We start from the raw sequence: 54,535 nt of genomic DNA, 5'->3' as shown, positions 1-54,535 counted from the left end.
CTCTCCGCCTGGGCGCCGCCAAGCTGCCGATCCGCACCCGTGTTGTCACCCGCCTCGACGCGGGCGTGGCTCAGGAAGCATGATCATGAAAATCGCTGACATCCGGGGTCTGACCCCCGACCAGCTGGCCGACACCCTGATCAGCCTGAAGAAAGAGCAGTTCAACCTGCGCTTCCAGGCCGCGACGGGCCAGGTCGAGAAGACCCACCGCGTCAACGAGATCCGCAAGGATATCGCGCGGATCAAGACCGTGCTGCGCGCCAAGGCCGCGGCTTAAGGAGAACGATATGCCCAAGCGTATCCTCGAAGGGGTGGTCGTCTCCGATAAGGGCGACAAGACCGTGGTGGTGAAGGTCGAACGGACCATCGTTCACCCGGTTCTTAAGAAGATCGTGCGTCAGTCCAAAAAGTACCACGCGCACGACGAATCCAACGCGTACAAGGCCGGCGAAGCAATTCGCATCGTCGAGTGCGCTCCGAAGTCCAAGCTGAAGACCTGGGAAGTGCTTCCCAAGGCTTCGGCTTAATCTGGAAGGTTTAGACCATGATCCAGATGCAAACTAACCTGGAAGTTGCCGATAACTCTGGCGCTCGCCGGGTCATGTGCATCAAGGTGTTGGGCGGCGCAGGCCGTCGCTACGCCAGCGTTGGCGACGTCATCGTCGTCTCCGTCAAGGAAGCCATCCCGCGTGGCCGTGTGAAGAAGGGTGACGTGCTTCGCGCCGTCGTCGTTCGCGTTAATCAAAATCTGAAGCGCAAGGATGGCTCGGTCATCCGCTTCGATAAGAACGCCGCGGTCATCGTGAACAAGGCGAGCGAGCCGGTCGGCACGCGGATCTTCGGCCCGGTTCCCCGTGAACTGCGCGCCAAGAACCACATGAAGATCATCTCCCTCGCTCCGGAGGTGCTGTAATGGCTGCTAAGATCAAGAAGGGCGACCGCGTCGTCGTTCTGGCCGGCAAGGACAAGGGCAAGCAAGGCGCTGTGACCCAGGTTCTGCCGAAAGAGAACCGCGTTGTCGTGGAAGGCGTGAACATGGTTTCGCGTCACACCAAGGCGACCCAAGCCGACCCGCAAGGCGGCATCAAGCACAAGGAAGCCGCGCTGCACGTCTCGAACGTCGCCGTCGTGGACTCCAACGGCAAGCCCACCCGCGTCGGCTTCAAGATCGAAGGCGACAAGAAGGTGCGCGTCGCCAAGACGACCGGCGAGGTGATCAATGGCTGATCAAGCTTACGAGCCCCGGCTGAAGACCGAATATCGCGCGCGCATCCGCGCCGCGATGAAGGAACAGTTCGGCTACACCAACGAGATGCAGATCCCCAAGCTGGACAAGATCGTCCTGAACATGGGTATCGGCGAGGCCGTGGCCGACTCGAAGAAGGCCCAAGTGGCCCTGAAGGACCTGCAAGCGATCGCCGGCCAAAAGCCCGTCGCGACCAAGGCCCGCAAGTCGATCGCCGGCTTCAAGCTGCGCGAAGGCATGGTGGTCGGTGGCAAGGTCACCCTCCGCAAGGACCGGATGTACGAGTTCCTGGACCGCCTGGTCACGATCGCGCTGCCGCGCGTGAAGGACTTCCGTGGTCTGAACGGCAAGAGCTTCGACGGCCGTGGCAACTACGCCATGGGCCTGAAGGAGCACCTGGTGTTCCCGGAAATCAACTATGACCAGATCGAGCAGATCTGGGGCATGGACATCATCGTCTGCACCACTGCGAATACCGATCAGGAAGCCAAGGCTCTCCTGAAGGAATTCCAGTTCCCGTTCACGAATTAAGAGCGGGCAGGGAAAAGCACCATGGCAAAGAAAAGCGCCGTCAACCGCAATGAAGCGGTCAAGGCCCTCGTCAAGAAGTTCGCCGAAAAGCGCGCCGCCCTGAAGGCGACCGCCAACGACGAAAGCCTGCCGCTCGAGGAACGCTTCGAGGCTCGCCTCAAGCTCGCCAAGCTGCCCCGCAGCAGCTCGGCGATCCGCATCCGCAACCGCTGCGAAGTCACGGGCCGTCCGCGCGCCTACTACCGCAAGCTGAAGATGAGCCGTATCGCGCTCCGCGAACTGGGTTCGCAGGGTCAGATCCCCGGCCTCGTCAAGTCGAGCTGGTAAGGACGATCAGATGTCGATGAACGATCCCCTGAGCGACCTGATCGCTCGCATCAAGAACGCCGCCACGCGCAAGCGCAACAAGGTCTCGACGCCGGCTTCCAAGCTGCGCGCCCGCGTCCTCGACGTGCTCGCCGATGAAGGCTACATCCGCGGCTACTCGCTGATCGAGAAGCCCGGTGCGTTTCCCGAATTCGAGATCGAGCTCAAGTACTTTGACGGTGAGCCCGTGATCGCCGAAATCAGCCGCGTGTCCAAGCCTGGCCGTCGCGTCTATTCGTCGATCAAGGACCTGAAGCCGATCAAGAACGGCCTGGGCATCTCGATCCTTTCGACGCCGAAGGGCGTCATGTCGGACACCGCTGCACGCGACGCTAACGTCGGCGGCGAAGTCCTCTGCCGCGTCTACTAGGCGCGGGAGGGAAAGAGCATGTCACGTATCGGTAAGAAAGCCGTCGCAATCCCCTCGAACGTCACCCTGACGCTCGATGGTCAGACGGTCACGGTGAAGGGCCCCAAGGGTCAGTTGTCGTGGACGATCGCCGACGAAGTCGAAGTCAAGCAAGAGGGCGCTGAGCTCCTTCTGACTCCGCGCGTCGACACCAAGCGCGCCAAGGGCATGTGGGGTCTCTCCCGCACGCTGGTCGCCAACATGGTGCACGGTGTCACCGCCGGGTTCGAGGAAAGCCTCGAACTGGTCGGCGTTGGTTACCGCGCGGCCCTGAAGGGGACCGCCCTGAGCCTCCAGCTCGGTTTCAGCCACGACGTGGACGTTGAGGCTCCGGCCGGCGTCACCTTCGCTGTGCCGAAGCAGACCGAAATCAAGATCGCCGGCATCGATAAGCAGGTGGTCGGCGAGATTGCCGCGAAGATCCGCCGCATTCGTCCGCCCGAGCCGTACAAAGGCAAGGGTGTGCGTTATGCTGGCGAGAAGGTTCGCCGCAAGGAAGGCAAGAAGAAGTAAGCCATGGCGCTCTCTCCTCGTGAATCGGCGGCCAAGCGTGCGCAACGCACCCGCACCCGCCTCAAGAGCCTCGCCAACGGTCGTCCGCGTCTGTCGGTCTTCCGTTCGTCGAAGAACATCTACGCCCAGATCATCGATGATGAACGCGGCGTGACCCTGGCGTCGGCTTCCACCCTGGAAGCCGAAGGCAAGGGCGCGGACAAGGATGCCGCCGCCGCCGTGGGCAAGCTCGTCGCCGAGCGCGCCATCGAAAAGGGCGTCAAGGACGTCGTCTTCGATCGTGGTGGTTACATCTTCCACGGCCGGGTGAAAGCCCTGGCCGACGCCGCGCGCGAAGCCGGCCTGAACTTCTAAGGGAAACAGAATGGCTCGTGGTGAACAACAGCGCGGTGAAGGCGGTCAACGCCGTGACCGTCGCGACCGCAACGCCCCCGAAGAGCGGGTCGACAGCGACATCGTCGAAAAGCTCGTCCACATCAACCGCGTCGCCGCCACCGTGAAGGGTGGCCGTCGCTTCAGCTTCGCTGCTCTGATGGTCGTTGGCGACCAAAAGGGCCGCGTCGGCTTCGGTCATGGCAAGGCGCGTGAAGTGCCGGAAGCCATCCGCAAGGCGACCGAAGAAGCCAAGAAGACGATGATCCGCGTCCCGCTGCGCGAATCCCGCACCCTGCACCACGACGGCGCTGGCCGTTGGGGCGCCGGCAAGGTGATGATGCGCTCGGCGCCTCCCGGCACCGGCGTCATCGCCGGCGGTCCGATGCGCGCGGTTCTCGAAACCCTGGGCGTCCAGGACGTCGTGGCCAAGTCGACGGGTTCCTCGAACCCGTACAACATGGTTCGCGCCACGTTCGAGGCCCTGAAGGTCCAGTCGTCGCCCCGCCAGATCGCCGCCAAGCGCGGCAAGAAGGTTGGCGACATCCTCGGCCGTCGCGCCGACGGCGCTTCGTCGCCGGAAGCCATCGAGGGCTAAGTCATGGCTGAAGCTAAGCAAGTCACGGTCCGCCAAACGGGCAGCCCGATCCGTCGTGAAAAGGACCAGCGCGCCACGCTCGCCGGTCTGGGTCTCAACAAGCTGGGCCGTACGTCCACGCTGGAAGACACCCCGTCGGTCCGCGGCATGATCCGCAAGGTCGCGCACCTGCTGGAAATCGTCGAGTAGTCCTCTACGCGACGACGGAATACGCCACCCCGGTGAAAGCCGGGGTGGTTTTCGTTTGAAATGCCATTTCGCCCCAAATCTCAATTCACCATTGAGTTTCTTGGCGATTTAGGGTTTTAAGCGCGCTCTGATTTTTTCAAGCCGAGTCCGACCGTTGGTCGGGCGCAGATCTCCAAGGAGAGGCACATATGACCAAGCTGAACGAACTGGCTCCCCGCGAAGGCTCGACCAAGGGCCGCATGCGCGTTGGCCGTGGCCCGGGTTCGGGCAAGGGCAAGACCGCCGGTCGCGGTGTGAAGGGTCAGAAGGCGCGCTCGGGCGTCGCCATCGCCGGCTTCGAAGGCGGCCAGATGCCGCTGCACATGCGCATGCCGAAGCGCGGCTTCAACAACCCCTTCCGCCTGGACTTCGCTGAAGTGAACCTGTGGCGCCTGGAGCAGGCCGTCGCCGCTGGCAAGTTCAAGGCCGGCGCCGAGCTGGGCGCTGCTGAACTGGTCGCCGCCGGCGTCATCCGTCGTGAACTCGACGGCGTGAAGCTGCTGGGCAAGGGCGAGATCAAGACCGCCCTGAAGCTGACCGTCTACTCGGCCACGGAAGCCGCCATCAAGGCCGTCGAGGCCGCTGGTGGTTCGGTCACCGTGACCAAGAAGGCCAAGGCTGAAGCCGAAGCCTAAGACCATATGTCATCCCGGTGAGCGCCTGGCGCTCCCGGGACTTCGTTTCCGATCGGGATGACAGAATTAGGGGGCTCGCCGTGACATCACGGCGGGCCTCACCTATTTGTGGCTCAGGTCGGACCTGCAGTAGCAGGCTCGATATTTAAAGTGAGCGCGCGATAGCCGCCGAAACCGGCTACCACCTTCGCTATCGCGCTTTTGAGTCGTGGGGATCTGAATGGCCTCGGCCGCCGAACAACTCGCAGCCAATATGAATTTCGCGTCGTTCCAAAAGGCGACCGAACTTCACAAGCGCATCTGGTTCACGATCATCGCTCTGGTCGTCTACCGCCTGGGCACCTACGTGCCGATCCCCGGCATTGATCCGGCCGCGTTCTCGCGCCTGTTCAGCGGCAACGCCGAGGGCATCCTCGGCATGTTCAACACGTTCTCGGGCGGCGCCGTGCAGCGCATGGCCATCTTCTCGCTGAACGTGATGCCCTACATCAGCGCCTCGATCATCGTGCAGCTGATGGGCTCGGTGTATCCGCCGTGGGAGAAGCTGAAGAAGGAAGGCGGGGAGGCGGGGCGCAAGACCCTCAACCAGTACACCCGCTATCTGGCCGTGGTTCTAGCCGTCGTGCAGTCGGCCTCGATCGCTATCGGCCTGTCGGCCCAGCCCGGCCTGGTGGCCGGCGGCGTCGGCCCGGCGTTCTTCATCGTCTCGACCGTGGTGGCCCTGACGGGCGGCACCCTGTTCCTGATGTGGCTGGGTGAGCAGATCACCAGCCGCGGCGTCGGCAACGGCGTCAGCTTGATCATCTTCGCCGGCATCGTGGCCCACCTTCCGATGAGCCTGGGCCAGCTGCTGGTCCAGTCGCAGACCTCGGGCAACTACACGCCGCTGTTCCTGATCCTGGTCGGCGCCGTGGCCGCCATCCTGGCCATCGTGTTCATGGAGCGCTCGCAGCGCCGGCTGCTGGTCCACTATCCCAAGCGCCAGCAGGGCAACCGCATGGTCGGTGGCGAAAGCTCGTTCATGCCGCTGAAGATCAACACCGCGGGCGTCATCCCGCCGATCTTCGCCTCGTCCCTGCTGCTGCTGCCGACGACGGCCCTGCAGTTCATCAACGCGGCCAACCTGCCGTCCTGGGCCCAGTGGCTCCCGGGCGTGGTCGGCGCGCTGCAGCACGGCCACCCGGCGTTCCTGATCTTCTACACCCTGCTGATCATCTTCTTCTCGTTCTTCTACACCTCGGTGGTGTTCAACCCCGAGGAGACGGCCGAGAACCTGCGCAAGTACGGCGGCTTCCTGCCGGGCATCCGTCCGGGCAAGCGCACCGCCGAGTACCTGGACTACGTGCTGACCCGCCTGACGGTCATTGGCGCGGCCTATATCGCGGCCGTCTGCGTGGCCCCGGAGCTGGTGATGATGGCGGTGAAGTCGAACCAGTTCGCGCTGGGCGGCACCTCGATCCTGATCGTCGTGACGGTGACCATGGACACCGTGGCGCAGATCCAGTCCCACCTGCTGGCTCACCAGTACGAAGGCCTGATCAAGAAGTCGAAGCTGCGCGGCGGTCGCAACCGCTAAGCCCGGCTTCAATTTTTATAGACACGTCGGAAGCCGGTTTGTCACAAAACCGGCTTCCGTTTTATTCCGGCGCAATCTAGGTCTTCCTAGGGAGATCAGCGGGCTTAAGACCCGTGAACGCGCGAAGGGGCTTAAATGAACTTGATCCTGTTCGGTCCGCCAGCGGCGGGGAAGGGCACTCAGGCCAAGCGCCTGGTCACTGAGCGTGGCATGGTCCAACTCTCGACCGGCGACATGCTGCGCGCGGCCATCGCCTCGGGCTCGGAGCTTGGCCAGAAGGTCAAGGGCGTGCTGGACCGTGGCGAGCTGGTCACCGACGAGATCGTCATCGCCCTGATCGAGGATCGCCTGCCCGAGGCCGAGGCGGCCGGTGGCGCCATCTTCGACGGTTTCCCGCGCACGGTCGCGCAAGCCGAAGCTCTGGATAAGATGTTGGCGGCCCGTGGACAGAAGATCGACTCTGTTCTCCGACTCAAGGTAGACGAGCCAGCCCTGATCGAACGGATCAAGAAGCGGTTCGAAGAACAGGGGCGGCCAGACGACAATCCCGAAGTCTTCGTGAATCGTTTGGCTCAGTACAATGCCCAGACCGCGCCGCTGCTGCCTTACTATGAAGGGCAGGGGAAGCTCACGGAACTGGACGGAATGGGTTCGGTCGAAACCGTCGCCAGTTCCATCGACGCCGCCCTGGAGCCTGTCTCCGTCGGTTAAACCGACAGAGAGAAACAGGCTCCAACTGCCAAGAGGTAGCGTGACATTCGTCACGCGGGCGTCGTCGCTTAAAGAAGCCCTGATTCACTGGATGTCCGGTGGATTCAGTTGTTGACGGAAGCGAAACGATCCCTATAACGGGGCGCTTCCGCGAAAGGGCGCGATCCGTGCGCGCCGGTTTTGGTCTCCGGACCGAGCCGGGCGCGCCGTTCGCGTCTTTAGTGCGTGACTAGGAGAACATTAGACGTGGCCCGTATCGCAGGCGTCAACATCCCGACGAACAAGCGCGTTCTGATCGCGCTTCAGTACATTCACGGCATCGGCCAACGGTCGGCCCGTGAGATCATCACCAAGGTGGGCATCGAGGATGCGCGTCGGGTCAATCAACTGACCGACGCCGAAGTCCTGCAGATCCGCGAAACGATCGACCGCGACTATACCGTCGAGGGCGATCTGCGCCGCGAGAACTCGATGAACATCAAGCGTCTGATGGACCTGGCCTGCTATCGCGGTCTGCGTCACCGTAAGGGCCTGCCGGTCCGCGGTCAGCGCACCCACACGAACGCTCGTACCCGCAAGGGTCCGGCCAAGCCGATCGCCGGCAAGAAGAAATAAGGTAGCCTGACGATGGCCAAGGAACCGGGTCGCGTTAAAAAGCGCGAACGTAAGAACATCACCTCGGGCGTGGCGCATGTGAACGCCTCGTTCAACAACACCATGATCACCATCACGGACGCTCAGGGCAACACGATCTCGTGGTCCTCGGCCGGCATGATGGGCTTCAAGGGCTCGCGCAAGTCGACCCCGTACGCCGCTCAGATGGCTGCGGAAGACGCGGGCAAGAAGGCCGCCGAGCACGGTGTGAAGACGCTGGAAGTCAACGTCTCGGGTCCGGGTTCGGGCCGTGAGTCGGCTCTGCGCGCGCTGCAAGCCGCGGGCATGACCATCACGACCATCCGCGACGTCACGCCGATCCCGCACAACGGCTGCCGTCCGCCCAAGCGTCGTCGCGTCTAGTACTTTTTAGACCACTAATCTCCTTCGCCGGCTGCGCAAAACGCGGCCGGCGAGCCGCGTTCTCAAGGGACCCGACCACGTGATCGAAAGAAACTGGAACGAGCTGATCCGTCCTGAGAAGCCGCAGATCGAAACCGGCGCCGACGCTACGCGTAAGGCCCGGATCGTCGCCGAGCCGCTCGAGCGCGGCTTCGGTGTGACGCTCGGCAACGCCCTGCGTCGTGTTCTGCTCTCGTCGCTGCAAGGCGCCGCCGTCACCGCCATCCAGATCGATGGCGTGGTGCACGAATTCTCTTCGCTCGAAGGCGTCCGCGAAGACGTCGTCGATATCGTTCTGAACATCAAGCAACTGGCCGTTCGGATGCACGCCGAAGGCCCGAAGCGCATGACCCTGCGCGCCACGGGCCCCGGCCCGGTGACCGCTGGTCAGATCGAAACCCCGGCCGACATCGAGATCCTGAACCCCGACCACGTGCTCTGCACGCTGGACGACGGCGCTTCGGTGCGCATGGAGTTCACGGTCAACAACGGCAAGGGCTACGTCCCGGCCGACCGCAACCGTCCGGAAGACGCGCCGATCGGCCTGATCGCCGTCGACGCCCTGTACTCGCCGGTCAAGCGCGTCGCCTATCGCGTCGAGCCGACCCGTCAAGGCCAGTCGCTGGACTATGACAAGCTGGTCCTGGAAGTGGAAACCAACGGCGCCGTCACTCCGGTGGACGCCGTGGCCTACGCCGCCCGGATCCTGCAGGACCAACTGCAGATCTTCATCACCTTCGAGGAACCGAAGGCCAAGTCGGCCGACGAGTCCAAGCCGGAACTGCCGTTCAACCCGGCCCTGCTGAAGAAGGTCGACGAGCTGGAACTGTCGGTCCGTTCGGCCAACTGCCTGAAGAACGACAACATCGTCTACATCGGCGATCTGATCCAGAAGACCGAAGCCGAGATGCTCCGCACCCCGAACTTCGGCCGCAAGTCGCTGAACGAGATCAAGGAAGTTCTCGCCGGCATGGGCCTGCACCTCGGCATGGACGTGCCGAACTGGCCGCCGGAGAACATCGAAGACCTGGCCAAGAAGTTCGAAGACCAAATCTAAGAACCTCGAAGCTATCGCGCTAAATCCGGGCCGCCTCTCCTTCTTCGGAAGGGCAGGCGGCCTGGGCCTTTTGAAGCCGCCTCACGCGGTGGAGGGCCCCGGCGCTTCGCTCTGACCCGGTCGGGACGGACCAGGATTGGTGACAATCAGGCGCTCAACACGTTTTGCGCCGCTCGGGCTCGATGCCCAGGAGATAGAAAATGCGTCACGGTAACGCCCACCGCAAACTGGGCCGTACTTCGGCTCACCGCACCGCCATGTTCGCCAACATGTCGGCCTCGCTGATCAAGCACGAGCAGATCGTCACCACCCTGCCGAAGGCCAAGGAACTGCGTCCGATCGTCGAAAAGCTGGTCACCCTGGCCAAGCGCGGCGACCTGCACGCTCGTCGTCAGGCCATCAGCTCGGTTCGCGACGTCGAACAAGTCGGCAAGCTCTTCGCGGTCCTCGGCCCGCGCTACAAGGACCGTCAGGGCGGCTACATCCGCGTCCTGAAGGCCGGCTTCCGCTACGGCGACAACGCCGCCATGGCCGTCATCGAGTTCGTCGATCGCGACGTCTCGGAAAAGGGCAAGGACTCGGGTCCGGTCTTCACGGCTGACTCGGAAGACTAAGATTTTTCAGCCCAGGCTGAACGCGAAGGCCCCGGAGAAATCCGGGGCCTTTTTCGTTTCGGTGATGCTGGGCAAGGGCCCTTAGCTCTTCGGGACCACCGGCCGCGCCGGATTGCCGACCACGGTCGCCCCCGCCGCCACATCCCGCGTCACCACCGCGCCAGCCCCGATCACGGCGTCGTCGCCGATGGTCACGCCGGGCAGGATGATCGCGCCGCCGCCGATCCAGACATTGGCGCCGATGTGGATCGGCTTGCCGGACTCCTGGCCTGTACGGCGCAGGGCCGGATCGCGCGGATGGTCGGCGGTCAGGATCAGCACGCCCGGGCCGATGGCCGTGGCCTCGCCGATGGTCACCTCGGCGACGTCAAGGATCACGCAGTTGAAGTTCATGAACACCCGGTCGGCGACGCGGATGTTGTAGCCGTAGTCGACGAAGAACGGCGCGCGGATGGCCACGTTCTCGCCCACCGCGCCCAAGCCCTGGGCCAGCAGCAGCGGGCGCTCGTCCAGGCCCGAGGCGTTGTAGCGGTCCATCCAGGTCTGGGCCGCGCGCTGGTCGGCCTGCAGCTCGGCGTCGACGGTATAGAGCTCGCCGGCCAGCATCCGTTGCTTCTGGGTCTTCACGCCTACTCCTTGGTCAAGTCTTGGCGACGGAACAGCACGACCGCGCCCGCCGCCAGGGCCGCGATCCACACCAGCAGCACCACCAGGGCCGGGCCGGCCGAACCGCTGGCCTGGCCGAGTTGCGACGGATCCAACAGCGCGGCGCGCAGCAGGTCGGCGTCGTATGCCGGGTTGGCCAGCAGCTTCCAGCTGCCCGGCGGCTCCATGGCGCGCAGGACGGTCGAGAGCGTGCCCTCGACGAACCGCAGGCCCAGGCACGCGATGACCACGCCCATGGTCGAGCGCGTCAGCACCCCGACGCAGGCGGCCAGGGCGGCGATGGTCATGGCCTCCAGCCAGGTGATGGCCACGACGCCGATCAGGTCGAACAGATTGCGGTCGAACATCGACAGGGTCAGCGCCCGCTGGCTGATCGCCGAGCCCAGGACAGCCGCAACGGCTGACAACAAGACGGTCAGGGCCAGGCTCCAGAAGATCGCCTCGCCGACCACGATCAGCTTGGCCAGCAACAGGTTCTGGCGCGTATTGCGCGGGGTCAGCAGCCGCCAGGTCTCCCAGCGGTAGTCACCGGCCAGTACGGCCGCGGCGCCGATCATCAGGAACAGCGCGCCGAAGGTGCCGGCCCCGCCGGCCACGGCCTTGATCACCTGGTCCAGCAGGCCGACCGTGACGCCGGGCATCGGCTTCTTGATCACCGTGCGCAGGAAGAGGTCGCCGCCGACGCTGATCATGAAGCCCACGATCGGCGCGAAGCAGAAACCCCAGAACAGGGCCGAACGGTCGCGCAGCAGGCGGAAGCGTTCGGCGGCGATGGCGTCGGTCAGCATCAGATCGCTCCCCCTTGGTCCTTGGAGGTCTGGTCGAGGGTCTTGAGGTAGACGCCTTCCAGGTCGGCGTCGCGCCAGCGGGCCTCGGTGATCTCGACATCGGCCTCGACCAGGGCGCGGATCAGGGCGGGGGTGTCCTCGCGGCGGATGTCGGCCAGGACCGCGTCGGCTCCGTCGGCGGCGCCCTTGGCCCCTAGCACGGCCAGGACCTGGGCGATGGGGGAGGTGACGGTGATGCGCAGGCGAGCTTCGCCGGCGGTCAGTTCGGCCACGCCGCCCTCGGCCACGACCTTGCCCTTGGACAGGATGGCCACGCGCTCGCAGACGCGCTTGACCTCGTCCAGCTGGTGGCTGGCCAGGATGACGGTGACGCCCTCGCGCTTGGCCAGATCGACGATCAGGGCGCGGATCTCCTGGATGCCGGCCGGGTCCATGCCGCTGGTCGGCTCGTCCAGGATGACGAGTTCGGGCTTGGTGAAGAAGGCGGCCGCCAGGCCCAGGCGCTGCTTCATGCCGACGGAGTAGCCCGAGGTCGAGCGGTCGGCGGCGTGGGCGATGCCGACACGCTCCAGCCAGCCATCGATGTCCGCGCCTTTGGCCCCGCTCTCCAGGGCCAGCATCTTCAGGGTGTCGCGGCCGGTCAGATAGGCCGGATAGCGCGGAGTCTCGATCATCGCGCCGATCTTGCGCAGCGCGGTGATGTCGCCAGGCGCGGCGCCGGACAGCCGCACCGCGCCGCCGGTCGGGCGCACCAAGCCCAGGGCGATGCGGAAGAGGGTGCTCTTGCCCGCGCCGTTGGGGCCCAGCACCCCGAACACGCCGCCGGCCGGAATGGCGATGGAGAAGTCGTCGAGGGCGCGCACCGCCCCGTAGGTCTTGGTGAGGCGGTCGGCCTCGAGGGCGATCGACATGCGGGCTGTTCCGGGCGCCGAAGCGAGTCGGCAGGCGAGGGGACTATGGCGAGGCTGGGGACCCGCGCCAAGTTAAGAGCCGGTCATGCGGGTCTTGTCACACGCTTGAAACCTGCGGCGACGATCAGGAGGCATGAACGCTTCGATGTCCGCCTTCCGCCTTTTGTGCCTTGTCCTCGCCCTGACGACCGCGACCGTCGTCCAGGCGCGCGAGAAGGCCCCGCACCTGACGATCCTGGTGTCGATGGACGGCTTCCGCGCCGACTATCTGGAGCGCGGTGTGACGCCGAGCCTGAAGGCCTTGGCCGATGACGGCGCGCGCGGGGCGATGCGGCCTTCGTTCCCCAGCCTGACCTATCCGAACCACTACACCCTGGTCACCGGCAAGCGCCCGGACCGCAACGGCGTGGTCGGCAACGAGATGGAGGACGCCGACATCGGTGGCCCGAAGTTCACCATGACCGGCGCGACCATGACCGACCCGCGCTGGTGGAGCCAGGCCAAGCCGTTCTGGGTCTCGGCCGAGCAGCAGGGCAAGAAGACCGCCGCCATGTTCTGGCCAGGCTCCGAGACGGCGATCGACGGGATCCGCCCCAGCCACTGGATGAAGTACCAGCACGACCTGCCGTACGATGCGCGGATCGACCAGCTCTTCGCCTGGATGGACAGCGGCGACGGTCCGCCGTTGGCCTTCGCAACCCTCTATTTCGACGCCGCCGACACCGAGGGCCACCATTACGGCCCGGACTCGCCGGAGCTGACCGCGGCCCTGGTCGAGCTGGACCGCTGCATCGGCCGCTTGGTCGAGGGGCTGAAGGCGCGCGGGCGGTTCGAGGCGACCGACCTGGTCATCGTCGCCGACCACGGCATGGCCCCGCTGCCGGCCGCCAACCGCGTGGTGCTGGACAACCTGATCGACGTCTCGAAAATCCACCTCGTCGCCAAGGGCGCGGTGACCAGCTTCTCGCCCATGCCCGGCCAGGAGAAGGCGGTCGAGGCGGCGTTCCTGAAGGAGGCGCCGCCGCACCTGACCTGCTGGAAGAAAGCCAAGATCCCGGCCCGCTTCCACTACGGCCGCAACAAGCGCGTGCCGGCCATCGTCTGCCTGTCGGAGACGGGGTGGTACACCACGACCCTGGAAGCCAAGGCCAAGCCTGGCAAGTGGGACGGCAAGGACGGCGGCGCGCACGGCTTCGACCCCTACGATCCGGCCATGCGCGCCGTGTTCGTGGCTCACGGCCCGTCGTTCAAGCCGGGCGTTGTGTTGCCGCTGTTCGACAATGTCGATGTCTATCCGCTGCTGGCCAGGATCACCGCCGTGAAGCCCGAGAAGGGCGACGGCGCGCTGAAGGTCGTGGGGCAGGCGCTGCGCTAGCGACCACGAGCGACCTTCAGAAATGCAACCAAGACTCGTATTTACCCATAAACACGTATATATAGAAATTTAGACGCCGCTAAACCATGGCGACGCCCGTGTTCCTCGCGAACACGTCCGAGGGACGGTTCAACCAGCATCAGGGAGAGCGTTATGGGTTTCTATGGTCCCGAGCCTTTCGACACCGCCGAGGCGTCCTACGTCTGGACGGGCCTGCGCACGCCGGGCTTCTTCGTCGTCAACGTGTCCGGCCACGCGCCGAACTTCACCAGCGGCATCCAGCTGGTCCGCGACCCGCACTTCGTCGGCGGCATGGCGATCGACGTCATGGGCTGGACCGGTCCGCTGGGGCAGGGCGCGACGCCCTACACCGTGCGGGGCACGTTCAACGGCATGTACCTGCCCAAGATCCTGATCGTCGGGACCAACAAGCGGCTGCTGATCGACGTGAAGGAAATCGCCTACACCAACGACGCCGACTACGTGAAACACGTGAAGGCGTTGGACAAGCACCTCGAGCCGGCCTGATCCCAGGGCCTTAAGGCGAGAAACGCCGCGCGCGTCCGGGTGACCGGGCGCGCGCTTTTCGTTTGCAGAGATAGTTGCGATATGAGTTAAATATTGTCGTTCGTTGAAAGGAGCGCCGCCATGGCCGAACCTCGCACGGGTCTCGTCTCAGCTGTCAGCTATCGCGACCCCAAGGCCGCCATCGCCTTCCTGGAGAAGGCCTTCGGCTTCGAGCTTACTTTCCTGCTGGAGGACGCCGACGGCAACCTTGCCCACTCGCAGATGAGCTGGGGCGGCATGACGATCATGATCGGCAACGAGTGGAGCGAGAACCACGCCAGCCCGGCCTCGCTGGGCGGCAAGACCACCCAGACGGTGCACATCTACGTCGAGGGCGACGTCGACGCCCATTGCGAGCGGGCGCGCGCGGCCGGGGCCGAGATCATGATGGAGCCCGAGACCCAGTTCTACGGCTCGCGTTCCTATCGCTGTCGCGATCCCGAGCTGCACATCTGGACTGTGTCCGCCGATGTCGAGACCGTCTCCTTCGCGCAGATGGAGGAACGCAGCGGCCTGAAGATCGCGGTGGGCTCGGAGGCGTGATCTCGCCCGATGACTTCCGCCGCCTGGCCCTGTCGATGCCGCAGGCGATCGAGAGTTCGCACATGGGCACGGTCGATTTCCGATGCGGCAAGATCTTCGCGACCCTGGGCAATCCCGACGCCGACTGGGCGATGGTCAAGTTGACGCCGGACCAGCAGGAGATGCGCGTCGCCGCCGAGCCGGAGGTGTTCGTTCCGGTTCCCGGCGGCTGGGGGAAGGGCGGGGCGACCCGTCTGCGTCTTGCGGCCTGTGACGAGGCCACCGCCCGCGGCGCGCTGCTCGACGCCTGGCGCAACGTCGCGCCGAAGAAGCTGCTGTGAGCGAGGCGCTGGACCGCACCCTGGCGGCGCTGGCCGATCCGAACCGTCGGCGCGCGGTCGATCTGCTGCGCGAACGGCCGCGCCGGGCTGGCGAACTGGCCGAGAGCCTGGGCCTGACCCCGCCGGCGATGAGCCGTCACCTGCGGGCGCTGCGCCAGTCGGGCCTCGTGGAGGAAAGCCATCCGGAGTTCGACGCCCGCGTCCGGGTGTATCGCCTGCGGTCCGAGCCGATGGATCAGCTGAAGGCCTGGTTGGAAGCGGCCGAGGACCACTGGGTCGACCAGCTCTCGGCCCTGAAGGCGCACGTCGAGGGCAAGGGCCAAGGAGAGGGCGAGTGAGCTCGAGAATCCTGGTCGCCCTGCGCATCGCCGCCCCGCCGGAGGTGGTGTTCGACGCTTTCACCGATGACATCGCCCTGTGGTGGCGGCCCAACAGCCTGTTCTCGTTCACCCCGCGCTCGCCCGGCGTCATGGCCTTCGAGGATGGCCGCCTGGTCGAGCGGCTGCCGACCGGCAAGGTGTTCGAGGTCGGCCAGGTCAGTGTCTGGGAGCGCGGCCAGCGCCTGGTCTTCGGCTGGCGTCAGGCGACCTTCGCACCGGAGATGGCCACCGAGGTCGAGGTCCGCTTCGAGCCTGTGGAGACCGGCACCCGCGTCACGGTCGAGCATCGCGGCTGGGACACCGTGCCGGCGCCGCACGTGGCGCGGCACGGCTTTCCGGACATGGTCTTCCTGCAGAGGCATGGGGAATGGTGGCGGGCGCTGCTGGCGGGTCTTGCGGCCCGGGCGAACAGCGTCCAACAAGGGACCGCCGGGGAGGGCGACCAATGAACCAACCGATCACGGGCGTGAAACGTCAGGCCGCCCTGGGCTTCATCTTCGTCACCGCGATCATGGACGTGCTGTCCCTGGGCGTGATGATCCCCGTCCTGCCCAACCTGGTGAAGTCATTCGGCGGCGGCGATACGGCCGTGGCGGCCGACTGGAACATCCTGTTCGCCACCGTCTGGGGCGTGATGCAGTTCTTCTGCTCGCCGATCCTGGGTCTCATGTCCGACCGCTGGGGCCGCCGGCCGGTGATCCTGACCTCGATCTTCGGCCTCGGCGTGGACTTCCTGTTCATGGCCTTCGCGCCCAGCCTGTGGTGGCTGTTCGTGGGCCGCATCTTCAACGGCATGACGGCGGCCAGCTTCTCGACCGCCAGCGCCTATGTCGCCGACGTCACCACGCCGGAGAACCGCGCCAAGGGTTTTGGCCTGATGGGCGCGGCGTTCGGGGTGGGCTTCACCTTCGGTCCGGCCCTGGGCGGGTGGCTCTGGCAGTTCGACCATCGCGCGCCGTTCCTGGTCTGCGCGGGCCTGGCCCTATGCAACTGGCTCTACGGCTTCTTCGTCCTGCCGGAGTCGCTGCCGGTTGAGCGTCGCCAACCGCGCTTCGACTGGAAGAAGGCCAACCCGATCGGCTCGCTGCAGCTGCTGCAACGTCATCCGGGCCTGCTGGGCCTGGCCGGCGTCGGCTTCCTGTTCCAGCTGGCCCACAACGTCCTGCCCAGCGTCTTCGTGCTCTATATGGGCTTCCGCTACGGCTGGTCGCCGGCGACCATCGGCCTGACCCTGATGGCCAGCGGCATCTCCAGCATCATCGTCCAGGCCCTGATCGTCGGCCGGGTGGTCAAGGCGCTGGGCGAGCGCGGGGCGCTGCTGATCGGCCTGTTCTCGGGCTTCGCCGGCTTCATGATCTACGCCCTGGCCCCGACCGCGCCGCTGTATCTGTGCGGTCTGCCGCTGTTCTCGCTGACCGGCCTGATCCAGCCCGGCCTGATGGGCCTGATGACCCGCCGCGTCGCCCCGAACGAGCAAGGACAACTGCAGGGCGCCAACTCGGCGATGATGGGCATCGCGTCGATCATCGGCCCGCCGCTGTTCCTGTTCCCGTTCGCCTTCGCCATCCGCCATGACGCGACCCTGCACATGCCGGGCCTGCCGGTGCTGATCGCCGCGGCGTTGATGCTGGCCTCGACGGTCCTGGCCTATGCCAAGGCCAAGCCGCTACAAGCGCCGGAACCGCAAGCGGCCTGACGCCTTAGAGTCGCCCGAAAGCTCGGCTGAGTTGGCGGGTAACGTTTAGGAGCCTTTCTTGAAGACCATCCGCGCCCTGCTGCCCGTCGTCATCCTGCTGGCCGCCTGCTCGAACCCGACGGGGCAGTCCAACGCCCAGACGGCCGCCAGCGGTCCTGTCCCGGACATGCCGCAGCCGACCCGCCGCGTACCGGCCGACGCGGCCTCGATGAAGCTGTCGTTCTCGCCGGTGGTGAAGAAGTCCGCGCCGGCCGTCGTCAACGTCGCCAGCCGCCGGGTCGTGCAGCGCCGCGTCGATCCGTTCTGGGACTTCTTCATGGGCGGCAACGGCCAGGGCGGCAGCCAGGTGCAGGGCTCGCTGGGTTCGGGCGCCATCGTCCGCGCCGATGGGGTGATCATCACCAACCACCACAATATCGACGGGATGAGCGACATCACCGTCCAACTGGCCGACCGCCGCGAGTTTCCGGCCGTGGTGCTGCTGGACGATCCGCGCGCCGACCTGGCCGTGCTGAAGATCGACACCAAGGGCGAGAAGCTGCCCGTCATGGCCATCGACGATCAGGACCAGATGGAGGTCGGCGACCTCGTCCTGGCGCTGGGCAATCCATTCGGGGTGGGCCAGACCGTGACCAACGGCATCGTCTCGGCCCTGGCCCGCACGGATGTCGGGGCGGCCAATTTCGGCAGCTATATCCAGACCGACGCGGCCATCAATCCGGGCAATTCCGGCGGTCCGCTGGTCGACATGGATGGCGATCTGGTCGGCATCAACACCTTCATCATCTCGCGTTCCGGCTCGTCGAGCGGGGTGGGCTTCGCCATCCCCGCCGCCGTGGTCCGCCAGGTCGTCTCGGCGGCCCTGGGCGGCGGCCATGCGGTCGTCCGGCCCTGGCTGGGCGTGAAGGGGCAGCCGGTGACCGGCGACATCGCCAAGAGCCTGGGCATGACCGCTCCGCGCGGCGTGCTGGTGGCTCAGGTCTATCCGGGCTCCTCGGCCGCCAAGGCGGGCCTGAAGGAAGGCGACGTCATCCTGTCGATCGACGGCCGGGCGGTGAACGACGAGGGCGGCGGCGCCTTCGCGATCGGCACCCACAAGGTCGGCGACCGCGTGCCGATGCAGGTCCAGCGCAACGACAAGGAGCAGACGCTGACCGTCCGCGCCGAGGCGGCGCCAGAGACCCCGGCCCGTGACGAGCGGACCCTGACGGGCAACAATCCGTTCACGGGCGCGACCGTGGTCAACCTGTCGCCCGCCGTGGCCCAGGACCTGAACGTCGACCCGTTCGCTGGAAAGGGCGTGCTGGTCACCAAGATCAGCGGCGGCGCGGCGGCTAATATCGGCCTGCAGCCCGGGGACTTCATCCGCGAGGTCAACGGCCGCGCGATCAACACCGTCGCCGAGCTCAACGCCGCCGCCAACGTCCAGGCCCGCAACTGGGTGGTGACGATCGAGCGCAACGGCCAGCGGATCACCGCCCGCTTCCAGGGCTGACGCGACTTGAGCCCGGCGGCCTGCTAAAAGAGTCGGATGTCCGATCTCTTTCAGGCCGCCGGCCTGACCCCCCATGCGCCGGCCCCGCTGGCCGACCGCTTGCGGCCCCAGAGCCTCGACGAGGTGGTGGGCCAGCAGCATCTCCTGGGTCCCGAAGGCCCCATCGGCCGGATGGCCGCCGCCCATCGCCTGGCCTCGATGATCCTGTGGGGCCCGCCCGGCACGGGCAAGACCACCATCGCCCGCCTGCTGGCCAAGGCCGGCGGCTATGAGTTCCAGCAGATCTCGGCGGTGTTCTCCGGCGTCGCCGACCTGAAGAAGGCCTTCGAGCAGGCGCGGATGCGCCGCGCGGCCGGCCAAAGCACCTTGCTGTTCGTCGATGAGATCCACCGCTTCAACCGCGCCCAGCAGGACGGTTTCCTGCCGTTCGTGGAGGAGGGGATCGTCACCCTGGTCGGCGCCACGACCGAGAACCCGTCGTTCGAGCTGAACGGCGCTCTGCTGTCGCGCTGCCAGGTCTTCGTGCTGAAACGCCTGACCGAAGACTCGCTGGATCAGCTGCTTCAGCGCGCCGAGGTGGCAGAGAACCGCCCGCTGCCGATCGACGCCGAGGCCCGCTCGAGCCTGGTGGCCATGGCCGACGGCGATGGCCGCTACCTGCTGACCCTGGCCGAGACCTTGTTCTCGATCGGCACGGATAGCCCGCTGAACCCGACCCAGCTGGGCCAGTTCCTGCAGAAGCGCCGCCCGGCCTACGACAAGGACCGCGAGGAGCACTACAACCTCATCTCGGCCCTGCATAAGTCGGTGCGCGGCAGCGATCCGGACGCGGCGCTGTACTGGCTGGCGCGGATGCTGGAGGGCGGCGAGGACCCGCTGTTCATCGCCCGCCGCCTGGTGCGCATGGCGTCCGAGGATATCGGCGCGGCCGATCCGCTTTCCTTGCTGCTGACCACGGCGGCCAAGGACGCCTACGACTTCCTGGGCAGTCCGGAAGGCGAGCTGGCCCTGGCTCAGGCCGTGGTGCACATGGCGTCAGCGCCCAAGTCGAACGCCGTGTACAACGCCTACAAGGCCGCGCGCCGCGCCGCCAAGGAGACCGGCAGCCTGATGCCGCCGTCGCACATCCTCAACGCCCCGACCAAGCTGATGAAGTCGCTGGGCTATGGCGACGGCTATGCCTACGACCACGACGTCGAAGGCGGCGTTTCGGGCCAGAACTACTTCCCGGACGGCATGGCGCGGCCGAAGTTCTACGAGCCCAAACCCGTCGGGGCGGAAGCGAAAGTGCGAGAGCGCTTGGAAGCCTGGGGCAAGGTGCGTAAGGACGGCAAATGAGCAGTCCGAAATTCCGCCGTCCGCCGGGTGTCGCCAAGCCCAAGGCCATCGAGTGCCCGATCACCCTGACGCCGGAGGAGATCGCGGCGGCCCAGTCGTGGGTGCTGTACGAGGACGAGGCGATCATCGTGCTGGACAAGCCCACGGGCCTCTCCAGCCAGGGCGGACGGATCAAGGCCCATACGTTGGACGACCTGCTGTGGGCGTTCGCCAAGCCGGGCAAGGCGCGGCCGCGGCTGATCCATCGCCTGGACCGCGACACCTCGGGCGTGATCCTGACGGCCAAGACCAAGCCGGGCGCGGCCTTCCTGGGCGAGGCCATGATGGCCAAGCGCTTCCGCAAGAGCTACCTGGCCATCGTCGCGCCGGGCGCGCCGGAGCCGAAGGGCGGCATGATCGACAGCCCGCTGCGCCGCGAGTCGATCGGGCGCGAGGCCTATATGAGGGTCTGCGAGCCCGACCATCCGGACGCCGAGACCGCCCGCAGCCGCTATCGCACCCTGGCCAGCAATGGCGTCGCGGCCCTGGTCGAGCTGTCGCCGGACACCGGCCGCATGCACCAACTGCGCGTCCACATGGGCTCGATCGGCCGGCCGCTGGCGGGCGACAGCCGCTATGGCGGCGCGCTGATGCTGGGCGGCGTGGCCGTACCTCGCCTGATGCTGCACGCCGCGCGCCTGACCTTCCCGCATCCGCTGGGCGGCGAGCGCAAGATCACGGCCCCGCTTCCGTCCGATTTCAAGGCCATGCTCCAGGCCCTGGACCTGGCGGTTCCGGAACAGCCAGGTTCCGAGGCCGTTGATCAGGTCTGAGGATGCTCGCCATGAAGATCGCCAAACCCCTGATCGCGGCCGTGCTCTCCGGCCTCCTGTTGGCCGCCTGCGCCACCGCCCCGACCGTCTATCGCGCGCAAGCGGGCGCGCCCAACGACGTCGGCTATTCGGAATATCGTCTGGAGGCCGGGCGCTATCGCGTCACCTTCCAGGGCGGACCGGGCGCCAAGGAGGCGCAGATCGCGGACTACGCCCTGCTGCGCGCCGCTGAACTTGCTATTCGCGATGGCTACGATTGGTTCCGGATCGCCGACCGTTCAACCAATGTCAGCGGTTCCGAAAACGGTCCGCGCGTATCGTTCGGCGGCGGTTCGGCCAGCTTCGGGCGGCGATCGGCCGTGGGCGTAGGCTTGGGAACGAGCTTCAACCTCGGCCCGGGCCCGGCCTTCTCGCGCTCGATCGAGGTGGTGTTCGGCAAGGGCCCGACGCCGCGCGACCGCGACGCCTATGACGCCCGCGAGATCGTCAAGACCATCGGCTACGGCCGCCAGCGGACCTAGGTCCTTAAGAGCGCGCGATGGCCGCCGAAACCGGCGTCCGCTTTCGGCTATCTTACGCGGCCGCAACCACCTTCTTGCCCAGCGGATAGTTCGCGCGCAGCGCCGCGTGGGTGAGGCCGGCCGTCTCGGCGGCGGCGAAGTAACCGTCCTGGGGGAGGCCCTGCAGGATGGTCATGGGCGCCAGACCCCGGGCGTCGCGACCGAAGGCCATCATCTCCATGGCGATCTTGCCGGCTTCGCCCGACAGGTCCGAAGCGTCCAAGGTCAGGCCGGCCAGGCGGGCGTCGCGCAGCACGCGCAAGGCTTCCTTGTCCGGCGGCACGCGGGCGATGACGCCGCGGGTGAGGGCGCGCAGCAGGCCGACGACTTCCAGCAGACGGCCGGCGGGGGTGCCGCGCGTGACGTCCACCAGCTCGATCATGATGCCGCCGCGCAGCAGGCTCAGCGACAGGCCGGCCGTGCCGGTGAGCAGGTCACGGCCGCGCTGGGTGCCCAGGGTGCGGAACGAGGCCGGCAGGATCAGCTCGGGCGCGTTGTGGCCCTGGGCCGAGCGCGCGAACACCGAGGCGTATTTCAGCGTCGTCTCGTCGATAAACGCGACGTCGCGGTCCGACAGCTTGGTCAGGGCGCGGGCCGAGGCCTGACGACCGCTGGCCAAATGGGTGACCATCGGCTCGACGCGGATGGCGGTGGTGATGTTGCGGCGCAGGCTGACGACGTGTTCCAGAGTGAAGTCGACCCGCAGGGCCGCGCCGCCGGCAGTCGTGAAGGCCACCGGCGTGCGACGGGCCTCGTCGGCCGGGTCCACCTCGATCCGCACCGGCGAGCGGGCGGAGTCGCGACGGGCGCGGGCGGCCAGGATCACGGCCGGGTCGATCGGCTTGCAGACGGCTTCGCCGTTCTCCAGCCCGATCACTGAGCGAATCCCCAGGTCCTTGGTGGCGGCCGAGCCCAGCAGGTGGGTCAGCACGTCTTCCAGAATCTTCACGCTGGTCGCCTGGGCGGCCAAGCCCTGGTCGTTGTTCATGGCGATCAGGAATTCGCTGTCGGAGATGCGGGCCCGCATATCGTTGCGGTCCAGGTGTTCGTTCAGCTTCAGCTCGACATAGGTCCAGACATCGCCGCGCTTTTCGCTCCACCAGTCACCGGCCCACTGGCGGATGGCCTTGATGCTGATCACGTTGACCGAGCCGCGCGCGACCAGCTCCGAGCCCGTCAGGCGCTGAGCCACCGGGCCCGGCAGGGCCACGCGTTCGGTCGCGTCTGAAGAGGGGGGGGTGTCGAAGGGCATGGGTCTGGCGCTGTTGATACGCCCAGAGATTGCGTGGGTGGCACTTAACCAGGGGTTCTGAAATAGGGTTTCCAAACGCGTTTACCGTGAAAGAAACCGGGGAAAATCAAGGGAACTTCGTTGGATGCTTGGCGTTAGCGCCCGCTCGGCGCATAAGGCGTTCATGAACAAGCTGCTTCTGGTGGCCGCTGGCGGAGCCGTCGGCTCGGTCGCGCGCTATCTGGTCGGCGTCGGCGCCTTGCGGGTCATGGGGCCCGGCTGGCCCTACGGCACCTTCACGGTCAACATCATCGGGGGCTTCCTGATGGGATGCCTGGCTTCGTGGCTGGCCCATCGTGGCGATGTTTCGAATGAACAGTGGCGCGTGCTGCTGGGCGTCGGCGCGCTGGGCGGCTTCACGACGTTCTCTTCGTTCTCGCTGGAGACCGCGCTGATGATCCAGAAGCGCGACTATCTTCCAGCCTTCTCCTATTCCGCCGCCAGCGTGCTTCTGTCCGTGGCGGCCCTGTTCGCGGGCCTTATGATCGCCCGCAAGGTTTTCGCATGAGCACCAAGGAAGTCCGCACGCTGTACGTCGACGCTGGCGAGGACGGGGTCCGCCTCGATCGCTGGTTCAAGCGCCGTTGGCCGCACCTGAACCACATCCAGCTGAACAAGCTTTTCCGCTCGGGCCAGGTCCGGGTCGATGGCTCGCGCGCCAAGGCCGACACCAAGCTGGCGGCCGGCAGCCAGATCCGCGTGCCGCCGCTGCCCGACGCACCCGATCCCAAGGACAAGAACCAGCTGTCGCCGCGCGACATCGCCTACGCCAAGTCGCTGGTGCTGTACGAGGACGAGGAAGTCCTGGCTCTGAACAAGCCCGCCGGCCTGGCCGTGCAGGGCGGGACCAAGACCACCAAGCACGTCGACAAGCTGCTGAGCGCCTGGGGCGAGGGCGTCGATCGTCCCCGCCTGGTCCACCGTCTGGACCGCGACACCTCGGGCGTGCTGCTGCTGGGCAAGACCCCGGCCGCCGCCGCGCGCCTGTCGGGCGCCTTCGCCAAGCGCAAGGCGCAGAAGACCTACTGGGCCATCGTCGCGGGCAACCCGCACCCGACCGAGGGCGTGATGGAGCTGCACCTGGCCAAGCGCGGGGTCGGTGACCGCGAACTGGTCGTTCCGGCCCAGCCCAAGGACCCGGACGCCCAGCCGGCCGAGACCGAATTCGTCACCATCAGCCGCGCGGGGCCCCGCGTCACCTGGATGGCGCTGCGTCCGCACACCGGCCGCACCCACCAGCTGCGCGCCCACATGAAGGCCATGGGCCACCCGATCCTGGGCGATCCCAAGTACGGCGACGAGAAGTCCGCGCCGCTTTCGGAAGGCCTGAAGCTGCAGCTGCACGCCCGCTCGATCCTGCTGCCGCACCCGTCGGCCGGCATGCTGCACATCGAGGCGCCGCTCAGCGCCGAGATGAAGGAAGGCTTCCGCAAGTTCGGCTTCTCGGAAGACGAGGCGGCCGCGGAGCCCTTCGGCCATCGCAGCGCCAAGATCCGTCGAAAGACCTAGACCAGCCCCACGACCGGCTTGGCGGCCGCGCTGTCGGGGAACACCTTGTTCTCCAGGATCGCGCGGTCGACGCCGATGTGGTCGGCCAGCACACCCTTGAACAGGCCGCGCATGTCGATGGTCGGGGCGGTGTCGCGGTTCTCGAACAGGGCGTTGTCGGCCAGGCCCGGCCAGTCGCCGACGATGCCGCCGCCCGGCTTCAGCGCGCCGCCTAGGACAAGGCCCGTCGAGGCCGTGCCGTGGTCGGTGCCGCCGGTGCCGTTGACGCGGGCGGTGCGGCCAAACTCGGTCACCGCGACGACCACCGTGTTCTTCCACTCAGCACCAAGGCCCGTGTGCAGGCCGTCCAGCACCGCGTCCATGTAGGACAGGCGCGTGGCGATCTGGCCGGCCTGGCCGGCATGGGTGTCGAAACCGTCCAGCGAGATGGCCGCGATCTGCGGGCCGCCGGCCTGGACCATGAAGCCGCCCAGGGTCGAGCCCAGCTTGCGCGCGGCCTCGCTGCCGGCGCGGTTCTGGCGGTCGTTGGCCATGGTCTGCGACATCGGCGCGGCTCCCGACATGGGCGGGGTCGAAGCCGCCGCGACGTTCATGGCCGGCGAGGTCGAGAGGGCGGTCATGGCCGTCTGGGCCATGGTCTCGGTCTCCAGCCCGCGCGCGAACGCCGGGCCCAGCATCGGGTCGTTCTTGTAGAGGTCCTGCAGCAGGGTCGGCAGGCGGGCGGTCTCGTCGACGCCTTTGCCCGGCGACCAGCTGGCCGCCTGGACCTTGCCGCGCAGGATCAATGGCGCGGTGGTCCCGACCGACAGCCCCTCGACCTTGCGAACCGGGGCGAGGGCCTCCAGCGTGCGGTTCAGCCAGCCGGTCTCGGTCCCGTAGACATGGGCCGCGCCGGTCTCCAGCACGTCCTGGGCCTCGAAGTGCGAGCGGGCGCGGTCGGGGCTGGCGATGGCCGGCGCGATGCGGGCCTCGCCCTTCAGGGCCAGGGCATGGACGCTCTTCAACTCGGGATGCAGACCGAAGGTGTCGTCCAGCTTCAGCACCTGGTCGGGCTTCATGGCGATCGAGCCGCGCAGGTTGGCGTAGTTGGCGTCACCGACCGGCGGCGAGACCGACAGGCCGTCCATGCCGCCCCGGCAGATGACGACGACCAGCTTCTTCCTGGCCAGTTCACCCTCGGACGCGGCGAAGGCCTGGCTGCCGAAGAAGTTGACGCTGATGCCCAGGGCGGCGCCCAGGCCCAGCAGCGAGCGGCGGTTCATTTGAGCGGTCATCGGCGTTGGAACTCCGGGCTCATCACGAGAAGGGCGAAGGCTTCCTTGCGGGTCTCGGCTCGCGACACGGCCTTGGCGACGGGGGGCGTCAGGCGATCGCCCAGCGCCGAGACGGCCAAGGCGTTGGGATCGGTGCGGTCGGCGACGACGGCGGCGAAGCCTTGCGCCCACTGCATCCGCTTCACCAGGCCGTCCGGCGAGGCCCAGGTCTGGGCGTCCTCGGGCCAGCCCTTGGGGGAGGGGGCCGAGAACGGCTTCTGGCCAAGTCCGGTGAGGATCGGCCCCAGCCGTTCGAAAGCCGAGGGCTCGGCCCCGATCAGCCGCCAGGTCGACAGGGTATATTCGTAGGGCGTCTTGAACTTGGCCGGCGTCGGGTCCCAGGCCTCGGGGCTTTCGACCAGGGCCTTGGCGACCTGGGCCAGGGCGCCGCCGGTGGCCATCCAGCGCTTCTCCAGCCGCGCGGTCAGGGCGGGTGGGGGCGTGTCGGAGACGAAGTGGCGGGCGATCTTGCCGCAGACATGGCGGGCGGTGCGCTTGTCGGCGGCAAGATCCTTCAGTACGGCCATGCCCTGCTTGATGTCGGCTTCAGCGTATTTGCGGCCCATGATCGTGCGCGCGCCCGGCTCGTGGGCGGCGTCGCGGAACACGAACTGGCCTTGCCGGTCCTCGTTGTCGCGGCCGACCGAGAAGCCGGTCAGGGCGCGGGCGAACTCGGTGACGTCGGCCTGGCTGTAGCCGGCGTCGACGCCGACCGTATGCAGCTCCATGATCTCGCGAGCCAGGTTCTCGTTCAGCCCGGCCTTGGCGCCGCGCCGGCGGACGCCGATGGTGCTGTTCGGCCCGATCGACTGGGCCTGATCCAGATAGGTCAGCATGGCCGGGTGGGTGGACGAGGCGACCAGCAGGTTCTCGAAGCCGCCGAACACGTTGGGCCGGATCGCCTCGCGCTCGAATGGGCCGATCAGCACCGAGGTGATCTGCTTGGTGGCCGAGACGGTGAAATGGTTGGCCCAGAACAGCGCCCAGCGCTCGCGGAAGGCGTCCGGGGTGTTGGTCGCCAGGCGGGCCCTGGCGAGGAAGTCGGCGCCGACCTTGTCGCGCAGGGCGATCTGGGCGGCCATGAACGACTTGGCGTTCGCAGCGGTCTTGTCGCCTTCGCCGTCCTTCTGCTCGCGCTCCACCTTCCGCTGCTGCTGGTAGTCGCGCATCTGCTCGAAGCGCTGGGCGGCGGTCTCGCCGCCATCCTGCGGGATGTCGGCGCCCTCGCGGCGGATCTGGGCGATGAGGAAGCCTTGCGGGTCGGCCTTGGCGGTCTCGATCTCGCCGGGGCGGGCGCCCAGGCCAAAGCGGGTGACGGCGATGGCGGCCATCATGTCCTTGGACGGTAAGCTCAAGCGGCGCTCTCCCTTGCGCTGACACGCGATCTTGCTCATTCAACGCCAGTTGCGAGGAATTCCGTCGCGACCTTCGAAAAGAGTTCTCGCCGTGTCCGACAAGTCCGAGCTGCTGCTGAAACCCAAGCGCTTCTACAAGGCCGCCGCAGCCGCGCCGGTGGAGGGCGGCTTCGCGATCCAGCTGGACGGCCGTACGCCCAAGTCGCCGGCCAAGAAGCCGCTGGTCGCACCGACCAAGGCCCTGGCCGATACGATCGCCGCCGAGTGGGAAGCCCAGGTCGAATATATCGACAACAGCCTGATGCCGGCCACGCGCCTGGCCTTCACGGCCATCGATCGCATCGCCGAGACCCGCGCCGAGGTGGCCAAGGAGATCACCGCCTACGCCGCCTCCGACCACCTGTGCTACCGCGCCGAACACCCGACCCCGCTGGTCGAGCGCCAGGACCGCGAGTGGGGCGCGATCCTGGACTGGGCCAAGGCCGAGTTCGGCCTCGTCTTCATCCCCGTCGGCGGGATCATCCACCAGCCGCAGCCGCCGGCCACGCTGGCGGCGGTCGAGGCCCTGGCCCTGACCCTGGACGATTTCAGCCTGGCGGGCGTGGCCTTCGCGTCTGGCCTGTTCGGTTCGACCGTGCTGGCCCTGGCCGTGCGCGCCGGCCGCCTGACCGGCCGCAAGGCGCTGGACCTGTCGCGCCTGGAAGAGGCGTACCAAGCCGAGCAGTGGGGTCAGGACGACGAGGCGACCGCCCGCGTGGCGTTCCTGGCCGTCGAAGCCGAGATGATCGACCGCTGGTTCGCCGCGCTTCGCTGATGATCAGGACCGGCGCGATCTACGCTCTGGCGGCGCTGGCCGAGATCGGCGGCTGCTTTGCCTTCTGGGCCTGGCTGCGACTGGGCCGGTCGCCGATGTGGGCCGGTGCGGGGACGCTGTCGCTGATCGTCTTCGCCCTGTTGCTGACCCGTATCGACGCCAGCGTCGCCGGCCGAGCCTTCGCGGCCTATGGCGGCGTCTATATCGTCGCCTCCCTGGTCTGGATGCGGTTGGTCGAGGGCGCGAGGCCCGATCGATGGGACCTGATCGGCGGCGCGGTGTGCCTGGCCGGCGCCGCCATCATCCTGCTCGGTCCGCGTACAAATTAATCGGCGAACTGATTTGCCCCTGTTGCGCTGCCGCTAGGTCCGGCTTGCCTGCGCCCGCTGGCCTCGCTAGGGCTGGCTGCCTAAGGTGGGCGAACCGCCAGCATAAAGATCCGGGCAGGGGAGTACGCGCGTGCAGCACATTCTCGAGGAACTCGACCGCCGTCGCGAGCAGGCCAAGGCCGGCGGCGGTGAGAAGCGCGTCGCCGCCCAGCACGCCAAGGGCAAGCTGACCGCCCGCGAGCGTATCGACCTGTTGCTGGACGAAGGCTCGTTCGAGGAGTTCGACATGTTCGTCGAGCACCGCTGCGCCGACTTCGGCATGGAGAACCAGAAGATTCCCGGCGACGGCGTCGTCACCGGCTGGGGCACGATCAACGGCAAGGTCGTCTACCTGTTCTCCAAGGATTTCACGGTGTTCGGCGGCAGCCTGTCGAACGCCCACGCCCAGAAGATCATCAAGGTCCAGCGCCAGGCCATGAAGGTCGGCGCGCCGATCATCGGCCTGTTCGACGCCGGCGGCGCCCGCATCCAGGAGGGTGTCGACAGCCTGGCCGGCTATGCCGACATCTTCCTCGAAAACACCCTGGCCAGTGGCGTGATCCCGCAGATCAGCGTGATCATGGGACCGTGCGCCGGGGGCGACGTCTATTCGCCGGCGATTACGGACTTCATCTTCATGGTCAAGGACACGAGCTACATGTTCGTGACGGGGCCGGACGTCGTGAAGACCGTCACCAACGAGGTCGTCACCGCCGAGGAGCTGGGCGGGGCCCGCGTCCACGCCGCCAAGTCGGGCGTCGCCGAAGGCGCGTTCGAGAACGACCTGGAGGCCCTGACCCAGGTGCGCCGCCTGGTCGATTTCCTGCCCTCGTCCAACCGCGACGCAGCCCCCGAGCGCGAGAGCTTCGACGAGCCCTATCGCGAGGAGATGAGCCTGGACACCCTGGTCCCGGCCGATCCGACCAAGCCCTACGACATCAAGGAGCTGATCCTGAAGATGGTCGACGAGGCCGACTTCTTCGAGATCAGCAGCGAGTGGGCCAAGAACATCGTCTGCGGTTTCGCCCGCATGGACGGCGAGACGGTCGGCATCGTCGCCAACCAGCCGCAGGTGCTGGCCGGGGTGCTGGACATCGACAGCTCGCGCAAGGCCGCGCGCTTCGTGCGCTTCTGCGACGCCTTCAACATCCCGATCATCACGCTGGTGGATGTCCCGGGCTTCATGCCGGGGACCAAGCAGGAGTACGGCGGCCTGATCAAGCACGGCGCCAAGCTCTTGTTCGCCTATGCCGAGGCCACGGTGCCGAAGATCACGGTCATCACCCGCAAGGCCTATGGCGGCGCCTATGACGTGATGAGCTCCAAGCACCTGCGCGGCGATCTGAACTACGCCTGGCCGACCGCCGAGATCGCGGTGATGGGCGCCAAGGGCGCGGTGGAGATCATCTTCCGCCAGGAGGCCAAGGACCCCGAGGTCCTGGCCGTGCGCGAGGCCGAGTACAAGGACCGCTTCGCCAACCCGTTCGTGGCGGCCCAGCGGGGCTATGTGGACGACGTGATCATGCCGCATGGCACGCGGCGGCGGATCGTGCGGGGCTTGAAGAGCCTGAAGGGGAAGGAACTCTCCAACCCCTGGAAGAAGCACGACAACATTCCGCTGTAGGGCGGTGGGGTCAGCACAGGCCCCCACCTGACCTGCTGCGCAGGTCTGTCCGCCCCCAAGCGGGGCGGAGAGGGGACCGTGCGCCCCGCAGTTTGGGCTTCTACTCTCCTCCCTCTCTTGGGGGAGGGGGACCGGCGAAGCCGGTGGAGGGGGCTGGTACGGCTTTCCCTCGCCGCCCGACCCTTCTATATGCGGACGCTTCTACGCTTCCCGTGACTCCCCGAAAGGCCGCGCCCGCATGGCTCGCATCCTGATTACCTCGGCCCTGCCGTACATCAACGGCATCAAGCACCTGGGGAACCTGGCGGGGTCGATGCTGCCGGCCGACGTCTATGCGCGCTTCAAGCGGGCCCAGGGCCACGAGACCCTCTACATCTGCGCCACCGACGAACACGGCACCCCGGCCGAGCTGGCCGCGACCGCCGCTGGCCAGGACGTCGCCACCTACTGCGCCGAGCAGCATGTTCTGCAGCACGATGTCGGGCGCGCGTTCGGCCTGTCGTGGGACCATTTCGGCCGCTCGTCCTCGCCGCAGAACCATCGTCTGACCCAGCACTTCTGCCAGGCCCTGGAAGACCACGGCCTGATCGAGGAACGCGTCGATCAGATGGTCTATTCGGTCGACGACAAGCGCTTCCTGCCGGACCGCTACGTCGAGGGGACCTGCCCGCACTGCGGCTTCGAGAAGGCCCGCGGCGACCAGTGCGACAACTGTGGCAACCTGCTGGACCCGACCGACCTGATCGATCCGTACTCGGTGATCTCGGGCTCGCGGAACATCGAGGTGCGCGACACCCGCCACCTGTACCTGCTGCAGACCAAGATGCAGGACAAGATCCGCGCCTGGGTCGACAGCCACGCCGACTGGCCGCCGCTGGCCCGCTCGATCGCCTACAAGCATCTGGACGAGGGGCTGATCGATCGCGGCATCACCCGTGACCTGGCCTGGGGCATTCCGGTGGCTCACGATGGCCTGCCGCGCCCGGGCTTCGAGGACAAGGTCTTCTACGTCTGGTTCGACGCCCCGATCGAATACATCGCCGCCACGCAGGAGTGGGCCGAGGGCTCGCCCGACCGCGACTGGAAGCGCTGGTGGCGCACCGACGAGGGCGCGGACGACGTCCGCTACGTCCAGTTCATGGGCAAGGACAATGTGGCGTTCCACACGGTCAGCTTCCCGGCGACCATCCTCGGCTCGGAAGAGCCGTGGAAGAGCGTCGACATGCTCAAGGCCTTCAACTGGCTGAACTGGTACGGCGGCAAGTTCTCGACCTCGAACAAGCGCGGCGTGTTCATGGACGCAGCCCTGGAGATCCTGCCGCCCGACCTGTGGCGCTGGTACCTGACGGCCAATTCGCCCGAGAGCAGCGACACGGCCTTCACCTGGGAGCAGTTCGCCAGCGCCGTGAACCGCGACCTGGCCGACGTGCTGGGCAACTTCGTCAACCGCATCCTGAAGTTCAACGAGAGCAAGTTCGAGGGCGTGGTCCCGGCGGGCGGCGAGCCCGGTCCGCTGGAAGAGAAGCTGTTCGCCGACGTCTCGGCGCGCTTGGCGGACCTTTCCGAGCAGATGGACGCCATCGAGATCCGCAAGAGCGCCCAGGCGCTGCGGGCCCTGTGGGTGGTCGGCAACGAGTACCTGCAGGAGGCCGCGCCGTGGACCGCGATCAAGACCGATCGCGACCGCGCCGCCGTCATCGTCCGCACGGCGCTGAACCTGGTGGCGCTGTACGCCAAGCTCTCGGCCCCGTTCATCCCGTTCGCGGCCGAGACGATCGGCGGGGCGTTCGACCTGGAGTTCCCGGCCGAGTGGCCGTCGAACGACGCCAAGGTCGAGCTGGACAAGCTGCTGGTCGGCGCGCCGGTGACCGTGCCGGACGTCCTCTTCAAGAAGATCGAGGACGAGCAGATCGCCGACTGGACGGCCCGCTTCGGCGGCGCCGAATAAGGTGACCTCGGGGGCGGACAAGACGGAGGACACCCTTCCAAAGGGGGGTCTTCCGACCCTTGTCCGCCTCTGCCTGTTCTACGCCGCGATCTATCTGAGCTCGGGCGTCAGCCTGCCCTATATCGGCACCTATCTGCGCTCGCGCGGCATGAGCGGTGGTGAGATCGGGCTGATCCTGGCCGTACCGCTGCTGCTGAAACCCTTCACCGGCGCCTCGCTGGCGGTATGGGCCGACGGCTTCACCCTGCGGCGCACGCCGATGGTGCTGCTGCTGGTCGGCGCGGGGCTGGGCTATGCCGGTCTGCTGGCGGCGCCGAACCTGTGGTGGTTCATCCTGGCCTGGTTCATCGGCCAGACCCTGTTGTCGACCGTCTCGCCACTGATCGACGTCATCACCCTGCGCCGGGCGCGGCTGGAGAACTTCAACTACGGCATCCCGCGCGGTACGGGCTCGTCGGCCTTCATCGTCGCCAACCTGGCCATGGGCGCGATCCTGACCTTCGCCGCGCCGACGATCATCGCCCTCTGGATCGCCGCGGCGTGCTTCATCGGCGCCACCGCCGCCGCGCTGCTGGTGCCGCCCGAGCGGGTCCATGCCGAGGGGGCCAAGCCCGACCGGTCCGAGCGCTGGAAGGGCCTGTCCGAGCTGCTGCGCAATCGCACCTTCGTGCTGGCGGTGGTGACGGCCGGCCTGATCCAGGGGGCGCACGCCTTCTACTACGGCTTCTCGGCCATCCTCTGGCGCAAGCAGGGGATCAGCGAGCCGATGATCGGCATCCTGTGGGGCGTCGGCGTCGCGGCCGAGGTCGGCTTCATGTGGTTCCTGGAGCCGCTGCGTCGCCGCTGGGGACCGGAGCGGTTCCTGATCCTGGGCGCGAGCGCGGCGGTGATCCGCTGGAGCCTCTACGCGTTCGAGCCGCCGCTGTGGGCGCTGTTCCCGCTACAGCTGCTGCACGCCATGACCTTCGCGGCCTCGTTCCTGGCCTCGCTGCGTCTGATCGAGAAGCTGGCCCCGCCGGCGGCCGCATCGCCGGCCCAGGCGATCAATTCGGCGCTGTCGTCAGGCTTCACCCTGGGCATCGCGACCTTGGCGTCTGGTCCTCTGTTCGACGCACTGGGCGCGAAGGGTTATCTCGCCACAGCCTTCATGGCCCTGCTGGGGCTGGGCGGCGCGATATTGCTATCGCGCCGCTCGCGACATCAGATCGTGTAGTCGATCTCCTGGCCTTCCAGCCAGGCGACGATCCGTTCGGCCGCTTCCACGGGATCGATCGAGGTCGTGTCGATCCGCAGCTCCGGCGCTTCCGGAGCCTCGTACGGGCTGTCGACGCCGGTGAAGTTCTTCAGCTGGCCCGAGCGAGCCTTCTTGTAGAGGCCCTTCACGTCGCGGGCCTCGGCCACGGCCAAGGGCGTATCGACGAAGACCTCGATGAACTCGCCTTGATCCAGCAGGTCGCGCGCCAACTGGCGCTCGGCCCGGAACGGCGAGATGAAGGCGGTCAGCACGATCAGGCCGGCGTCGACCATCAGCTTGGCGACTTCGGCCACCCGGCGGATGTTCTCGACGCGGTCCTCTTCGGTGAAGCCGAGGTCCTTGTTGAGCCCGTGGCGGACATTGTCGCCATCCAGCAGATAGGTGTGGCGGCCCAAGGCGTGCAGGCGCTTTTCGACCAGGTTGGCGATGGTCGACTTGCCCGCGCCCGAGAGGCCCGTCAGCCAGACGACCTGGCCACGCTGGCTCTTCAGCGCCGAGCGCGAGGCCTTGGTGACGTCGGTGTGCTGCCAGTGGATGTTGTCGGCTCGCCGCAGGGCGAAGTTGATCATGCCCGCGCCGACGGTGCGGTTGGACAGGCGATCGACCAGGATGAAGCCGCCCATCTGGCGGTTGTCGGCATAGGCCTCGAACGGGATCGCCTGGTCCAGCGACAGGTTCACCAGACCGATCTCGTTCAGCTCCAGCCGCTTGGCGGCCGTCTTCTCCAGCGTGTTGACGTTCACCCGGTGCTTGATGTCGGTGACGCTGGCGCTGACCGTCCGCGCGCCCAGCTTCAAGAGGTAGGTGCGGCCCGGCGGCAAGGGCTCGTCGTCCATCCAGACGACGGTGGCCTCGAACTGGTTGGCGACAGGCGCGGGTGCATCAGCGGTTGCGATGACGTCGCCGCGCGAGATGTCGATCTCGTCTTCCAGGGTCAGGGTCACCGACTGGCCGGCGACGGCCTGGTCGAGATCGCCCGGCAGGGTGACGATGCGGGCCACGCGGCTCTCGCGGCCCGAGGGCAGGGCGCGGATGCGATCGCCCGGCTTGATCGAGCCCGAGGCGATCAGGCCCGAAAAGCCCCGGAAGTCGAGGTTCGGGCGATTGACCCACTGCACCGGCATGCGAAACGGCTTGGATTGCAGGTCGTCCTCGACCTCCACGCCTTCCAGCCAGTCCATCAGGATCGGGCCCTTGAACCAGGGCGTATGCTCGCTGGCCGAGGCGATATTGTCGCCGCCCAGGCCCGAGATCGGGATGGGCGTGAAGACCGTCAGGCCGATCTGCTCGGCGAAGGCGCGGTAGTCGGCGACGATCTGGTCGAACACAGCCGGGTTCCAGCCGACCAGGTCCATCTTGTTCACCGCCAGCACCACGTGGCGGATGCCCAGCAGCGAAACGAGGTAGCTGTGGCGGCGCGTCTGGGTCAGCACGCCCTTGCGCGCGTCGATCAGGATCACGGCCGCGTCGGCGGTCGAGGCGCCGGTGACCATGTTGCGGGTATACTGCTCGTGGCCGGGGGTGTCGGCGACGATGAACTTACGCTTCTCGGTCGAGAAGAAGCGGTAGGCGACGTCGATGGTGATGCCTTGCTCGCGCTCGGCGGCCAGGCCGTCGACCAGCAGGGCGAAGTCGATCGCCCCGCCTTGCGTGCCGACCTTCTTGCTGTCGGCTTCGAGGGCCGCCAGCTGGTCCTCGAAGATCATCTTGCTGTCGTACAGCAGGCGGCCGATCAGGGTGGACTTGCCGTCGTCGACGCTGCCGCAGGTGATGAAGCGCAGCAGCGACTTGTGCTGGTGCTGGTGCAGGTAGGCGTCGATATCCTCGGCGATCAGGGCGGACTGGTGCGCCATCAGAAATAGCCCTCCTGCTTCTTCTTCTCCATCGAGGCGGACTGGTCGTGGTCGATGACCCGGCCCTGGCGCTCCGACGTCGTGGTCAGCAGCATCTCCTGGATGACCTGGGGGAGGGTGGAGGCGGTGCTCTCGACCGCGCCCGTCAGCGGGTAGCAGCCCAGGGTGCGGAAGCGGACGCTCTTCATCTGAGGCTGTTCGCCCGGATGCAGGCGGAAGCGGTCGTCGTCGACCATGATCAGCGCGCCATCGCGCTCGACCACCGGCCGCTCGGCCGCGAAGTACAGCGGCACGATCGGGATGTTCTCCAGGTGGATGTACTGCCAGACGTCCAGCTCGGTCCAATTGGAGATCGGGAACACCCGCAGGCTTTCGCCCGGGTGCTTGCGGGTATTGTAGAGATTCCACAGTTCCGGCCGCTGGTTCTTCGGATCCCAGCGGTGCTCGGCGGTGCGGAACGAGAAGACCCGTTCCTTGGCCCGGCTCTTCTCCTCGTCGCGGCGGGCGCCGCCGAAGGCCGCGTCGAAGCCGTACTTGCTGAGCGCCTGCTTGAGGCCCTCGGTCTTCCAGAGATCGGTGTGCAGGGCGCTGCCGTGGTCAAACGGATTGACGCCGCGCGCCTCGGCGTCCGGGTTCTTGTGGACGATCAGGTCGAAGCCCAGCTCGGACGCCACCTTGTCGCGCAGGGCGTACATGTCCCGGAACTTCCAGGTCGTGTCGACGTGCAGCAGCGGGAAGGGCGGCTTGCTGGGATAGAAGGCCTTGGCGGCCAGGTGCAGCATCACCGCGCTGTCCTTGCCGATAGAGTACAGCATGACCGGGCGTTCGCACTCGGCCGCCACCTCGCGCAGGATGTGGATGCTCTCGGCCTCCAGGCGTTGGAGGTGCGTAAGACGGGCCGGCGAAATCTGCGTCGTCATCGGGTCCGGCGGGTACGCGGCGGGTGCGAATTGGGTAAGGGCCAAGGCGAGGGTCCGCAAAGGAAAAATGTCCGGGCCCGTCCCGTGGAGAGGCGCGCCGCGTCATGTTGCGAACTAGGCCCGGGCAGGGCGAGGGACAACCGCCGGAATTCTGGGGGCGCTGTCAGGGGACGTGGCGCCCGAGGCCGCAAGCCACGGCTTTCATGACCAAAAGTTCACTCGCCTTGGCTTCGGAACGCTCGCATAACGCCGCTATCAGTCCAGGGACGGGCTATGGGCTTTCTGACGGAAATGCTGGCAGTGGCGGTCGTCTGGCTGTCGTCGTTCGCGCTCTGCCAATTTGGCGTGAGCGTGGAGCATGGCGTCTGCCCGCACGCCAAGAGCGCCGCGGCCCGGACCGTCGCCCGCTCGCCGCGCGGCGCTCCGATCGCGGTCAATGCGCCCTCGAAGATCACTCAACCGGCCGCGCGCGACGCCTGAACAGGCCCGCAAGGCGTCGCAACCCTTGCAAACGCAAGCAAAGTTGCTTTGCGCCAAGGCTTTTCGCCGTTAGGTTCATGTGACACGCGAACGAGGGGTTCGGCGCGCGAAGGTTGTCTCTGCGCTCCCCCTCGCCGACGCCTTGGGACCCTGGCTGTGTATGAAGCCTAAGAAGCGCCAACCGCTCGATTTTTCCGCCACGCCGACGGTCACCCCGCCCGAGGAAGCCAAGACCACGCCCGAACTCCCTCCAGAGCTTCCGCCGGCGACGTCGTTTTCCGAGCCCGACGCGGACATCCCGACCGCCGAACCCCTGAGCCTGCAAGACACGCTGAACGACGACCTGGCCGTTCCGCCGCCCATGACCGTGCGCTCGCGCCGTCGTCGCGAACCCGATCCCATTCCGGCCGAGAGCTTCTCCGAGCCCGAGCTGAAGCTGGCCACCTCGCTGACCGCCAGCGCGCCGGCGCAGGCTCCGGTCGTCGAGCCCGAACGCGCCGCGCCGGCCAAGGCCGAAAGCCGCGAGCCGACCCTGGACCTGCGCGGCCCAGAAACCACCGTGCCGCTGCGCAGCGAGGACGTTCCGCGCCGCATGTCGGGCGTGCTGTTCTGGACCCTGGCTTCAGCCCTTGCCGTGCTTTGGGCCTTGGCGCCGATCGCCTTCGCGCTGGGTTACGCCCGTGGCGTACCGGCCTTCAAGGTCGAGGGCTTCGCGCTCACCGTGTTTGCTGGCCTGGCCATTGGTCCGGCCTTGCTCACCCTGCTGGGCGCCTATCTGCTGCGCCAGGCCACCGGTATCGCCGACGAGCTGCGCCGCACCCGCACCCTGACCGACCGTATCGTGACGCCCGCAGCCTTGGCCGCCGTCGGCGCGTCCAGCGCGGCGGACTCCTTGCGCCAAGGCGTTGAAGACGCCGCCAACGCCGCCCAGCGGGCTCGCGAGCATATCGTTTCGCTGCGCCAGGCCTTGGCCGAAGAGACCGCGCGCCTGGCCGAGGCCGCCGGCGAGTCGGCCAAGATGGCCAACCAACTGGCCCAGGGCCTGGGGCACGAGCGCACGGCGATGGAGACTCTCTCGCAGTCGCTGGACGCCCGCTCCACGGCGGTGGTCGACGCGATCGGCAGCCAGGCCCGAATGGTGGCCGAGGCCTCCGACCTGGCCGAGACCCAGCTGCGCGAGGCCGAGGCCGCCCTGGCCGCCCGCGCCGCCGACCTGGCCGCCGCCGCCGCCGAGGCTTCGGACGCCGCCCGTGTCGGGGCCGAGGACTTGTCGCGTCAGATCGCGCGTCTGGAAACCGCCGGCCACGGCGTCGGCGACCAGGTGTCGTCGGTCGAGAAGAGCCTGGCCGCCCAGCGCGCCGCCCTGGTCGAGATCAGCCAGGCCCTGCGTTCGGACCAGGAGGACTTCGCCTCCGAGGCCGAGACCCGCACCGCCCAACTCACCGAGTTCGTCGCCTATACCCGCGTCGGCGCCACCGAGCTGTCGGACACCGCCGCCATGGGCGCGGAAATCCTGCGCGGCCTGATCAGCGCCGCCGCCGACCAGTTCCGCGAGCTGGCCGAGAGCCAGACCGCGCAGCGCGAAGCCCTGGCCGACAACGCCAAGAAGACGCTCGAGACCATCGGCGACGTCGCCGAGAACCAGCGCACCCTGCTGGAGGACGAGTTGAAGGCGGCCATGGAGGCCATGGCCAAGGCGGCGCTGGAGGCCAGCGACGGCGTCGACGCTCGCGTCCAGGCCGCCCGCAGCCGCGTCGACCAGCTGAACGAGATCGCCTTCGCCGCCGGCCAGAAGGCCGACGCGGTGTTCGAGTCCCGTATGGAAGAGGCCCGCGACATCATCGAGCACTCGGCCCAGATGGTCGAGCAGGCCGGGGCGCGCACCTCGCAGAAGCTGGCCGACTCGGTCGCTTCGGCTCGCGGCACGCTGGATGAGCTGGAAGGCATGCTGGCCGAGATCGGCAAGCGCACCGCCGACCTGCCGGCCGAGGCCCTGCAGAAGGCCGCCGAGGTCCGGGTGTCGATCGAGCAGGGCGTCGAGCAACTGATGAACGCCGTCCGTCGCACCGCCGAGGAGACGGCCGCGATCGACCAGGCCTTCCAGGAACGCGTCCGTCGCAACTACGAGATGCTGAGCGAGGCGGCCGGGGCCGTCACCGCGTCCACCGCCTCGACCGTGGCCGCCCGCGCGGCGCCGACCCAGGCGCCGCCGACCCGTCCGCGTCCGACCGCGCCGCCGCCGGCCGAACCGCTGCCGATGGTCGAGTTCGCCGACGAGGACGACGAGCCGCCGACCGACCGCCGCCGCCTGCGCCTGACGCCGACGGCGACCGACCAGGAGTTCCGCTCGGTGTTCGAGCAGGCCTCGGCCCGCAAGCAGGCCCCGCAACCGCCCGCCGGCGAGCCGGACGGCGAGGGCGGCTGGAGCTGGCGCAACCTGCTGGCCGGCATCGAGAACAGCACGCCGGGCGACAGCGGCCTGGGCGAGAAGCTGGCCGCCGAGATCACGGCCATGGGCATCGACCCGCACGCCCTGTTGCCGCGCGGCCGGATCGACGAGATCGCCGCCGCGCTGCAGACCCATGACGACGTCGGGGCCCGCGAGGTGGTCAAGCGCCTGGCGCCCGCCGCCATCCGCCGACTGGTCCGCCGCCTGTTCTCCGACTCGACGCTGAAGGCCAATGCCGAGCGCTTCCTCAAGCGCTATGCCGGCATGATCGAGGAGGCCGCGGGCCAGGACCGCGAGGGCTTCCTGCTGGCCGCCCTGCTGTCGTCGGACGCCGGCCGGGCCTATCTGCTGCTCGACGCGGCCAGCGGCGATCTCGGTTGAGCCTCTAGGTGAAGCGCCTCTTCGACTTCACGGCGGCGGCGATCGGCCTGATCGTGCTGGCCCTGCCGCTCGCCGTGCTGTGGGCGGCGGTGCGCCTGACCTCGCCGGGCCCGGGGCTCTACTGGTCGCAGCGGGTGGGCAAGGGCTCGGCGCTGTTTCCCATGCCCAAGTTCCGGACCATGCGGATCGACACGCCCGAGGTCGCCACGCATCTGCTGGAGGATCCCGACCGCTGGCTGACGCCGGTCGGGCCGCTGATGCGCAAGCTCAGCCTCGACGAACTGCCGCAGCTGTGGAGCGTGCTGGTCGGGCATATGAGCCTGGTCGGGCCGCGCCCGGCGCTGTTCAACCAGGCCGACCTGATCGCCGCCCGCCAGGCCGCCGGCGTCGACGTGCTGCGGCCCGGCGTTACCGGCTGGGCGCAGATCAATGGCCGCGACGAGTTGGCCATCCCGGACAAGGTGGCTCTGGACGCCGAGTACCTGGCTCGCCGCTCGTTTCTGTTCGACCTGGAGATCGTGGTCAGCACCGTGGTCCCGGTGCTGACCGCCAAAGGCGTGACCCGTTAGCCCAGGTCCGTGTAGGCCTTCTCGATCGCTTCCACGAACGTCGGGTTGCTCGTCAGCGCCGCCGGGAACACCGTGTCTAGCGCCAGGAAGGCGGCGACGTCGGTCTTGGCGTCGCCGGTGACGCCCACGCCGATCTCGGTCAGCTTGTCGGCCAGCGGGTCGGTGATCGCCTCGCCGGTCTTGGCGCGCAGGGCGATGAAGCGCATCCAGGCCGCCAGCGGGATCGCCAGGCGCTCGATCGAGCGGCCGGCCTCCAGGGTTTCGGTCAGGGTGCCGAGGATGCGGAAGGGCAGCTTGGCCGAACCGTCCCAGGCGATCTGCGCCAGGTAGTGGCGGATTTCCGGATTGCGGAAGCGGGCCAGGATGGCCTCGGCGTATTCGGCCAGGTCGAGACCCCGCGGAGCGGTGAGCGTCGGGATGATGTCCTTGGCCATCAGGTCGCGGGCCAGGGCTTCCAGCACCGGATCGCTGACCGCCTCGAACACCGTCTCGTGGCCGCGCAGGATGCCGGCATAGGCGAGCGTCGAGTGGACGCCGTTCAGCAGGCGCAGCTTGGCGCGCTCGAAGCCGCGCACGTCGTCGGTCAGGATGACGCCGACGCTGGCCAGGTCCGGACCATCCGCCGGCAGGACGTCCTCGACGACCCATTGCGTGAAAGCCTCGCGCTGGATCGGCCAGGCGTCTTCCAGGCCCGTGGCGGCCTGGACGCGGGCCCGCAGGGCGTCGTCGGTGGCCGGGGTGATGCTGTCGACCATGGTGCGCGGGAAGCTGCCATTGGCGTCGATCCAGGCGGCCAAGTCGGCGTCGATCTTGCCGGCGAAGGCGACGACGGCGGCCTTCAGGCGCCAGCCGTTGTCGGCGAGGTTGTCACAGGCGACCACGGCGTAGGGGGCAAGGCCGGCGACGAAGCGGCGGCGCAGGCCCTCGACGATGTAGCCGACGGCGCTCTTGGGCTCGCGCGGATTGGCCAGGTCGTGGACGACGTCGGGATGCTTCTCGTCGAGGCCGCCCTCGGCCGACAGGGTGTAGCCCTTCTCGGTCACGGTCAGGGTGACGATGCGGGTGGTCGGGGCGGCCAGACGGGCGAAGACCGACGGCGGATCTTCCGGCGCGACCAGCACTTCGCGGATCGAACCGACGATGCGGAAGGTGGTCTCGGCGTCCAGCTGGGCCAGGGTGTAGAGGCCGTCCTGCGGCTCCAGGGCGTCGCGGACGCCGGGGCTCTTCAGCGAGACGGCGCAGACGCCCCAACGCGGGTCGGTCGCCAGCAGCTGGTCGAAATAGAAGGCCTGGTGGGCGCGGTGGAAGGCGCCGGGGCCGAAGTGGACGACGCCGATCTCGACCTTGTCGCGGTCATAGGCGGGCAGGGCGACGCCCGGGATCGCGCCCGGATAGCTGGTCGCGCTCAGACGCAGGGCGGGGGAGGTCGCGGAAGAAGCCGTCACGGAAGCAAGCCTAGGGTTTGAGAGCGAACGAAGCGGAGCTTAGATGCAGTAGTCTGACAACTGAGGTCAATTGGCATGACCACTAAAGGGTCACGCCCGATTTCCAGATGGCGATCTCGCGTTCGCCATTGAGTTCGGACTTGGTCTCCTTGCCCGAGGCGGTATCGACCACGAGGTCCATCAGGCGGTCGGCGGCGTCGTCCATCGAGACGCCCTCCAGCACCTGGCCGGCGTCGAAGTCGATCCAGCCGGGCTTGCGCTGGGCCAGGCCCGAATTGGAGGCGATCTTCAGGGTCGGGGCGGGGAAGCCCAGCGGCGTGCCGCGGCCGGTAGTGAACAGGATCACCGTCGCGCCGGCGGCGGTCAGGGCCGTGGACGAGACCGCGTCATTGCCGGGCGCTTCCAGGAAGGTCAGGCCGTGCGGACCGACCCGCTCGCCGTAGCGCAGCACCTCGACCAGCTGGGCCCGGCCGCCCTTCTGCACCGCGCCCAGGGACTTCTCCTCCAGCGTGGTGATGCCGCCGGCGATGTTGCCGGGCGAGGGGTTCTCGTAGATGGGTTGGTTGTTGTCGATGAAGTAGCGCTTGAAGTCGTCGATCACCGCCACGGCCTGATCGAAGATCTCGCGGCTGGCGGCGCGCTGCAGCAGCACGTTCTCGGCCCCGAACACTTCCGGGATTTCGGTCAGCACCGGCGTGCCGCCGGCGTCGGCGACCTTGTCGGCGATGCGGCCGACCAAGGGGTTGGCCGTGACGCCCGAGAAGCCGTCCGAGCCGCCGCACTTGAGGCCCACGACCAGTTCCGAGACCGGGATCGGCTCGCGCTTGTCCTGCTCGGCGATCTCGATCAGAGCCTCGACGGCGGCTAGGCCGTCTTCCATCTCGTCCTCGACCATCTGGGTCGTGAAGCTCTTCAGGCGGTCGCGGTCGATGTCTGGCGCGCTCTCCAGCAGCGCCTTCAGCTGGTTGTTCTCGCAGCCCAGGCCCAGGATCAGCACGCCGCCGGCGTTGGGGTGGGCGGCCAGGCCCGCGATCAGGCTGCGGGTGTGGGTCAGGTCATCGCCCAGCTGCGAGCAGCCGAACGGGTGGGGGAAGGCGTAGACGCCATCGACCCGGCCAGCGAAGCGCTGGTTGGCCTTCTCGGCGATGCGGCGGGCGGTGTTGGCCACGCAGCCGACGGTGCACAGCACCCAGATCTCGTTGCGGGTGCCGGCCCGGCCGTTCTTGCGGCGATAGCCGTCGAAGGTTCGCGCGGCGGGCTCGGCGTGCGGCTCCGGCGCGGTCGGGGCGAAGCTGTAGCCCTCCACGCCTTCCAGCCGGGTCTCGACATTGTGGACGTGGACGTGGTCGCCGACGGCGATGTCGGCCGTGGCCCGGCCGATCGGCCAGCCGTACTTCAGCACGTCGCTGCCAGCGCTGGCATCGCGAATGGCGATCTTGTGGCCCTTGGGGATGTCGGCGCGGGCGGTGATCGCCTGGCCGTGCAAGTCCAGGACCTCGCCCGCCGCGATGTCGCGCAGAGCGGTGGCGACGTGGTCGCGCGGGTCCACGGGGTGGATCGATTCGCGGGGCGCCAGGGTCGTTTCAGTCATAGCTCTTCCTCGCCGCCGGATTTCTTATCGCGATTTGGGCGTCTAGTGGCATGGTAACCGGTGTCAGTCATCCCACAAGTTGACGTTTCGTCCTAGAATGGCGGCCTGTGCACGGCTAGAGTATGACAAAACAGAACGCTTAAAGCTGCTTGGAAACGCCGTGAACTCTTCGAAGACGCCTTCCACGATCCCGGAAGCCTCAAATGAAGAGGGGGAGATTGGCGTCGAGGGCGGCCGCAAGCGGGCCACGATCAACGACATCGCTCGGCTGGCCGGGGTGTCGAAGAAGACCGTCTCACGCGTCATCAACCAGTCTCCCTTCGTCCGGGACGAGACGCGCGAGCGTATCGAGGCGGTGATTGCAGAATGGGGTTACGCGCCCGATCCGCAAGCCCGGGGCCTGGCGTTCCGCCGCTCGTTCCTGATCGGCATGATCTACGACAACCCCAATCCGCAGTACGTCGTGAACATGCAGCTGGGCCTGCTGGACGGCATGCGCGGTTCGGGTTTCGAGCTGGTCGTCCACCCCTGCAACCGCGCCAGCCCGACCTTCCTCCAGGACATCCGCTCCTTCGTCGAGCGCCAGAAGCTGTTCGGCGTGGTGCTGCCGCCGTCGGTGTCGGAAGACGAGCGGGTCGCCAAGCTGCTGAACGAGATCGGCTGCGAATACATCCGCATTGCTTCGGTCGAGCTGGACAAGCCCGAGCACATGATCGTCGGTCACGACCGGCTGGGCGGGGAGGTGATGGGTCAGCATCTGGTCGACCTGGGCCACACCCTTATCGGCTTCATCAGCGGCCTGCCCAACTTCCGCTCCTCGCACGAACGCCGGGGCGGGCTGGAGGACGCGCTCCAGAAGGCCGGCGTCGATCTGAAGCCCGACTATATCGTCCAGGGCGCCTATACCTTCGAGTCCGGCCTGGCCTGCGGCGAGGCCCTGTTGGCCATGACCCCGCGCCCCACCGCCATCTTCTGCGGCAATGACGAAATGGCCGCCGGCGCCCTGCAGGCCGCGCGCCGGGCGGGGCTGAAGGTCCCCGAGGACCTGACCGTCGTCGGCTTCGACGACTTCCAGATCGCCCAGGCCGTCTGGCCGCCGCTGACCACGATCCACATCCCGACGCGGGAAGTGGGCCGCATGGCCGCCGAGAAGCTGATCGGCAAGGAAAGCCGCGAAGCGCGTGATCCGGCCAGCACGATCCCGTATCTTGTCCTGCGGGAGTCCTCGGCCGCGCCGCCGAAGTCCTGAAGACAACACGTCGCCACGACCGCCTGCTTTCTTGCAACGCGTCGTGACACCGGTTACCAAGCGCGTCACGACAGCCCGTCGCGAGGCTGTGTCGACGTTGGGAAGAGGAAGCGAAACATGGCCAGGCCGCTGAATTTCCACGAAGATCGTCTGTTCCCGTCCGATGCGACGACGCGCTCGTACGCGCGCGGCCTGTACGGGCTGGTCAAGGACCTGCCGATCATCAGCCCGCACGGTCACACCGATCCGTCGTGGTTCGCGACCAACACGCCGTTCCAGGACGCCACCGACCTGCTGCTGGCCCCCGACCACTATGTCTATCGGATGCTGTACAGCCAGGGCGTCAGCCTGGACGCCCTGAAGGTGCGTTCGAAGGCCGGTGTGCCCGACACCGACCCGCGCGAAGCCTGGCGCGTGTTCGCCAACCACTTCTATCTCTTCCGCGGCACGCCCTCGTGGATCTGGCTGAACCACGTGTTCAGCAAGGTGTTCGGCTTCACCGACTTCCTCGACGCCTCGAACGCCGACGACTATTTCGACCGCATCAACGAGGCCCTGGCGACCGAGGCCTTCCGTCCGCGCGCGCTGTTCGACCGCTTCAACATCGAGACCATCGCCACCACCGAAGGTCCGCACGAAACCCTGAAGCACCACGCCGCCATCCGTGAGAGCGGGTGGGGCGGCCACGTCATCACCGCCTATCGTCCGGACGCGGTCATCGACTTCGAGGACGAGCGCAGCCCGCGCGCCTTCGAACGCTTCGCCGAGGTGTCGGGCAAGGACGTCTACAGCTGGAAGAGCTACCTGGAAGCGCACCGTCTGCGCCGCCAGGCCTTCATCGAAGCCGGCGCGACCTCGTCGGATCACGGCCACCCGACGGCGGCCACGGCCGACCTCTCGGACGTCGAGGCCGAGGCCCTGTTCGCCGACCTGGTGAAGGGCAACGTGACGCCTGCGAAGGCCGAGCTGTTCCGCGCCCAGATGCTGACCGAGATGGCCAAGATGAGCCTGGACGACGGGCTGGTCATGCAGATCCACCCGGGCTCGCACCGCAACCACAATGTCGGCCTTTTGCAGTCGCACGGTCGCGACAAGGGCGCCGACATCCCGATGCGCACCGAATATGTCGATGCGCTGAAGCCGCTGCTGACCCGCCTGGGCAACGATCCGCGCCTGTCGGTGATCCTGTTCACCCTGGACGAGACCGTCTACAGCCGCGAACTGGCCCCGCTGGCCGGCCACTATCCGGTGCTGAAGCTGGGCCCGTCCTGGTGGTTCCACGACAGCCCGGAAGGCATGATGCGCTTCCGCGAGCAGGTCACGGAAACCGCCGGCTTCTACAACACCGTCGGCTTCAACGACGACACCCGCGCCTTCCTGTCGATCCCGGCCCGTCACGATGTGGCGCGCCGCGTCGACTCCTCGTTCCTGGCCCGCATGGTCGCCGAGCACCGGATGGACCTGGTCGAGGCCGAGGAGCTGATCGTCGATCTGACGTACAACCTGCCTAAGAAGGCCTACAAGTTGGACCAGCGTCCGGACTGGGCTCGCCCGACCACGCTGCGCGCCGCCGCCGAATAGAACACCCTTTCCGGAGACTTCCCGATGTTCGCCAAGACCTACCACGCCACCCATCCGGACATGATGTTCGCGGCCGGCAACGAAGACCTGCGTGACCGTTACCTGATGCAGGGCCTGTTCCAGGATGGCCAGATCGTCCTGACCTACAACCACGCCGAACGCTTCGTCGTCGGCGGTGTCGTGGCCACCACGGCCGTCAAGCTGCCCGACCAGACCGAGCCCGCCTCGGCCGCCGGCCACCCGTTCCTGGAGCGCCGCGAGCTGGGCGTGATCAATGTCGGTGAGACCACCGGCAAGATCACCGTCGACGGCGTGGAATACGAGATCGTTCCGCGTGACGGCCTGTACGTCACCATGGGCGCCAAGGACGTCTCCTTCGAAGGCGTGAACGGCGAAGCCGCGCGCTTCTATCTGGTCAGCCTGCCGGCCCACGTCGCGTTCGAAACCAAGAAGCTGGCCTTCGCCGACGCCGTCGCCCTGGAGCGCGGCGCGCTGGAAACCAGCAACGAGCGCACGATCTACCAGTACATCGTCCCGACGACCTGCAAGTCGGCTCAGCTGCTGCTGGGCATGACCGTCCTGAAGACGGGCAGCGTCTGGAACACCATGCCGCCCCACCTGCACGACCGTCGTTCGGAAGCTTATTTCTACTTCGGCCTGGGCGATAACGACCGCGTGTTCCACTACATGGGCGAGCCGGACGAAATGCGTCACATCGTGATCGCCAACGAGGAAGCCGTGATGAGCCCGCCGTGGTCGATCCACATGGGTTCGGGCACCGCCAACTACACCTTCATCTGGGCGATGGGCGGCGAGAACCTCGACTATACCGACATGAACGTGCTGGACATCTGCCAGCTGAAGTAGGGGCTTTTGCCCATACGCTTCCGTGTCATCCCGGCCGAAGCGTAGCGTAGAGCCGGGACCGCCCCAGTGCGTGGCGGTCCCGGCTTTCGCCGGGATGACAGCATTCAGAGACAGGAACTCGTCATGGCCAATCCGTTCAGCCTCGAAGGCAAGGTCGCGCTCGTCACCGGCGCCAACACCGGCATTGGCCAGGGCATCGCCATCGCGCTCGCCCAAGCCGGCGCCGACATCGCCGCCGCGGGCCGCAGCGAGCCGACGGAAACCCAAGCCGCCGTCGAGGCCCTGGGCCGCAAGTTCCTGTCGATCAAGGCCGACTTCGGCTCGACCGAGCCCGTCCAGCGCGTGGTCGACGAGACCGTCGCCGCGTTCGGCCAGGTCGACATCCTGGTCAACAACGCCGGCATCATCCGTCGCGCCGACTCGATCGAGTTCTCGGAAGCCGACTGGGACGCGGTGATGGACACCAACCTGAAGGTCGTCTTCTTCCTGACCCAGGCCTTCGCCAAGCAGGCCCTGAAGCAGGGCGGCGGCAAGGTGATCAACATCGCTTCCTTGCTGTCGTTCCAGGGCGGCATCCGCGTGCCGTCGTACACGGCCGCCAAGTCGGGCCTGGCCGGTCTCACCAAGATCCTGGCCAACGAGTGGGCGACCAAGGGCATCAACGTCAACGCCATCGCCCCGGGCTATTTCGACACCAACAACACCGAGGCCCTGCGCGCCGACGCCGACCGCAACGCCTCGATCCTGGCCCGCATCCCGGCCGGCCGCTGGGGCCGTCCCGAGGACATCGGCGGCGCCGCCGTGTTCCTGGCCTCGTCGGCCGCCGACTACGTCCAGGGCATTACTTTGCCCGTGGATGGCGGCTGGCTGGCCCGCTAGTGAAATAAATCCACGCAAAAATGCGATGGTAGCGCAACCATCGTGCCGGGCGGGTTTTCCCGCCCGGTGAAGCGCGCTAGACGGCGCCGCAGCATTGGCGGCCGGGATCGATCCTGCGTCGCCGACGCTTTCTCGTGATCCAATCCGTTGCGGAACGGCTCCGGCCGATCCTGGAGTTCGCGCATGCGCAATCCGGCCCTGTCGATCGACGTCGACCGTCCCACCAGCCGTCACGTCCGCCAGAACGCCAATCTGCTGAGCGATCTCCTCATCGAGGCGATCACCTATCTGGAAGGCGAGGAGGCCGCCGCCTTGGTGGCCAAGGCCCGCAAGGCCGCCTCCCGCGAGGACGAGGAGACGGGCGACGCGCCGGTCCTCGACCACCTGTTCGCCGACCTCTCCAACGACCAGGCGGTGTTCCTGGCCCGCGCCTTCGCCAGCCACTCGCTGCTGGCCAATATCGGCGAGGACGTCGCCGGCCGTCGCCGCCACGCCGAGGCCGCCGCCCAGCCGGGCGACGAGCGCCCGCGCACCCTGGTCGACGCCGTCAACGTCCTGCGCGCCAAGGGCAAGTCCGAGCAGGAACTGGCCAAGATCTTCGCGGCCATGAACGTGGTGCCGGTGCTGACCGCCCACCCGACGGAAGTCCGTCGTCGGAGCATGGTCGATCGCGAGACCGAGATCTCGCGCCTGATGGCCCTGCGCCGCCACCACCTGCCGCCGGACCTGGACGCCGAGATCCGCGAGGGCCTGTTCCGCGAGATCGCCCTGATGTGGCGCACGCGTCTGTACCGTCCCGAGCGGATCACAGTGAAGGACGAGATCCGCAACGCCCTGTCGATCGTCCGCACCTCGATCCTGCCGGCGATCATCGAGCTGTATGGCGACTGGACGGCCAAGATCGGCTCGCACGGCCATATGGCCCCGCTGCTGAAGATGGGTTCGTGGCTGGGCGGCGACCGCGATGGCCACCCCGGCGTCAATGGCGAGACCCTGAAGCTGGCCTTCGCTTCGCAGTCGCGCGTCATCCTCGACTGGTACGCCGCCGAGGTCCGCAAGCTGTGGTCCAACCTGGCCGTCTCGACCGCTTACACCCCGGTGTCGGAGGAGCTGCTGGCCCTGGCCGCCCAGACCCGCGACCCGTCCGTCCACCGCCTGGACGAGCCGTACCGCCTGGCCCTGGAGCTGGTGTTCGACCGCCTGACCGCCGTCTCGCAGAAGCTGACCGGCCAGCCGGTGTCCTTCGCCAACGGCGTGACCGACGTCGAGCCCTACGGCCATCCGGACGCGTTCGTCTCGGATCTGACGATCATTATCGACAGCCTGGAGCGCAACGGCGGCGAGCGCCTGGTCGGCACGTCCCTGCGCACCCTGGTCGAGGTGGCCAAGGCCTGCGGCTTCCACCTGATGAGCCTGGATTTGCGCCAGAACGCCGACGTCCACGAACGGACCGTCGACGAGCTGTTCCAGCGCGCCGGCTCGGGCGTCTCGTACCTGAAGCTGGATGAAGAGGCCCGCTGCAAGGTCCTGATCGAGGAGCTGTCGCACCAGCGGCCCCTGGTCTCGCCGTTCACCGCCTATAGCGAGGAGACGACCAAGGAGCTGGCCACCATGGAGGCGGCCGCCCAGGCGGTGCGCGACTACGGCCACGGCTGCATCGGCGCCTACATCATTTCGAAGGCGGCGACCCTGTCGGACATCCTCGAGCCGCTCGTCCTGCTCAAGCAGGTCGGCATGGTCTGGGGCGGGGCCGCGCCGCGCGCCTCGGTCAAGGTCGCGCCGCTGTTCGAGACCATTGGCGACCTGGAAAACGGCCCGGCCGTCCTGCGCCAGTGGTTGGAACTGCCGCTGGCCCGCACCATTCTGGGCGACCGGCCGGTGCAGGAGATCATGCTCGGCTACTCCGACAGCAACAAGGACGGCGGCTATGTCGCCTCCCGTCGGGGCGTGGCGCGGGGCGCTTCGGCGCTGGCCTATGAAGCAGACCGCATGGGCGTCGGCCTGCAGCTGTTCCACGGCCGGGGCGGCAGCGTCGGTCGCGGTGGCGGCCCCGCCGCCGAGGCCGTGCTGGCCCAGCCGGCCGGCACCGTCCAGGGCCGCATCCGCATGACCGAGCAGGGCGAGATGATCGCCCGCCGCTTTGGCGACCAGCCCACCGCCCGCCGCAATCTCGACGGCCTGGCCGCCGCCGTGCTGATGTCGTCCGAACGTCCGCTGCATCAGCCCGACCCCAAGGTCGAGGCCGCCATGACCGCCTTGGCCGAGGCCTCGTTCCACGGCTTCCGCGCCCTGGTGTACGACGATCCGGCGTTCGAGGACTTCTTCTGGTCGGTCACCCCGATCAGCGAGATTGTCGGCCTCAACATCGGCAGCCGTCCGGCGTCGCGGACCGCCAGCCGCAAGATCGAGGACCTGCGGGCCATCCCGTGGGTGTTCAGCTGGTCGCAGGCCCGCTTCATGCTGCCGGGCTGGTACGGCTTCGCCTCGGGCGTCGAGCGGGCCAACCTGTCGGTCGAGCAGCTGCGCGACCTGGCCGGCAATTTCGACTTCTTCGCCTCGCTGCTGTCGAACATGGAGCTGGCCCTGGCCCAGAGCCACATGGGCATCGCCGCCCGGTACGTGGCCCTGTCGCCGGACAAGGCCGACGCCGAGCGCATCTTCGAGGCGATCAAGCGCGAACACGACGCGGCCTCGCGCATCGCCCTGGAGATCCGAGGCGGTTCGACCCTGCTGGACAACCAGCCGGACCTGGCCGAATCCGTGTCCCTGGCCAGCCGTTCGGTCGATCCGCTGAACCACCTGCAACTCGAACTGCTGTCGCGCCGCCGGAAAGGGGAGGCCGACGAGGAACTGCGCCTGGCCATCCAGCTGACCGTGGCCGGCATCGCGGCGGGCCTGCGCAACACGGGGTGAGCCCGGTTTCCTCCTCAATCCGTCTCCCCGGCGAAAGCCGGGGCCCAGATCGAACCCCGGGCGTTTGATCGGCTGACAGGACGTGTCTCGGATCACCCCAAACCGTTCCGGATGAATCTGGGCCCCGGCTTTCGCCGGGGAAACGGGTGAGGGCGGTTTGGGATATCCAAACCCGATGAATTTCAAAGTGTTGCGCTTGCGGAAATCCGGGTTCAACGCCGCTTGCGCTCTCCGGCGGTTTCTGGTTATCTCCGCATGACACCGGTGGCGAAGTGGCTTGGCCACTTTTCCGGTTTACCGTGACACCGGTGTCATAACGTTTCGGTTCGGCGTCGTGGCCGGTCCGTCTCGTTTGCGGCTCTTTGAGCTCGCTCCTGCGCAAACTTCCGGGGCGTCGGGTCATACCGGCGCCCTCACTTTTGCGTCTGGAGAGGGGCGAGGGGAGCCGACGGAAAAGGTTCGGGGACGGAAACGACGACCACTGACTTTGACGCGCGGACCCAGGGTCCGAAACACGTGTTTCAAAGCGACGTTGCGGCAAGCCCGATGTGGCGCGAGGACGCAACGCGGTCTAAGGGATCGCCCTGAGCCAATTCCGGCGAAATCTTGCACGCGCGGCGGTCCGTGAGGCCCGTCGCGCAAGATCGATCCTTCGGGAAGGAGTCTATGATGGTAAAAGACCGTATGGCGGTGCTGACCGCCCTGATGGACCAGGGTGTCATCCCGGTTTTCTATCACCCGGACGTCGAGGTCTGTAAGGCCGTGATCCAGGCCTGCGCCGACGGCGGCGCGCCCTGCATCGAGTTCACCAACCGCGGCGACTTCGCCAGCCACGTCTTCTACGAAGTGACCCGTTACTTCCACGAGGCCGATCCGCGCGTGATCATGGGCGTGGGCTCGATCGTCGACGCCCCGACCGCCGGCATCTACATCGCCAACGGCGCCAAGTTCGTCGTCGGCCCGATCCTGAACGCCGACGTGGCCAAGGTCTGCAACCGTCGCAAGATCCCGTATTCGCCGGGCTGCGGTTCGGCCTCGGAAATCTCGTACGCCGAAGAGCTGGGCTGCGAGATCGTCAAGGTGTTCCCGGGTTCGTCGGTCGGCGGTCCCGATTTCGTCAAGGCGGTGCTGGGCCCGATGCCCTGGACCCGCATCATGCCGACGGGCGGCGTCGATCCGGACGAAGCCTCGGTCAAGAAGTGGTTCGGCGCGGGCATCGTCGCCGCCGGCATGGGCTCCAAGCTGATCACGCAAGAGCTGCTGGACGCCAAGGATTACGCGGGCATCACCAAGAAGGTCCGTGAAACTGTCGACCTCATCAAAAAGGTTCGTGGGAAGGCCTAAAGACCAATGACCGATCAGATCCTCAACATCCGCCCGGCTTCGGAAACGAAGTGGGATTGCGCTTCCTTCGGTGAAGTGATGCTGCGCTTCGACCCGGGCTTCGGCCGGGTGCGCAACGCCCGTCAATTCCAGGTCTGGGAAGGCGGCGGCGAATACAACGTCGCCCGCGCTTTCAAGAAGTGCTGGGGCAAGCGCTCGACGGCCGTGACCGCCCTGCCGGTCAACGACCTGGGCTGGCTGGTCGAGGACCTGATGATGCAGGGTGGCGTCGACACCTCGCATGTCATCTGGCGCGACTTCGACGGCCTGGGCCGCAACACCCGCGTCGGCCTGAACTTCACCGAAAAGGGCTTCGGCGTTCGTCCGGCCCTGGGCTGCTCGGACCGTGGTCACTCGGCCGCCTCGCAGATCCGCCCCGGTGAAGTGAACTGGGAAAAGCTGTTCGGCGAAGAAGGCGTGCGCTGGTTCCACACCGGCGGCATCTTCGCGGCCCTGGCTTCGAACACGGCCGAAGCCGTGATCGAAGCCGTGGAAGTCGCCCGCAAGTACGGCACCGTCATCTCCTACGACCTGAACTACCGCGCCTCGCTGTGGAAGTCGCAGGGCGGCAAGGAAGGCGCTCAGAAGGTCAACCGTCACATCGCCCAGTACGTCGACGTGATGATCGGCAACGAAGAAGACTTCACCGCCTGCCTGGGCTTTGAAGTCGAAGGCCTGGACGAGCACATCAGCTCGATCGACCCGGCCAACTTCAAGAAGATGATCCAGACGGCCGTGAAGGAGTTCCCGAACTTCAAGGTCGCCGCGACCACCCTGCGCAACGCCAAGACCGCCTCGGTCAACGACTGGTCGGCGATCCTGTACGCCGGCGGCGAGTTCTACGCCTCGATGATGCGTGAAAACCTCGAGATCTATGACCGCGTCGGCGGCGGCGACGGCTTCGCCTCGGGCCTGGCCTTCGGCTTCATGGAAGGCAAGGGTCCCCAGGCCGCCGTCGAGTACGGCGCGGCCCACGGCGCCCTGGCCATGACCACCCCGGGCGACACCTCGATGGTGCGCCAGGCGGAAGTCGAGGCCGTGATGAAGGGCAAGGGCGCGCGGGTCATCCGCTAAGCCTTCAGTCCTCGGACGATGATAAGCCCCCGGTCGCAAGGCCGGGGGCTTTTTCTTTGGCGATCATCCGAGCGTACTCCGTTGAGTTCCGGAACTTCCGCATCTTCTTCCAGACGTTCCGCCGCAACTGGGCCTTGCGGGCCGGCGGCCAGGCGAGGTCGGGCGGAATAGGGCTGTGACGGCGCGGCATGGGCTCTTCTCCAGACAGGTCGATGCGCTCCGACGCGGCGCGGCGGAGGGAACGGGGAGGGAGCGGGGCGCGCCGGACCTCGCCCGGAGCAGATGGAGAAATACCGTTTCGACGAAGCGCAGCGCCCCGCGCGATCGTTTTCCGGAAGCGTGACGCCCCGACGCTGTTCGCGCCTGAACGCCCTTGAAGCCTCCGGCGGGCAGGCCAGGCCGCGAAGCCCGGTCCCGGACAGGAGCCTTTCAGCTCCCCTGTCGCGCCGTCGGTCCACATCCCACGTCGTTTCTGTGTTCCAGGGCCGACCGCCGCCAGAAGGATGCAGTTGCGGGGTTTCCCCCGCGCCGACGAGCACGCCCGCTCGACCGCCCCTTAAAGCCACGAAGGTCGCTGGCCGCGCGCCCTCCCCAGTGCTTCGAGGTGGGTAGAGGATAGGGGCGGTCGGGAAGGCCGGGGATGGAGGACGGTGAACGCTCGTGCCTTGCACCTGAAACCCTCTCTCTTGGAGAGAGGGAGGGGCCCATGCGCAGCATGGGAGGGTGAGAGGTTACACCCTCCCAGAATAGTCCTGAAAAGACAGTGGGATGAGCGAAATGCCCAACCGGCTTCGCCTAACCTCTCACCCTCCCACGCCTAGCGGCGCGGGCCCCTCCCTCTCTCAAAGAGAGAGGGGTTCAATCCCCGTCCCCCGACGAGCTTAGCGCGTCGAGAACCCCAGCCCCGCCGGCGTCGCCGGGACGCCCGTCGTCGAGGCGAAGTTCTGGTGGTTGGCGTTGTTGAAGCCGATCCAGTAGTGGCGTCCGGCCTCCAGCTTGCACGTCACGGAGAAGCTGCGGCCGTCGGGAGACTGAACCGGCTGCTTCCAGTCGCAGGGCGGGAGGCTGGCGGCGTCGCGGTTGATGAAGGACCAGCCGGCCTGCATCGGCCGGTCGAAGGTGACCTTCAGGGTGATCGGGCCGGCCGGAACGACCGCGCCGGCGGCCGGCGAGGTTTCGACCACGCGCGGGGCCGATGCGGGTTGACCGTAAACGGCCAGGGCGGCGAAGGCGCCGACGGCGGCGGCGAGGGTGATCATCAGGGCGACTCCGATAACAGTGGGCCAGTGGCTGCCCTTGACGACGACCACGGCGCCCGGCGCTTCGGCCACCCCGATTTTCTCGTCCCAAGTTTCTTGTGGCCCCACCAGCCGCGCCAGCTCCCGGCTGCTGCCGACGCCGGTCTTGCGCCGCGCCTCGCGCAGCCGCTCGTTGACCGCGCCTTCGGTGAGGCCCAGCTGCGTGGCGGCGCTCTTGGCGGTGTGGCCTTGAGCCAGCAGGCGCAGGACCTGACGCTCGGCGTCGGTCAGGCGCGATAGATCAGGCATACGAGCAACCCCCGGTCGTGGCGCGGAGTCAGCATGCTTCGGCCAAGCCGCGCAACCGCCGCGCCTCAGCGTTTGCGGACCATGGCCTCGGGCGTGAAGACGCTGCCCTGCAGGGTGATCGAGCAGGGCGTGCGGCCCAGGCGCACCGCGCCCTGATAATCGTTCTTCCGGCGCCCCGGACCGAACGGGACCGAGCACTTCACTACCCGCGCATAGGGATGGTCGGGTGTCACCGCGCCGGGCTTCTCGTCGGTCGAGATTCCGCCGGTGGGGCCCACGGCGACGACCTCGTCGAAATAGGCGCGCTTGGCCGGATCCATCGGCGCGGCGTAGGCGGTCAGGCCGGGCGCGAGTCGGCCCAGCCGCTCGGCGCAGGCCTCGCGCTCCTGCCGGGTCAGCGTGGTCTGGTGCGCGCAGCCCGTGCTGGCGCGCAGGGCCGCGCGCACGGCGTCTGGGCCGGCTTGGTTAGGCGGTCCGGCCGGGGTCGCGCCCGATGTCGCGATGGCGGGCGGGG

58 protein-coding genes and 1 pseudogene (1 of these 59 cut by a window edge) are annotated in these 54,535 nt (G+C 67.4%); 47 read left to right on the top strand and 12 right to left on the bottom strand.

Features of this window, described 5'->3' with window-relative positions:
* From rplP to rplQ, 19 genes are all read left to right on the top strand, one after another.
* Window positions 1-83 carry the end of a 50S ribosomal protein L16 gene (gene rplP / locus AC07YH_RS21275; RefSeq protein ID WP_494748935.1) on the top strand. 349 nt of this gene lie to the left of the window's left edge, so only the last 83 of its 432 coding nucleotides appear in the window; its start codon lies off the left edge, out of view; the stop codon is at window positions 81-83.
* A 2-nt stretch (window positions 84-85) separates the two neighbouring features.
* Entirely contained in the window at window positions 86-277 is a 192-nt protein-coding gene (gene rpmC / locus AC07YH_RS21270) for a 50S ribosomal protein L29 (protein WP_047413099.1), read from the top strand.
* Between the two features lie 10 nt (window positions 278-287).
* Window positions 288-527: a 30S ribosomal protein S17 gene (gene rpsQ / locus AC07YH_RS21265; protein WP_099579538.1), complete on the top strand. Its 240-nt coding sequence runs from the start codon at window positions 288-290 to the stop codon at window positions 525-527.
* Between the two features lie 17 nt (window positions 528-544).
* Window positions 545-913, top strand: coding sequence for a 50S ribosomal protein L14 (rplN, locus tag AC07YH_RS21260; protein WP_125159663.1), 369 nt, complete (start codon window positions 545-547; stop codon window positions 911-913).
* Window positions 913-1,227 carry a 50S ribosomal protein L24 gene (gene rplX / locus AC07YH_RS21255; protein ID WP_494748934.1) on the top strand — a complete coding sequence of 105 codons (315 nt, stop codon included), beginning with the start codon at window positions 913-915 and terminating at the stop codon, window positions 1,225-1,227. Before rplN ends, rplX begins: the two co-directional genes overlap by 1 nt.
* Complete coding sequence (gene rplE / locus AC07YH_RS21250; protein WP_494748933.1) at window positions 1,220-1,777, top strand: 50S ribosomal protein L5; 558 nt, start codon at window positions 1,220-1,222, stop codon at window positions 1,775-1,777. The genes rplX and rplE overlap by 8 nt, the downstream gene beginning before the upstream one ends.
* 21 nt (window positions 1,778-1,798) lie before the next feature.
* On the top strand, window positions 1,799-2,104 hold the full coding sequence (gene rpsN, locus AC07YH_RS21245; RefSeq protein ID WP_047413112.1) for a 30S ribosomal protein S14: 306 nt from the start codon (window positions 1,799-1,801) through the stop codon (window positions 2,102-2,104).
* 10 nt (window positions 2,105-2,114) lie between these two features.
* Complete coding sequence (gene rpsH / locus AC07YH_RS21240; protein ID WP_099579526.1) at window positions 2,115-2,513, top strand: 30S ribosomal protein S8; 399 nt, start codon at window positions 2,115-2,117, stop codon at window positions 2,511-2,513.
* 18 nt (window positions 2,514-2,531) lie between these two features.
* Window positions 2,532-3,065, top strand: a complete 534-nt coding sequence (rplF, locus tag AC07YH_RS21235) for a 50S ribosomal protein L6 (protein WP_494748932.1) — start codon at window positions 2,532-2,534, stop codon at window positions 3,063-3,065.
* Window positions 3,066-3,068: 3 nt separating this feature from the next.
* Window positions 3,069-3,419: a 50S ribosomal protein L18 gene (rplR, locus tag AC07YH_RS21230; protein WP_492923354.1), complete on the top strand. Its 351-nt coding sequence runs from the start codon at window positions 3,069-3,071 to the stop codon at window positions 3,417-3,419.
* 10 nt (window positions 3,420-3,429) lie between these two features.
* Window positions 3,430-4,035: a 30S ribosomal protein S5 gene (gene rpsE, locus AC07YH_RS21225; RefSeq protein WP_004616905.1), complete on the top strand. Its 606-nt coding sequence runs from the start codon at window positions 3,430-3,432 to the stop codon at window positions 4,033-4,035.
* A 3-nt stretch (window positions 4,036-4,038) separates the two neighbouring features.
* Entirely contained in the window at window positions 4,039-4,224 is a 186-nt protein-coding gene (rpmD, locus tag AC07YH_RS21220) for a 50S ribosomal protein L30 (RefSeq protein ID WP_099579521.1), read from the top strand.
* 188 nt (window positions 4,225-4,412) lie between these two features.
* The gene (rplO, locus tag AC07YH_RS21215) at window positions 4,413-4,898 is read left to right on the top strand and encodes a 50S ribosomal protein L15 (protein WP_494748931.1); all 486 of its coding nucleotides are present in this window, start codon (window positions 4,413-4,415) and stop codon (window positions 4,896-4,898) included.
* Window positions 4,899-5,118: 220 nt separating this feature from the next.
* Window positions 5,119-6,474 (top strand): preprotein translocase subunit SecY, encoded by a 1,356-nt coding sequence (gene secY, locus AC07YH_RS21210; RefSeq protein ID WP_494748930.1) that lies wholly within the window; start codon window positions 5,119-5,121, stop codon window positions 6,472-6,474.
* Between the two features lie 135 nt (window positions 6,475-6,609).
* A complete protein-coding gene (locus AC07YH_RS21205; RefSeq protein ID WP_494748929.1) occupies window positions 6,610-7,185 on the top strand; it encodes an adenylate kinase in 576 nt (191 codons plus the stop codon).
* 246 nt (window positions 7,186-7,431) lie between these two features.
* A complete protein-coding gene (rpsM, locus tag AC07YH_RS21200) occupies window positions 7,432-7,800 on the top strand; it encodes a 30S ribosomal protein S13 (protein ID WP_252634399.1) in 369 nt (122 codons plus the stop codon).
* Window positions 7,801-7,812: 12 nt separating this feature from the next.
* Window positions 7,813-8,202, top strand: coding sequence for a 30S ribosomal protein S11 (gene rpsK / locus AC07YH_RS21195; protein ID WP_004616890.1), 390 nt, complete (start codon window positions 7,813-7,815; stop codon window positions 8,200-8,202).
* Between the two features lie 79 nt (window positions 8,203-8,281).
* On the top strand, window positions 8,282-9,298 hold the full coding sequence (locus tag AC07YH_RS21190; RefSeq protein ID WP_047413138.1) for a DNA-directed RNA polymerase subunit alpha: 1,017 nt from the start codon (window positions 8,282-8,284) through the stop codon (window positions 9,296-9,298).
* A gap of 200 nt (window positions 9,299-9,498) precedes the next feature.
* A complete protein-coding gene (gene rplQ, locus AC07YH_RS21185) occupies window positions 9,499-9,912 on the top strand; it encodes a 50S ribosomal protein L17 (protein WP_494748928.1) in 414 nt (137 codons plus the stop codon).
* 81 nt (window positions 9,913-9,993) lie between these two features.
* Here the strand turns inward: rplQ and AC07YH_RS21180 are convergent, their stop codons facing one another.
* The 3 genes from AC07YH_RS21180 to AC07YH_RS21170 are packed head-to-tail and all read right to left on the bottom strand — an operon-like array spanning window position 9,994 to window position 12,277.
* Window positions 9,994-10,539 (bottom strand): sugar O-acetyltransferase, encoded by a 546-nt coding sequence (locus AC07YH_RS21180; protein WP_494748927.1) that lies wholly within the window; start codon window positions 10,537-10,539, stop codon window positions 9,994-9,996.
* Window positions 10,540-10,541: 2 nt separating this feature from the next.
* Window positions 10,542-11,366: a DUF2705 family protein gene (locus AC07YH_RS21175; RefSeq protein ID WP_494748926.1), complete on the bottom strand. Its 825-nt coding sequence runs from the start codon at window positions 11,364-11,366 to the stop codon at window positions 10,542-10,544.
* On the bottom strand, window positions 11,366-12,277 hold the full coding sequence (locus AC07YH_RS21170) for an ABC transporter ATP-binding protein (protein WP_494748925.1): 912 nt from the start codon (window positions 12,275-12,277) through the stop codon (window positions 11,366-11,368). Before AC07YH_RS21170 ends, AC07YH_RS21175 begins: the two co-directional genes overlap by 1 nt.
* 145 nt (window positions 12,278-12,422) lie before the next feature.
* Between AC07YH_RS21170 and AC07YH_RS21165 the strand changes: the two genes are divergently transcribed.
* From AC07YH_RS21165 to AC07YH_RS21115, 11 genes are all read left to right on the top strand, one after another.
* Window positions 12,423-13,652, top strand: a complete 1,230-nt coding sequence (locus tag AC07YH_RS21165; RefSeq protein ID WP_494748949.1) for an alkaline phosphatase family protein — start codon at window positions 12,423-12,425, stop codon at window positions 13,650-13,652.
* Between the two features lie 153 nt (window positions 13,653-13,805).
* Entirely contained in the window at window positions 13,806-14,180 is a 375-nt protein-coding gene (locus AC07YH_RS21160) for a hypothetical protein (protein WP_494748924.1), read from the top strand.
* Window positions 14,181-14,300: 120 nt separating this feature from the next.
* Window positions 14,301-14,762, top strand: a complete 462-nt coding sequence (locus tag AC07YH_RS21155; RefSeq protein ID WP_494748923.1) for a VOC family protein — start codon at window positions 14,301-14,303, stop codon at window positions 14,760-14,762.
* Window positions 14,759-15,082 (top strand): MmcQ/YjbR family DNA-binding protein, encoded by a 324-nt coding sequence (locus AC07YH_RS21150; RefSeq protein WP_494748922.1) that lies wholly within the window; start codon window positions 14,759-14,761, stop codon window positions 15,080-15,082. Before AC07YH_RS21155 ends, AC07YH_RS21150 begins: the two co-directional genes overlap by 4 nt.
* Window positions 15,079-15,420 carry an ArsR/SmtB family transcription factor gene (locus AC07YH_RS21145; RefSeq protein ID WP_494748921.1) on the top strand — a complete coding sequence of 114 codons (342 nt, stop codon included), beginning with the start codon at window positions 15,079-15,081 and terminating at the stop codon, window positions 15,418-15,420. Before AC07YH_RS21150 ends, AC07YH_RS21145 begins: the two co-directional genes overlap by 4 nt.
* Window positions 15,417-15,911 carry an SRPBCC domain-containing protein gene (locus AC07YH_RS21140; RefSeq protein ID WP_494748920.1) on the top strand — a complete coding sequence of 165 codons (495 nt, stop codon included), beginning with the start codon at window positions 15,417-15,419 and terminating at the stop codon, window positions 15,909-15,911. Before AC07YH_RS21145 ends, AC07YH_RS21140 begins: the two co-directional genes overlap by 4 nt.
* On the top strand, window positions 15,908-17,158 hold the full coding sequence (locus tag AC07YH_RS21135; RefSeq protein WP_494748919.1) for a TCR/Tet family MFS transporter: 1,251 nt from the start codon (window positions 15,908-15,910) through the stop codon (window positions 17,156-17,158). The genes AC07YH_RS21140 and AC07YH_RS21135 overlap by 4 nt, the downstream gene beginning before the upstream one ends.
* A gap of 58 nt (window positions 17,159-17,216) precedes the next feature.
* Window positions 17,217-18,653 (top strand): DegQ family serine endoprotease, encoded by a 1,437-nt coding sequence (locus AC07YH_RS21130; RefSeq protein WP_494748918.1) that lies wholly within the window; start codon window positions 17,217-17,219, stop codon window positions 18,651-18,653.
* A gap of 36 nt (window positions 18,654-18,689) precedes the next feature.
* Complete coding sequence (locus tag AC07YH_RS21125) at window positions 18,690-19,991, top strand: replication-associated recombination protein A (protein ID WP_494748917.1); 1,302 nt, start codon at window positions 18,690-18,692, stop codon at window positions 19,989-19,991.
* Window positions 19,988-20,803: an RluA family pseudouridine synthase gene (locus tag AC07YH_RS21120; protein WP_494748916.1), complete on the top strand. Its 816-nt coding sequence runs from the start codon at window positions 19,988-19,990 to the stop codon at window positions 20,801-20,803. The genes AC07YH_RS21125 and AC07YH_RS21120 overlap by 4 nt, the downstream gene beginning before the upstream one ends.
* Before the next feature lie 2 nt (window positions 20,804-20,805).
* Entirely contained in the window at window positions 20,806-21,324 is a 519-nt protein-coding gene (locus tag AC07YH_RS21115) for a CC0125/CC1285 family lipoprotein (RefSeq protein WP_494748915.1), read from the top strand.
* Window positions 21,325-21,376: 52 nt separating this feature from the next.
* On the opposite strand, the gene AC07YH_RS21110 is transcribed toward AC07YH_RS21115, so the two are convergent.
* Window positions 21,377-22,615, bottom strand: a complete 1,239-nt coding sequence (locus AC07YH_RS21110; protein WP_494748914.1) for a hypothetical protein — start codon at window positions 22,613-22,615, stop codon at window positions 21,377-21,379.
* 163 nt (window positions 22,616-22,778) lie between these two features.
* Between AC07YH_RS21110 and crcB the strand changes: the two genes are divergently transcribed.
* Together crcB and AC07YH_RS21100 are read left to right on the top strand one after the other, a co-directional pair.
* Entirely contained in the window at window positions 22,779-23,162 is a 384-nt protein-coding gene (crcB, locus tag AC07YH_RS21105; protein WP_494748913.1) for a fluoride efflux transporter CrcB, read from the top strand.
* Window positions 23,159-24,163, top strand: a complete 1,005-nt coding sequence (locus tag AC07YH_RS21100) for an RluA family pseudouridine synthase (RefSeq protein WP_494748912.1) — start codon at window positions 23,159-23,161, stop codon at window positions 24,161-24,163. The genes crcB and AC07YH_RS21100 overlap by 4 nt, the downstream gene beginning before the upstream one ends.
* Here the strand turns inward: AC07YH_RS21100 and AC07YH_RS21095 are convergent.
* Together AC07YH_RS21095 and AC07YH_RS21090 are read right to left on the bottom strand one after the other, a co-directional pair.
* The gene (locus AC07YH_RS21095) at window positions 24,160-25,437 is read right to left on the bottom strand and encodes a DUF1501 domain-containing protein (protein WP_494748911.1); all 1,278 of its coding nucleotides are present in this window, start codon (window positions 25,435-25,437) and stop codon (window positions 24,160-24,162) included. The genes AC07YH_RS21100 and AC07YH_RS21095 overlap by 4 nt on opposite strands.
* The gene (locus tag AC07YH_RS21090) at window positions 25,434-26,870 is read right to left on the bottom strand and encodes a DUF1800 domain-containing protein (protein ID WP_494748910.1); all 1,437 of its coding nucleotides are present in this window, start codon (window positions 26,868-26,870) and stop codon (window positions 25,434-25,436) included. Before AC07YH_RS21090 ends, AC07YH_RS21095 begins: the two co-directional genes overlap by 4 nt.
* A 52-nt stretch (window positions 26,871-26,922) precedes the next feature.
* Here AC07YH_RS21090 and AC07YH_RS21085 point away from each other — a divergent pair, with 52 nt between their 5' ends.
* From AC07YH_RS21085 to AC07YH_RS21065, 5 genes are all read left to right on the top strand, one after another.
* Complete coding sequence (locus AC07YH_RS21085; RefSeq protein ID WP_494748909.1) at window positions 26,923-27,645, top strand: ATP12 family chaperone protein; 723 nt, start codon at window positions 26,923-26,925, stop codon at window positions 27,643-27,645.
* 2 nt (window positions 27,646-27,647) lie between these two features.
* Window positions 27,648-27,974, top strand: coding sequence for a YnfA family protein (locus tag AC07YH_RS21080; RefSeq protein ID WP_494748948.1), 327 nt, complete (start codon window positions 27,648-27,650; stop codon window positions 27,972-27,974).
* A gap of 130 nt (window positions 27,975-28,104) precedes the next feature.
* Complete coding sequence (locus tag AC07YH_RS21075) at window positions 28,105-29,637, top strand: acyl-CoA carboxylase subunit beta (protein ID WP_494748908.1); 1,533 nt, start codon at window positions 28,105-28,107, stop codon at window positions 29,635-29,637.
* Window positions 29,638-29,875: 238 nt separating this feature from the next.
* Window positions 29,876-31,585 carry a methionine--tRNA ligase gene (metG, locus tag AC07YH_RS21070; RefSeq protein ID WP_494748907.1) on the top strand — a complete coding sequence of 570 codons (1,710 nt, stop codon included), beginning with the start codon at window positions 29,876-29,878 and terminating at the stop codon, window positions 31,583-31,585.
* Between the two features lies 1 nt (window position 31,586).
* Window positions 31,587-32,798 (top strand): MFS transporter, encoded by a 1,212-nt coding sequence (locus tag AC07YH_RS21065; protein WP_494748906.1) that lies wholly within the window; start codon window positions 31,587-31,589, stop codon window positions 32,796-32,798.
* Here AC07YH_RS21065 and cysN read toward each other — a convergent pair.
* Both cysN and cysD read right to left on the bottom strand, forming a co-directional pair.
* Complete coding sequence (cysN, locus tag AC07YH_RS21060; protein ID WP_494748905.1) at window positions 32,786-34,693, bottom strand: sulfate adenylyltransferase subunit CysN; 1,908 nt, start codon at window positions 34,691-34,693, stop codon at window positions 32,786-32,788. The two genes, AC07YH_RS21065 and cysN, sit on opposite strands and share 13 nt — an antisense overlap.
* Complete coding sequence (cysD, locus tag AC07YH_RS21055) at window positions 34,693-35,658, bottom strand: sulfate adenylyltransferase subunit CysD (protein WP_494748904.1); 966 nt, start codon at window positions 35,656-35,658, stop codon at window positions 34,693-34,695. Before cysD ends, cysN begins: the two co-directional genes overlap by 1 nt.
* 228 nt (window positions 35,659-35,886) lie before the next feature.
* On the opposite strand from cysD, the gene AC07YH_RS21050 reads away from it, so the two are divergent.
* The 3 genes from AC07YH_RS21050 to AC07YH_RS21040 all read left to right on the top strand — a co-directional run bounded on the left by AC07YH_RS21050 (window position 35,887) and on the right by AC07YH_RS21040 (window position 39,492).
* Entirely contained in the window at window positions 35,887-36,093 is a 207-nt protein-coding gene (locus tag AC07YH_RS21050) for a hypothetical protein (RefSeq protein WP_494748903.1), read from the top strand.
* A gap of 160 nt (window positions 36,094-36,253) precedes the next feature.
* Window positions 36,254-38,923: a coiled-coil domain-containing protein gene (locus AC07YH_RS21045; protein WP_494748902.1), complete on the top strand. Its 2,670-nt coding sequence runs from the start codon at window positions 36,254-36,256 to the stop codon at window positions 38,921-38,923.
* Between the two features lie 8 nt (window positions 38,924-38,931).
* Entirely contained in the window at window positions 38,932-39,492 is a 561-nt protein-coding gene (locus tag AC07YH_RS21040) for a sugar transferase (protein ID WP_494748901.1), read from the top strand.
* Here the strand turns inward: AC07YH_RS21040 and AC07YH_RS21035 are convergent.
* Window positions 39,489-40,937, bottom strand: a complete 1,449-nt coding sequence (locus AC07YH_RS21035; RefSeq protein ID WP_494748900.1) for a mannitol dehydrogenase family protein — start codon at window positions 40,935-40,937, stop codon at window positions 39,489-39,491. The genes AC07YH_RS21040 and AC07YH_RS21035 overlap by 4 nt on opposite strands.
* 82 nt (window positions 40,938-41,019) lie before the next feature.
* On the bottom strand, window positions 41,020-42,528 hold the full coding sequence (locus tag AC07YH_RS21030) for a UxaA family hydrolase (RefSeq protein WP_494748899.1): 1,509 nt from the start codon (window positions 42,526-42,528) through the stop codon (window positions 41,020-41,022).
* A 160-nt stretch (window positions 42,529-42,688) separates the two neighbouring features.
* Between AC07YH_RS21030 and AC07YH_RS21025 the strand changes: the two genes are divergently transcribed.
* The 7 genes from AC07YH_RS21025 to AC07YH_RS20995 all read left to right on the top strand — a co-directional run bounded on the left by AC07YH_RS21025 (window position 42,689) and on the right by AC07YH_RS20995 (window position 52,474).
* On the top strand, window positions 42,689-43,777 hold the full coding sequence (locus AC07YH_RS21025) for a LacI family DNA-binding transcriptional regulator (protein WP_494748898.1): 1,089 nt from the start codon (window positions 42,689-42,691) through the stop codon (window positions 43,775-43,777).
* Between the two features lie 117 nt (window positions 43,778-43,894).
* The gene (gene uxaC, locus AC07YH_RS21020; protein ID WP_494748897.1) at window positions 43,895-45,358 is read left to right on the top strand and encodes a glucuronate isomerase; all 1,464 of its coding nucleotides are present in this window, start codon (window positions 43,895-43,897) and stop codon (window positions 45,356-45,358) included.
* Between the two features lie 24 nt (window positions 45,359-45,382).
* Window positions 45,383-46,225, top strand: a complete 843-nt coding sequence (kduI, locus tag AC07YH_RS21015) for a 5-dehydro-4-deoxy-D-glucuronate isomerase (protein ID WP_494748896.1) — start codon at window positions 45,383-45,385, stop codon at window positions 46,223-46,225.
* A 123-nt stretch (window positions 46,226-46,348) separates the two neighbouring features.
* Complete coding sequence (gene kduD, locus AC07YH_RS21010; RefSeq protein WP_494748895.1) at window positions 46,349-47,104, top strand: 2-dehydro-3-deoxy-D-gluconate 5-dehydrogenase KduD; 756 nt, start codon at window positions 46,349-46,351, stop codon at window positions 47,102-47,104.
* 183 nt (window positions 47,105-47,287) lie between these two features.
* A complete protein-coding gene (gene ppc / locus AC07YH_RS21005) occupies window positions 47,288-50,017 on the top strand; it encodes a phosphoenolpyruvate carboxylase (protein WP_494748894.1) in 2,730 nt (909 codons plus the stop codon).
* A 669-nt stretch (window positions 50,018-50,686) separates the two neighbouring features.
* Window positions 50,687-51,361, top strand: a complete 675-nt coding sequence (locus AC07YH_RS21000) for a bifunctional 4-hydroxy-2-oxoglutarate aldolase/2-dehydro-3-deoxy-phosphogluconate aldolase (protein ID WP_099582329.1) — start codon at window positions 50,687-50,689, stop codon at window positions 51,359-51,361.
* A 6-nt stretch (window positions 51,362-51,367) separates the two neighbouring features.
* Window positions 51,368-52,474: a PfkB family carbohydrate kinase gene (locus AC07YH_RS20995; protein ID WP_494748893.1), complete on the top strand. Its 1,107-nt coding sequence runs from the start codon at window positions 51,368-51,370 to the stop codon at window positions 52,472-52,474.
* Between the two features lie 881 nt (window positions 52,475-53,355).
* Here the strand turns inward: AC07YH_RS20995 and AC07YH_RS20990 are convergent.
* On the bottom strand, window positions 53,356-54,021 hold the full coding sequence (locus AC07YH_RS20990) for a helix-turn-helix transcriptional regulator (protein WP_494748892.1): 666 nt from the start codon (window positions 54,019-54,021) through the stop codon (window positions 53,356-53,358).
* A 65-nt stretch (window positions 54,022-54,086) separates the two neighbouring features.
* Window positions 54,087-54,535 (bottom strand): annotated as a pseudogene (locus AC07YH_RS20985) (hypothetical protein); the annotation flags it as partial.

The organism is Caulobacter sp. GW456-12-1-14-TSB4 (assembly GCF_059424195.1).
Note: the sequence above shows the minus strand (reverse complement) of the source record. Positions and strands in the feature narration are given on the sequence as shown.

What these genes read in the sequence shown, in the direction of transcription:
- rpsQ (WP_099579538.1), top strand. Translation starts at nt 288, where the DNA reads ATGCCCAAGCGTATCCTCGAAGGGGTGGTCGTCTCCGATAAGGGCGAC.
- metG (WP_494748907.1), top strand. Translation starts at nt 29,876, where the DNA reads ATGGCTCGCATCCTGATTACCTCGGCCCTGCCGTACATCAACGGCATC.
- AC07YH_RS21170 (WP_494748925.1), bottom strand. Translation starts at nt 12,277, where the DNA reads ATGTCGATCGCCCTCGAGGCCGACCGCCTCACCAAGACCTACGGGGCG.
- AC07YH_RS21160 (WP_494748924.1), top strand. Translation starts at nt 13,806, where the DNA reads ATGGGTTTCTATGGTCCCGAGCCTTTCGACACCGCCGAGGCGTCCTAC.
- rpsK (WP_004616890.1), top strand. Translation starts at nt 7,813, where the DNA reads ATGGCCAAGGAACCGGGTCGCGTTAAAAAGCGCGAACGTAAGAACATC.
- AC07YH_RS20995 (WP_494748893.1), top strand. Translation starts at nt 51,368, where the DNA reads ATGACCGATCAGATCCTCAACATCCGCCCGGCTTCGGAAACGAAGTGG.
- AC07YH_RS21175 (WP_494748926.1), bottom strand. Translation starts at nt 11,366, where the DNA reads ATGCTGACCGACGCCATCGCCGCCGAACGCTTCCGCCTGCTGCGCGAC.
- rplQ (WP_494748928.1), top strand. Translation starts at nt 9,499, where the DNA reads ATGCGTCACGGTAACGCCCACCGCAAACTGGGCCGTACTTCGGCTCAC.
- rpsE (WP_004616905.1), top strand. Translation starts at nt 3,430, where the DNA reads ATGGCTCGTGGTGAACAACAGCGCGGTGAAGGCGGTCAACGCCGTGAC.
- AC07YH_RS20990 (WP_494748892.1), bottom strand. Translation starts at nt 54,021, where the DNA reads ATGCCTGATCTATCGCGCCTGACCGACGCCGAGCGTCAGGTCCTGCGC.
- rpmC (WP_047413099.1), top strand. Translation starts at nt 86, where the DNA reads ATGAAAATCGCTGACATCCGGGGTCTGACCCCCGACCAGCTGGCCGAC.
- AC07YH_RS21100 (WP_494748912.1), top strand. Translation starts at nt 23,159, where the DNA reads ATGAGCACCAAGGAAGTCCGCACGCTGTACGTCGACGCTGGCGAGGAC.
- AC07YH_RS21095 (WP_494748911.1), bottom strand. Translation starts at nt 25,437, where the DNA reads ATGACCGCTCAAATGAACCGCCGCTCGCTGCTGGGCCTGGGCGCCGCC.
- ppc (WP_494748894.1), top strand. Translation starts at nt 47,288, where the DNA reads ATGCGCAATCCGGCCCTGTCGATCGACGTCGACCGTCCCACCAGCCGT.
- AC07YH_RS21030 (WP_494748899.1), bottom strand. Translation starts at nt 42,528, where the DNA reads ATGACTGAAACGACCCTGGCGCCCCGCGAATCGATCCACCCCGTGGAC.
- crcB (WP_494748913.1), top strand. Translation starts at nt 22,779, where the DNA reads ATGAACAAGCTGCTTCTGGTGGCCGCTGGCGGAGCCGTCGGCTCGGTC.
- rpmD (WP_099579521.1), top strand. Translation starts at nt 4,039, where the DNA reads ATGGCTGAAGCTAAGCAAGTCACGGTCCGCCAAACGGGCAGCCCGATC.
- rpsN (WP_047413112.1), top strand. Translation starts at nt 1,799, where the DNA reads ATGGCAAAGAAAAGCGCCGTCAACCGCAATGAAGCGGTCAAGGCCCTC.
- AC07YH_RS21125 (WP_494748917.1), top strand. Translation starts at nt 18,690, where the DNA reads ATGTCCGATCTCTTTCAGGCCGCCGGCCTGACCCCCCATGCGCCGGCC.
- rplR (WP_492923354.1), top strand. Translation starts at nt 3,069, where the DNA reads ATGGCGCTCTCTCCTCGTGAATCGGCGGCCAAGCGTGCGCAACGCACC.
- AC07YH_RS21155 (WP_494748923.1), top strand. Translation starts at nt 14,301, where the DNA reads ATGGCCGAACCTCGCACGGGTCTCGTCTCAGCTGTCAGCTATCGCGAC.
- AC07YH_RS21045 (WP_494748902.1), top strand. Translation starts at nt 36,254, where the DNA reads ATGAAGCCTAAGAAGCGCCAACCGCTCGATTTTTCCGCCACGCCGACG.
- AC07YH_RS21050 (WP_494748903.1), top strand. Translation starts at nt 35,887, where the DNA reads ATGGGCTTTCTGACGGAAATGCTGGCAGTGGCGGTCGTCTGGCTGTCG.
- uxaC (WP_494748897.1), top strand. Translation starts at nt 43,895, where the DNA reads ATGGCCAGGCCGCTGAATTTCCACGAAGATCGTCTGTTCCCGTCCGAT.
- AC07YH_RS21120 (WP_494748916.1), top strand. Translation starts at nt 19,988, where the DNA reads ATGAGCAGTCCGAAATTCCGCCGTCCGCCGGGTGTCGCCAAGCCCAAG.
- rplE (WP_494748933.1), top strand. Translation starts at nt 1,220, where the DNA reads ATGGCTGATCAAGCTTACGAGCCCCGGCTGAAGACCGAATATCGCGCG.
- rplF (WP_494748932.1), top strand. Translation starts at nt 2,532, where the DNA reads ATGTCACGTATCGGTAAGAAAGCCGTCGCAATCCCCTCGAACGTCACC.
- AC07YH_RS21165 (WP_494748949.1), top strand. Translation starts at nt 12,423, where the DNA reads ATGTCCGCCTTCCGCCTTTTGTGCCTTGTCCTCGCCCTGACGACCGCG.
- rplN (WP_125159663.1), top strand. Translation starts at nt 545, where the DNA reads ATGATCCAGATGCAAACTAACCTGGAAGTTGCCGATAACTCTGGCGCT.
- AC07YH_RS21205 (WP_494748929.1), top strand. Translation starts at nt 6,610, where the DNA reads ATGAACTTGATCCTGTTCGGTCCGCCAGCGGCGGGGAAGGGCACTCAG.
- cysN (WP_494748905.1), bottom strand. Translation starts at nt 34,693, where the DNA reads ATGGCGCACCAGTCCGCCCTGATCGCCGAGGATATCGACGCCTACCTG.
- rpsH (WP_099579526.1), top strand. Translation starts at nt 2,115, where the DNA reads ATGTCGATGAACGATCCCCTGAGCGACCTGATCGCTCGCATCAAGAAC.
- AC07YH_RS21135 (WP_494748919.1), top strand. Translation starts at nt 15,908, where the DNA reads ATGAACCAACCGATCACGGGCGTGAAACGTCAGGCCGCCCTGGGCTTC.
- AC07YH_RS21000 (WP_099582329.1), top strand. Translation starts at nt 50,687, where the DNA reads ATGGTAAAAGACCGTATGGCGGTGCTGACCGCCCTGATGGACCAGGGT.
- secY (WP_494748930.1), top strand. Translation starts at nt 5,119, where the DNA reads ATGGCCTCGGCCGCCGAACAACTCGCAGCCAATATGAATTTCGCGTCG.
- kduD (WP_494748895.1), top strand. Translation starts at nt 46,349, where the DNA reads ATGGCCAATCCGTTCAGCCTCGAAGGCAAGGTCGCGCTCGTCACCGGC.
- AC07YH_RS21090 (WP_494748910.1), bottom strand. Translation starts at nt 26,870, where the DNA reads ATGAGCAAGATCGCGTGTCAGCGCAAGGGAGAGCGCCGCTTGAGCTTA.
- rplO (WP_494748931.1), top strand. Translation starts at nt 4,413, where the DNA reads ATGACCAAGCTGAACGAACTGGCTCCCCGCGAAGGCTCGACCAAGGGC.
- AC07YH_RS21110 (WP_494748914.1), bottom strand. Translation starts at nt 22,615, where the DNA reads ATGCCCTTCGACACCCCCCCCTCTTCAGACGCGACCGAACGCGTGGCC.
- rplX (WP_494748934.1), top strand. Translation starts at nt 913, where the DNA reads ATGGCTGCTAAGATCAAGAAGGGCGACCGCGTCGTCGTTCTGGCCGGC.
- AC07YH_RS21115 (WP_494748915.1), top strand. Translation starts at nt 20,806, where the DNA reads ATGCTCGCCATGAAGATCGCCAAACCCCTGATCGCGGCCGTGCTCTCC.
- kduI (WP_494748896.1), top strand. Translation starts at nt 45,383, where the DNA reads ATGTTCGCCAAGACCTACCACGCCACCCATCCGGACATGATGTTCGCG.